Source organism: Pacificimonas sp. ICDLI1SI03 (assembly GCF_054740865.1).
This window is the reverse complement of record NZ_JBSQAU010000002.1, coordinates 1-57,368: the sequence shown is the minus strand read 5'-3', so window position 1 is coordinate 57,368 and position 57,368 is coordinate 1. Positions and strand designations below refer to the sequence as shown.

At 60.0% G+C, this 57,368-nt stretch carries 49 protein-coding genes and 5 pseudogenes (1 of these 54 running past the window's edge); 24 read left to right on the top strand and 30 right to left on the bottom strand.

The annotated features are described in order from the left end of the window. Positions 1-429: the 5' portion of an EthD domain-containing protein gene (locus tag ACSMXM_RS12230; protein WP_460316530.1), read on the bottom strand. 333 nt of this gene lie to the left of the window's left edge; 429 of the gene's 762 nt are visible here — the first part of the coding sequence; it begins with the start codon at positions 427-429; its stop codon lies beyond the left edge, outside the window. A gap of 128 nt (positions 430-557) precedes the next feature. Between ACSMXM_RS12230 and ACSMXM_RS12225 the strand changes: the two genes are divergently transcribed. Continuing rightward, positions 558-1,364 (top strand): EthD domain-containing protein, encoded by an 807-nt coding sequence (locus tag ACSMXM_RS12225; RefSeq protein ID WP_460316529.1) that lies wholly within the window; start codon positions 558-560, stop codon positions 1,362-1,364. A gap of 88 nt (positions 1,365-1,452) precedes the next feature. Beyond that, positions 1,453-2,214 (top strand): EthD domain-containing protein, encoded by a 762-nt coding sequence (locus tag ACSMXM_RS12220; protein WP_460316528.1) that lies wholly within the window; start codon positions 1,453-1,455, stop codon positions 2,212-2,214. A 26-nt stretch (positions 2,215-2,240) separates the two neighbouring features. Here the strand turns inward: ACSMXM_RS12220 and ACSMXM_RS12215 are convergent, their stop codons facing one another. Continuing rightward, positions 2,241-4,346, bottom strand: coding sequence for an acetate--CoA ligase family protein (locus ACSMXM_RS12215; protein WP_460316526.1), 2,106 nt, complete (start codon positions 4,344-4,346; stop codon positions 2,241-2,243). Positions 4,347-4,432: 86 nt separating this feature from the next. Between ACSMXM_RS12215 and ACSMXM_RS12210 the strand changes: the two genes are divergently transcribed. Genes ACSMXM_RS12210 through ACSMXM_RS12200 form a run of 3 tightly spaced genes read left to right on the top strand, consistent with a single transcriptional unit; the run spans position 4,433 to position 7,424 of the window. Continuing rightward, the gene (locus tag ACSMXM_RS12210) at positions 4,433-6,151 is read left to right on the top strand and encodes a thiamine pyrophosphate-requiring protein (RefSeq protein ID WP_460316525.1); all 1,719 of its coding nucleotides are present in this window, start codon (positions 4,433-4,435) and stop codon (positions 6,149-6,151) included. A 29-nt stretch (positions 6,152-6,180) separates the two neighbouring features. Then, positions 6,181-6,816 (top strand): RraA family protein, encoded by a 636-nt coding sequence (locus ACSMXM_RS12205; RefSeq protein ID WP_460316524.1) that lies wholly within the window; start codon positions 6,181-6,183, stop codon positions 6,814-6,816. Beyond that, positions 6,813-7,424, top strand: coding sequence for a glutathione S-transferase family protein (locus tag ACSMXM_RS12200; protein ID WP_460316523.1), 612 nt, complete (start codon positions 6,813-6,815; stop codon positions 7,422-7,424). Before ACSMXM_RS12205 ends, ACSMXM_RS12200 begins: the two co-directional genes overlap by 4 nt. Positions 7,425-7,450: 26 nt before the next feature. Here the strand turns inward: ACSMXM_RS12200 and ACSMXM_RS12195 are convergent, their stop codons facing one another. The 6 genes from ACSMXM_RS12195 to ACSMXM_RS12170 all read right to left on the bottom strand — a co-directional run bounded on the left by ACSMXM_RS12195 (position 7,451) and on the right by ACSMXM_RS12170 (position 12,976). Next, positions 7,451-7,921: a hypothetical protein gene (locus ACSMXM_RS12195; RefSeq protein ID WP_460316522.1), complete on the bottom strand. Its 471-nt coding sequence runs from the start codon at positions 7,919-7,921 to the stop codon at positions 7,451-7,453. Between the two features lie 50 nt (positions 7,922-7,971). Beyond that, positions 7,972-8,955 (bottom strand): amidohydrolase family protein, encoded by a 984-nt coding sequence (locus ACSMXM_RS12190; RefSeq protein WP_460316521.1) that lies wholly within the window; start codon positions 8,953-8,955, stop codon positions 7,972-7,974. After that, positions 8,952-9,341 (bottom strand): RidA family protein, encoded by a 390-nt coding sequence (locus tag ACSMXM_RS12185; RefSeq protein WP_460316519.1) that lies wholly within the window; start codon positions 9,339-9,341, stop codon positions 8,952-8,954. The genes ACSMXM_RS12190 and ACSMXM_RS12185 overlap by 4 nt, the downstream gene beginning before the upstream one ends. Before the next feature lie 11 nt (positions 9,342-9,352). Next, positions 9,353-10,345: a DODA-type extradiol aromatic ring-opening family dioxygenase gene (locus ACSMXM_RS12180; RefSeq protein ID WP_460316518.1), complete on the bottom strand. Its 993-nt coding sequence runs from the start codon at positions 10,343-10,345 to the stop codon at positions 9,353-9,355. A 13-nt stretch (positions 10,346-10,358) separates the two neighbouring features. Then, a complete protein-coding gene (locus ACSMXM_RS12175) occupies positions 10,359-11,705 on the bottom strand; it encodes an MFS transporter (RefSeq protein WP_460316517.1) in 1,347 nt (448 codons plus the stop codon). Positions 11,706-11,800: 95 nt separating this feature from the next. Then, positions 11,801-12,976: a CaiB/BaiF CoA transferase family protein gene (locus ACSMXM_RS12170; RefSeq protein ID WP_460316515.1), complete on the bottom strand. Its 1,176-nt coding sequence runs from the start codon at positions 12,974-12,976 to the stop codon at positions 11,801-11,803. A gap of 261 nt (positions 12,977-13,237) precedes the next feature. Between ACSMXM_RS12170 and ACSMXM_RS12165 the strand changes: the two genes are divergently transcribed. From ACSMXM_RS12165 to ACSMXM_RS12145, 5 genes are all read left to right on the top strand, one after another. Next, on the top strand, positions 13,238-13,966 hold the full coding sequence (locus tag ACSMXM_RS12165; RefSeq protein WP_460316513.1) for a GntR family transcriptional regulator: 729 nt from the start codon (positions 13,238-13,240) through the stop codon (positions 13,964-13,966). A 156-nt stretch (positions 13,967-14,122) separates the two neighbouring features. Then, on the top strand, positions 14,123-14,686 hold the full coding sequence (locus tag ACSMXM_RS12160) for a carboxymuconolactone decarboxylase family protein (protein ID WP_460316512.1): 564 nt from the start codon (positions 14,123-14,125) through the stop codon (positions 14,684-14,686). Positions 14,687-14,738: 52 nt separating this feature from the next. Next, the gene (locus ACSMXM_RS12155; RefSeq protein WP_460316511.1) at positions 14,739-16,022 is read left to right on the top strand and encodes a Rieske 2Fe-2S domain-containing protein; all 1,284 of its coding nucleotides are present in this window, start codon (positions 14,739-14,741) and stop codon (positions 16,020-16,022) included. A gap of 39 nt (positions 16,023-16,061) precedes the next feature. Next, on the top strand, positions 16,062-16,895 hold the full coding sequence (locus ACSMXM_RS12150) for a p-hydroxycinnamoyl CoA hydratase/lyase (RefSeq protein WP_460316510.1): 834 nt from the start codon (positions 16,062-16,064) through the stop codon (positions 16,893-16,895). 10 nt (positions 16,896-16,905) lie between these two features. Continuing rightward, positions 16,906-17,562, top strand: coding sequence for a glutathione S-transferase family protein (locus tag ACSMXM_RS12145; protein WP_460316508.1), 657 nt, complete (start codon positions 16,906-16,908; stop codon positions 17,560-17,562). A gap of 56 nt (positions 17,563-17,618) precedes the next feature. On the opposite strand, the gene ACSMXM_RS12140 is transcribed toward ACSMXM_RS12145, so the two are convergent. After that, the gene (locus ACSMXM_RS12140; protein ID WP_460316507.1) at positions 17,619-18,497 is read right to left on the bottom strand and encodes an amidohydrolase family protein; all 879 of its coding nucleotides are present in this window, start codon (positions 18,495-18,497) and stop codon (positions 17,619-17,621) included. A gap of 83 nt (positions 18,498-18,580) precedes the next feature. On the opposite strand from ACSMXM_RS12140, the gene ACSMXM_RS12135 reads away from it, so the two are divergent. Together ACSMXM_RS12135 and ACSMXM_RS12130 are read left to right on the top strand one after the other, a co-directional pair. Then, positions 18,581-19,252: an RraA family protein gene (locus ACSMXM_RS12135; protein ID WP_460316506.1), complete on the top strand. Its 672-nt coding sequence runs from the start codon at positions 18,581-18,583 to the stop codon at positions 19,250-19,252. Then, the gene (locus tag ACSMXM_RS12130) at positions 19,249-19,914 is read left to right on the top strand and encodes an RraA family protein (protein ID WP_460316505.1); all 666 of its coding nucleotides are present in this window, start codon (positions 19,249-19,251) and stop codon (positions 19,912-19,914) included. The genes ACSMXM_RS12135 and ACSMXM_RS12130 overlap by 4 nt, the downstream gene beginning before the upstream one ends. A 318-nt stretch (positions 19,915-20,232) precedes the next feature. On the opposite strand, the gene ACSMXM_RS12125 is transcribed toward ACSMXM_RS12130, so the two are convergent. The 6 genes and pseudogenes from ACSMXM_RS12125 to ACSMXM_RS12100 all read right to left on the bottom strand — a co-directional run bounded on the left by ACSMXM_RS12125 (position 20,233) and on the right by ACSMXM_RS12100 (position 28,043). Then, entirely contained in the window at positions 20,233-22,065 is a 1,833-nt protein-coding gene (locus ACSMXM_RS12125; RefSeq protein WP_460316504.1) for a TniQ family protein, read from the bottom strand. Positions 22,066-22,109: 44 nt separating this feature from the next. Then, the gene (locus ACSMXM_RS12120) at positions 22,110-23,354 is read right to left on the bottom strand and encodes a hypothetical protein (protein WP_460317629.1); all 1,245 of its coding nucleotides are present in this window, start codon (positions 23,352-23,354) and stop codon (positions 22,110-22,112) included. A 96-nt stretch (positions 23,355-23,450) separates the two neighbouring features. Next, positions 23,451-23,867, bottom strand: a pseudogene (locus ACSMXM_RS12115) (TniQ family protein); the annotation flags it as partial. Further along, the gene (locus ACSMXM_RS12110; RefSeq protein WP_460316503.1) at positions 23,864-24,988 is read right to left on the bottom strand and encodes a TniB family NTP-binding protein; all 1,125 of its coding nucleotides are present in this window, start codon (positions 24,986-24,988) and stop codon (positions 23,864-23,866) included. The gene ACSMXM_RS12110 and the pseudogene ACSMXM_RS12115, both read right to left, overlap by 4 nt. Beyond that, entirely contained in the window at positions 24,985-27,315 is a 2,331-nt protein-coding gene (locus ACSMXM_RS12105; protein ID WP_460316502.1) for a Mu transposase C-terminal domain-containing protein, read from the bottom strand. Before ACSMXM_RS12105 ends, ACSMXM_RS12110 begins: the two co-directional genes overlap by 4 nt. Before the next feature lie 92 nt (positions 27,316-27,407). Beyond that, positions 27,408-28,043: a Tn7 transposase TnsA N-terminal domain-containing protein gene (locus ACSMXM_RS12100; protein WP_460316500.1), complete on the bottom strand. Its 636-nt coding sequence runs from the start codon at positions 28,041-28,043 to the stop codon at positions 27,408-27,410. A 278-nt stretch (positions 28,044-28,321) separates the two neighbouring features. On the opposite strand from ACSMXM_RS12100, the gene ACSMXM_RS12095 reads away from it, so the two are divergent. Next, positions 28,322-29,386 (top strand): hypothetical protein, encoded by a 1,065-nt coding sequence (locus ACSMXM_RS12095; protein ID WP_460316498.1) that lies wholly within the window; start codon positions 28,322-28,324, stop codon positions 29,384-29,386. 7 nt (positions 29,387-29,393) lie between these two features. Here the strand turns inward: ACSMXM_RS12095 and ACSMXM_RS12090 are convergent, their stop codons facing one another. The 6 genes and pseudogenes from ACSMXM_RS12090 to ACSMXM_RS12065 all read right to left on the bottom strand — a co-directional run bounded on the left by ACSMXM_RS12090 (position 29,394) and on the right by ACSMXM_RS12065 (position 33,772). Further along, the gene (locus ACSMXM_RS12090) at positions 29,394-30,008 is read right to left on the bottom strand and encodes a hypothetical protein (RefSeq protein WP_460316497.1); all 615 of its coding nucleotides are present in this window, start codon (positions 30,006-30,008) and stop codon (positions 29,394-29,396) included. Between the two features lie 307 nt (positions 30,009-30,315). Beyond that, a pseudogene (locus ACSMXM_RS12085) lies at positions 30,316-30,450 on the bottom strand (transposase); the annotation flags it as partial. Then, positions 30,447-31,088: pseudogene (locus ACSMXM_RS12080) on the bottom strand (IS256 family transposase); the annotation flags it as partial. The pseudogenes ACSMXM_RS12080 and ACSMXM_RS12085, both read right to left, overlap by 4 nt. Before the next feature lie 122 nt (positions 31,089-31,210). Beyond that, on the bottom strand, positions 31,211-32,419 hold the full coding sequence (gene pcaF, locus ACSMXM_RS12075) for a 3-oxoadipyl-CoA thiolase (RefSeq protein WP_460316496.1): 1,209 nt from the start codon (positions 32,417-32,419) through the stop codon (positions 31,211-31,213). An 11-nt stretch (positions 32,420-32,430) separates the two neighbouring features. Further along, complete coding sequence (locus tag ACSMXM_RS12070; RefSeq protein WP_460316495.1) at positions 32,431-33,069, bottom strand: 3-oxoacid CoA-transferase subunit B; 639 nt, start codon at positions 33,067-33,069, stop codon at positions 32,431-32,433. Positions 33,070-33,082: 13 nt separating this feature from the next. Beyond that, entirely contained in the window at positions 33,083-33,772 is a 690-nt protein-coding gene (locus ACSMXM_RS12065; RefSeq protein WP_460316494.1) for a 3-oxoacid CoA-transferase subunit A, read from the bottom strand. Between the two features lie 112 nt (positions 33,773-33,884). Here ACSMXM_RS12065 and ACSMXM_RS12060 point away from each other — a divergent pair, with 112 nt between their 5' ends. After that, positions 33,885-34,670, top strand: a complete 786-nt coding sequence (locus ACSMXM_RS12060) for an IclR family transcriptional regulator domain-containing protein (RefSeq protein WP_460316493.1) — start codon at positions 33,885-33,887, stop codon at positions 34,668-34,670. Between the two features lie 115 nt (positions 34,671-34,785). Here the strand turns inward: ACSMXM_RS12060 and ACSMXM_RS12055 are convergent, their stop codons facing one another. Next, entirely contained in the window at positions 34,786-35,427 is a 642-nt protein-coding gene (locus ACSMXM_RS12055; RefSeq protein WP_460316492.1) for a TetR/AcrR family transcriptional regulator, read from the bottom strand. A gap of 210 nt (positions 35,428-35,637) precedes the next feature. Between ACSMXM_RS12055 and ACSMXM_RS12050 the strand changes: the two genes are divergently transcribed. Both ACSMXM_RS12050 and ACSMXM_RS12045 read left to right on the top strand, forming a co-directional pair. After that, on the top strand, positions 35,638-38,064 hold the full coding sequence (locus ACSMXM_RS12050) for a TonB-dependent receptor (protein WP_460316491.1): 2,427 nt from the start codon (positions 35,638-35,640) through the stop codon (positions 38,062-38,064). Between the two features lie 111 nt (positions 38,065-38,175). Then, positions 38,176-38,685: an alpha/beta fold hydrolase gene (locus ACSMXM_RS12045; protein WP_460316489.1), complete on the top strand. Its 510-nt coding sequence runs from the start codon at positions 38,176-38,178 to the stop codon at positions 38,683-38,685. Positions 38,686-38,885: 200 nt separating this feature from the next. Here ACSMXM_RS12045 and ACSMXM_RS12040 read toward each other — a convergent pair whose 3' ends face one another. The 6 genes from ACSMXM_RS12040 to ACSMXM_RS12015 all read right to left on the bottom strand — a co-directional run bounded on the left by ACSMXM_RS12040 (position 38,886) and on the right by ACSMXM_RS12015 (position 45,228). Next, a complete protein-coding gene (locus tag ACSMXM_RS12040) occupies positions 38,886-39,683 on the bottom strand; it encodes a hypothetical protein (protein WP_460316488.1) in 798 nt (265 codons plus the stop codon). Further along, positions 39,683-40,945 carry an MFS transporter gene (locus ACSMXM_RS12035; protein WP_460316487.1) on the bottom strand — a complete coding sequence of 421 codons (1,263 nt, stop codon included), beginning with the start codon at positions 40,943-40,945 and terminating at the stop codon, positions 39,683-39,685. The genes ACSMXM_RS12040 and ACSMXM_RS12035 overlap by 1 nt, the downstream gene beginning before the upstream one ends. Positions 40,946-41,114: 169 nt before the next feature. Beyond that, complete coding sequence (locus ACSMXM_RS12030) at positions 41,115-41,894, bottom strand: SDR family NAD(P)-dependent oxidoreductase (protein ID WP_460316486.1); 780 nt, start codon at positions 41,892-41,894, stop codon at positions 41,115-41,117. Between the two features lie 226 nt (positions 41,895-42,120). Beyond that, positions 42,121-42,873, bottom strand: a complete 753-nt coding sequence (locus ACSMXM_RS12025; protein WP_460316485.1) for an SDR family NAD(P)-dependent oxidoreductase — start codon at positions 42,871-42,873, stop codon at positions 42,121-42,123. After that, on the bottom strand, positions 42,870-44,159 hold the full coding sequence (locus ACSMXM_RS12020) for an acyl-CoA dehydrogenase family protein (protein WP_460316484.1): 1,290 nt from the start codon (positions 44,157-44,159) through the stop codon (positions 42,870-42,872). The genes ACSMXM_RS12025 and ACSMXM_RS12020 overlap by 4 nt, the downstream gene beginning before the upstream one ends. Continuing rightward, on the bottom strand, positions 44,152-45,228 hold the full coding sequence (locus ACSMXM_RS12015; protein WP_460316482.1) for a phosphotransferase family protein: 1,077 nt from the start codon (positions 45,226-45,228) through the stop codon (positions 44,152-44,154). Before ACSMXM_RS12015 ends, ACSMXM_RS12020 begins: the two co-directional genes overlap by 8 nt. A gap of 211 nt (positions 45,229-45,439) precedes the next feature. On the opposite strand from ACSMXM_RS12015, the pseudogene ACSMXM_RS12010 reads away from it, so the two are divergent. The 8 genes and pseudogenes from ACSMXM_RS12010 to ACSMXM_RS11975 all read left to right on the top strand — a co-directional run bounded on the left by ACSMXM_RS12010 (position 45,440) and on the right by ACSMXM_RS11975 (position 55,824). Then, a pseudogene (locus tag ACSMXM_RS12010) lies at positions 45,440-46,366 on the top strand (IS630 family transposase). Next, positions 46,294-47,064, top strand: a complete 771-nt coding sequence (locus tag ACSMXM_RS12005) for a TetR/AcrR family transcriptional regulator (RefSeq protein WP_460316480.1) — start codon at positions 46,294-46,296, stop codon at positions 47,062-47,064. Before ACSMXM_RS12010 ends, ACSMXM_RS12005 begins: the two are co-directional and overlap by 73 nt. A 185-nt stretch (positions 47,065-47,249) precedes the next feature. Continuing rightward, complete coding sequence (locus tag ACSMXM_RS12000) at positions 47,250-49,457, top strand: acyl-CoA dehydrogenase family protein (protein WP_460316479.1); 2,208 nt, start codon at positions 47,250-47,252, stop codon at positions 49,455-49,457. A 31-nt stretch (positions 49,458-49,488) separates the two neighbouring features. Then, the gene (locus tag ACSMXM_RS11995) at positions 49,489-50,919 is read left to right on the top strand and encodes an enoyl-CoA hydratase-related protein (protein ID WP_460316478.1); all 1,431 of its coding nucleotides are present in this window, start codon (positions 49,489-49,491) and stop codon (positions 50,917-50,919) included. A gap of 51 nt (positions 50,920-50,970) precedes the next feature. Then, complete coding sequence (locus tag ACSMXM_RS11990) at positions 50,971-51,396, top strand: PaaI family thioesterase (protein ID WP_460316477.1); 426 nt, start codon at positions 50,971-50,973, stop codon at positions 51,394-51,396. Continuing rightward, positions 51,393-52,334, top strand: coding sequence for an alpha/beta fold hydrolase (locus ACSMXM_RS11985; protein ID WP_460316475.1), 942 nt, complete (start codon positions 51,393-51,395; stop codon positions 52,332-52,334). Before ACSMXM_RS11990 ends, ACSMXM_RS11985 begins: the two co-directional genes overlap by 4 nt. Then, positions 52,331-53,239 (top strand): NAD-dependent epimerase/dehydratase family protein, encoded by a 909-nt coding sequence (locus ACSMXM_RS11980; protein WP_460316474.1) that lies wholly within the window; start codon positions 52,331-52,333, stop codon positions 53,237-53,239. The genes ACSMXM_RS11985 and ACSMXM_RS11980 overlap by 4 nt, the downstream gene beginning before the upstream one ends. Positions 53,240-53,478: 239 nt before the next feature. Further along, on the top strand, positions 53,479-55,824 hold the full coding sequence (locus ACSMXM_RS11975; protein ID WP_460316473.1) for an acyl-CoA dehydrogenase: 2,346 nt from the start codon (positions 53,479-53,481) through the stop codon (positions 55,822-55,824). Positions 55,825-55,933: 109 nt separating this feature from the next. On the opposite strand, the gene ACSMXM_RS11970 is transcribed toward ACSMXM_RS11975, so the two are convergent. Both ACSMXM_RS11970 and ACSMXM_RS11965 read right to left on the bottom strand, forming a co-directional pair. Continuing rightward, positions 55,934-56,704, bottom strand: a complete 771-nt coding sequence (locus ACSMXM_RS11970; RefSeq protein WP_460316471.1) for an IS701 family transposase — start codon at positions 56,702-56,704, stop codon at positions 55,934-55,936. A gap of 74 nt (positions 56,705-56,778) precedes the next feature. After that, positions 56,779-57,083: pseudogene (locus ACSMXM_RS11965) on the bottom strand (transposase). Positions 57,084-57,368 lie beyond the last annotated feature (285 nt).

The following is a 57,368-nucleotide window of genomic DNA, read 5'->3' as shown; positions in this document are numbered from 1 at the left end:
TTCCGGCTCAATCAGCGCCATCTCGGTGGTGGAAAAAGCGAGCGGGTCGGGATCGATGAACTGTGCGACATCCTCCGCCAATGCGCGCAGTAATGCAGGATCGGCGGCTTCAAAGGCCCGGCGATAAGCGGCCTCATCATCGAACCACATCTCAATCACCGCATCGTATCGTGCGTCGGGGGAGCGTTCGGCAATGGTGTGATTAAACACGAGGCCGCTTATTCCTGGCAGACTCCGCAGCAAGGGCGCACGGGTCTCGTGCCAATGCGTGACGAATTGGCTTGGCGAAAGCCCAGCTGCGCGCCTGACGAATTCCGTAAATTTGAACCGTGACCTGCTCTTCGCAGGGGCCGGCGACGCATCGACAGCCGCCGCTACAGCGGCACCAGCCAAGGATATGTTGAGATTCCGACGCGAGATCCCGCCCATTTTTTCTCTCCCTGGATTCCCTCTCTGCGCCAATTGACCATCAAAAGACTAGCTTATAAGCTTATATGAGTCGAGAGACGCGAAATGGGCAGTTGATGCCGCACGATCGCAACCATCCGGAGAGATCCATGTCGGACGAGACCGCCCATGTTCCACGACGCGAGCTGCTCAAATATGGATTCACCGCGATGGCTGTGGCCTCGCACATGCCAGTGGGGGCCACCTTGCTGAAAAAGCCGAAATTGACCAAGTCGATCTCAATAATCATGCGCAAGTCGCGGCTAAGCCGAAGTGCATTTCTCGGTCACTGGCTGGGCGAGCATGGTCCCGGCGCCCGGCAGGTGCCCGAACTGAACGGTTTTGTGCTGGGCGAGGTCGTTGCCGATCCGGCGCGGGGACGTGATGCGGGCGCTCCGCCCCTGCCGATCGATGGGATTACCGAATCCTGGCAGCCCGCAGGGGTAAGGCGCGCCGAGCAGGCAAAAACCAATCCCCATGTCCGCGAATGGCTGGCGGCGGCGCCGCGTTATATCGGCGCCCTCGATATTTTCTCCACACGCGAGCATTTCTTCGCTCCCCCCGTTCGCAGCGGGTTGAAAGTCATGACGCTGATTTCGCGGCGCAAGGATATGACGCGCAAGGCGTTCGTCCGTCACATGCTCGAGGTGCACGGGCCCTTGTCCGAAAAAGTGCCGGGGTTGCGCGGCTATGTCCTTTCCGAAGTCGTAAATCACGTGACGATGCCTGGTATCCCGTCGATCCCTGGTCTGCACGATATCGACATGATCGGCGAAAGCTGGCTCTCTACCGATCCTGACGAGCGCACGCCCGATACGCCTGAACGCCGCGCCTGGCTTGCCGACGGGGCGGCACATTTCGGGCCTTTCCTGCGGTTTGTAACGCAAGATCACATATTCGTGCCGCCGCCCTACTAAACTAATATTTTCACAAAGGAGCGCGCGCAAATGGGGAGGATTTTGGATGAACAATCGGTCAGCACCTGGCTTGAGCAGGCGTGAGATTTTGGCGAGCGCCGTCGCACTGTCTGTCGCCGTTCCCGCGCGTGCCCGTCCCCCTAAGTCACAGGGGCAGGAAATTACCAAATCCCTGACGTTTTTGATACGCAAGCCCGGCGTATCGCATGAAGAATTCATGCGATATTGGCTGGGCGTGCATGCGCCGATGGCACTCGACATTCCGGGCATGCGGGGAATGGTCTGCAACGAGGTGCTGGGCGCGACCCGCGGGCGCCGGGACATTCCCGGCGGCGAGGCGATCGAGATTGACGGTGTCGCGGAGTCGTGGAAGCTGGCCAGCAATTCGCCAAGCAATCCGAACGCCCCGCCAGAAGCCCGCGCATGGTACGAGGATGGCCCGATGTTCGTCGGTGAAATTCAGGGCTATCGCGTGAAGGAGAATGTAATCCTGCCCGTCAAGCGCGGTGGCAAGGGTCTATTGTCCGTCTTGCGGCGAAAGCCGGAGACGACCCACGCCCAGTTCGTCGATCATTGGGTCAAGGTTCACGGATCGCTCGCGAAAGCGGTGCCAGAGGTTGAGGGATTGATCCTGAACGAAGTGATGCACCCCGCTACGAGGGACGATATTCCGCCGTTTCGCAATCCATATGGCGATATCGACGGCATCGCGCAGTCCTGGCACAAGGACCGCAGCTACCCCGGCGTGACCTCTCCCGAAGGCAAGGCCTGGTATGCCGATGGCGCCGCGACGATCGGCCTGGCGCGCGGCTATTATACCCAGGAACATGTCATCATCGAACCGCATTGAGCGCAGGTCCGCGACACGGAGGCGATCTAGGCAGGGTGCAGCAACACGTCCGCAACAGTCGCGCCTTGTTCATGAACGATCAGCGGGTTGACCTCCACCTCGGCAATTTCGGGATAAGCGATCATCAGCTTGCCAAGAGCTGCCAGCGCCTGCGCGACGGCGTCCACATCCGCAGGTGGTCGCCCACGGACTCCAGCTAGCAGGGGATAGCCGCGCAGCCGTGCCAGCTCGGCTCTGATGGATTCCGGGTCCAGATCGGCGGCAAGCAGGATCGTATCGCGCAGTACCTCGACAAAGATGCCGCCCATCCCCGCCAGCAGGACGGGCCCCCAGCGCGGATCCCGCCGCGCGCCGATTACCATCTCCACACCTGCCGGGGCCATTCCCTCCACCAGGGCCTGGTCGAGCGCGAAGGATGGATTGTGTCGCGCCAGATCCTGGCTCATCCTGTCCCACGCCATCCGCATTGCCGCCGCGTCGGCGATGCCGACCCGCACGCCCCCGGCGTCGCTTTTGTGTAGCAGGCCATCGACATGCGCCTTCAGGACAACCGGCCAGCCGATCCTTTCCGCCTGCGCCACCGCCGCCTCTGCCGTGTCGACCAGCGCGCCTGCCGGAACCGTCATCCCCAGGCGGGCCATCAATGCCTTTGAACGCGCTTCGCTTCCTGCTGCCGCTGCCGGATCGAGATCTGGCGGCAATGCCATCGCGCCAGGGGCAGACGCTGATGACGATACCCGGCGGGCATGGCGGGTGAGAGCGGCGAGCGCGCGCATGGAGCGTTCAGGTGAGCGGCTGATAATCAGCTCACCGGATGCGCGAAGCGCCTCAAGTTCGGGTGCCAGCGGGACAGGAGGCAGCGCCAGGATCGAGGGCTTGCGGCTTGCGGCAATTGCTTTTGCAACATGTGGCCCCCAGCGTTGCTGCTCCGGGGGCGGTGCCGTCGCGATCGCGATCAGGACGCATCCGATGGCGGGGTCCTCAAGCAACGCGCTGGTTCCAATACCCGCGATTTCGGGTTGCCAGATAGCCTGGGTGCCCAGATCGAGGGGGTTGCCAGGGGGGATGTAGGGTGGGAGCACGTCCTTGAGATGCTCGGTCGTGTCGGCCGCCAATGCAGGGAAATCGATCTTGCCCTCGCAAAAATCATGCGCCAGCGCGACGAAGCCGCCGGAAAAGGTAACGATCCCCAGCCCGCCCGTGATCGCATCGGGATAGCGCGCGACGATCTCGACGATGTCGACGAACTCTTCCATCGTCGCGGCGCAGATGACCCCGGCACGCTCCAGCGCCAGCATCATGATCGAATAGTCTGCGGCCAGCGCGCCCGTGTGCGACTGAACGGCGGCCTTCGCGCTGGTGCTGCGTCCGGGATGGATCAGGACGACGGGCTTTCCATTCGCGCGCGCCAGCGCCGTCGCCTCCAGGAAGGCGTCCGGGTCGCGGATCTCCTCGGCGTATACGGCGATCACATTGGTCTGTTCATCAAGTGCCAGGAAGGCGACGAAATCTGCGAGGGTGAGGCCGGCCTCATTGCCGGTCGCGACTGCGTATGAAACGGGGAGGTTCGCCGCGGCAAGATTACTGCGCGTATAGGCCATCATTCCGCCGCTCTGCGCCACGATTGCCACACCCGGCTGTAGGGATGCGGGATCAAGTTGCGCAATTTTGCGCGCGATCGCGAACGTGACGGCGAATCCCGCCACATGATTGGTAAAGCCAAGACTGTTTGGGCCGAGAAGCAGCATTCCGGCATTGGCGGCGATTGCCGCGATTTCTTCTTGCTCGCTCGCATTGCCAGATTCTGCAAATCCGGATGCGAAGATCACGGCCGCGCGTACTCCGCGAGCGGCGCAACGTGATACGGCGTCTTTTGTCGCTTCTGCAGGGATAGCGAGAATAACGAGGTCGATGCCGGCGGGCAGGTCCTCGATTGCGTCATGGGCGGTGCAGCCCGAAAATGCGGCGGCACCACTGCCGATCGCATGATAAGCACATTGGGGGCGGTTAAGCAGAAGGCTTTCGAGTGCAATACGCCCGGCGGTGCCTTTACGCCGGGAAACTCCGATCACCGCGACACTATCCGGGTTCATCAACGCCCGGATTGCCGTCTGGGCCTCTCGCCGTGCCATCACTGCATCTCCCCATGGCGCTGTTTCGAAAGTTCAATAAACCAGGGAATTGAACATTAGAAGGAAAAAGGGCATTAGGTTCGGCTATGACAGATCGAACCCCGCCCCCGCAGCGTGATGATCAGGGCTCTGCCGAGAGCGCCGGAACGATATTCCTGCGCCGGCTTGCCGAAAACGGCGTGCGCTATTTTTTCGCCAATGCCGGCACGGACTTTGCGCCAGTCATTGAGGCAATCGCGCGTGGACAGGCAACGGGTGAGGAATTTCCGCAGGCCGTTGTCATCCCGCATGAATCGGCGGCAATCGGCATGGCTCATGGTTATTATCTCGCGACTGGTGAGATGCAGGCGGTGATGGTCCATACGAATGTCGGGCTCGCAAATGCGGTGATGGGGATGCTTAACGCCGCCTCCGACCAGATCCCGATTTTGCTGGCCAGCGGCATAACCCCGGTCATGGACACCGGCCCCAAAGGACACCGCACCTCCCCAATTGCCTGGGGGCAGAATATGCGCGACCAGTTCGGGCTGGTCCGCGACACCACGAAATGGGACGGCATGCTGGTTCATCCCGACCAGACGGCGGGGCTGGTCGACCGTGCATGCGCCGCTGCGCGGTCGGAACCGCGCGGCCCCGTCTATCTGGGCCTCCCCCGTGAAGTGCTGTGTGCCAATGTGTCTGTCACCTCCGACATGCCACGCAATGCCACCGCCCGGATCAGTCCCAATCCCGCCGATCTGGATCGCGCGGCGGCCATGCTCGATGCGGCCGAAACGCCCCTGATCGTCGCGCAGCGCGGTGGCGGTGCGCCCGATGCGGCGGCGTTCCGCGCGCTTGGCGAATTTGCAGAGCGCTACGGCATACCTGTCGTCGAAATGTCACCCACCCGGCTGTCGATATCTGGCCAATCGTCGATGCATGCTGGCTTTAACGTGGCCCCCGAAATCGGTGGGGCAGACCTGGTGCTGGTTCTTGATACGATCGTGCCGTGGATGCCGCATCGCGACACGCTGAAGCCCGGCGCGAAGGTGATCCAGTGCGGCGCCGATCCCTATCATCTGCGTACTCCAGTCCGCGATTTCCCCGCGGACGTTGCCCTGACCGGCCAGATAGCGGACATAATCGCCGGGCTTTCGCCGCGAATGTCCGCCCGTGACCGGACGCCGCGTATTGCCGAGGTCACCGCGCGTCTGGCGAGCCGCCGCGAACAGGCGCTTGCATCGCCGGCTGCATCGTCGGCGCCCGCTCATCGTCTGGACAGACAGTCGGTTAGTCACGCGCTGGCCCGTCTGGTCGGCGACACCGGGACGATCTTCAGCGAACTTGGCGCTGACGCAAAGTCCATGCACCTGCCTGGCCACGATCAGTTTTTCCAGAATCCGATTGCCGGTGGATTGGGCTGGAGCCTGCCTGCCGCGCTTGGCTTTCAATTGGCGGACCGCGAACGGCTTGTCGTCGCGACCATGGGCGAGGGCGGCTATATGTTCGCCAATCCGGTCGCCTGCCATCAGGTCGCCGAGGCGCTCAAACTGCCGGTCCTGACCGTCGTCTTCAACAATGGCGTGTGGCGCGCGGTCGAATCGACGTCGCTCGCCATCTATCCGGACAGCTACGCGGCGCGCGCCAACACCGTGCCGCTGACGTCGCTGGAGCCGGTGCCAGACCTCTGCAAGGTAGCCGAAGCATCGCGGGCATGGACTGCGCGGGTGGAGGACCCTGCCACGTTGGACGTTACTCTCGCGGAGGCAGCGCGCATTATTCGCGATGAGCGCCGGCAGGCGCTGATCGAGGTGATGATCGCGTGATGCAAAGGGAACGATGGAGGGAAATCTGAATGACGAACGCAGTGCTGACGCCGGCGCAGATTGAGAGGGCGGGAATATTAGGTGCCGCAACTTTGCACGAGGCAGCGGGCCGGATCGGTGCGCTGCCTTCGTCAATCAAGCCTGTTGCACCGACGATGGTGCTGTCTGGTCCCGCCTTTACGGTAACGGTGCCGCCGCTGGATAATCTGTGGATTCATCGCGCACTTTATCGCGCCCGTCCCGGTGATATCCTCGTGGTGACGACTGGCGGCGGCGTGGAGGGCGGCTATTGGGGCGACATTCTGAACGAGGCGGCATTGGCGTTGAAGCTGGGCGGCCTGGTCATCGATGGCGGCGTGCGTGACACCGCAGGACTAGTCGAAGCGCCGTTTCCCGTTTTCTCCAAGGGCATATGCATCCAAGGCACGATCAAGGGATTTGGCGAGCCCGACCGTCTGCAACAGACGATCAGGATCGGAGGGGCAGAGATAGCGCCCGGGGATTTGATCGTCGGGGATCGCGATGGCGTGGTAGCAGTTCCAAGCGCTCACGTGGACGATGTTCTGAAGGCCGGTGAATTGCGCGAGGCCGATGAACGCACAAAGATCGACCGCATCCGGGCTGGGGACCGTACGATCGACATCTATGAGTTCGGCGAACAATGAAGCTATTCTGGTCATCCAGGTCTCCGTTCGCGCGCAAGGCCCTGATGGTCGCGCACGAAGTCGGCCTGGCTAACGCCATCGAGTTGATCCCCATTGCCGTTCCGCAAACCACGCCGAACCCGGAATTCGCCGCAGTTAATCCGATCGGAAAGCTGCCAACTCTCGTTATGGATGATGGTCTGATGATCGCCGACTCGCCGGTGATCGCGGAATATCTGAACGAGCTTGGTCGCGGTTCATTGTTTCCGGCGGGGGCGGAAAGATGGACGGCAATGACATTGCAAGGGATGGCCGACGAGCTGCTGGCAATATTGTTGCTTTGGCGTGCGGAGCTGCGTCGTCCCGTCGAGTGTCGATCGGAGAAACTGCTGACAATGTATCAGACTCGTCTGACACGCGGGCTCGACTGGTGCGAAAGCGTCGTTTCGCGGGACAAGAAGATCAAATTCACCGTCGGCACGCTGACCCTGGGTGTTCTTCTGTCCTATATCGACTTCCGCTTTCCGGAGCAGGGATGGCGCACAGCGCGGCCCGCGCTGCAGCAATGGTATAAATCATTCGAGAAGCGCCCCTCGGCCATTGCGACCAATTTCGCCATTCCCACCTGATATCGCCGGGGCGCCCCTAGGCCGGCTCAGTCGGGCTGGAACAGCAAACGTCTGTTATTGTACCGGATCGAGCGCATTCGGGCCGTCCAGGGCGTGGTCGCCGCCGCGCGCCATGCCGCACTGGCGACGACGTCCAGCGATGTCAGATGATAAAACGCCGCATAACGGGGCGACGCCGTATCGCTGCGGAACCGTCGCGCCAAAAGCACGCCCTCGATCGCGGAAAAGCGCGGGACATGCTCGGTATCGTACCAGTCGTTGAATTCGTCTTCATGTTCCGGCGGGACGTCCATCAGATTAAGCAGCAGTCCGGCTGCACCGGTTGGCGCCGGCGCATCGCCGGGCAGGGTCTGGAGTCCGTACCAGACCCCGGCCAAGCCAGCGGTGGCCGGATCTGCCTCCCCAATATCCCACAGCGCCAGCCGCTCGACCGGACCTTCGCTCCCCGCCGCGGGTACCAACCGCCACCATTCCGCCGACGATGCATGCGCCGGCACTCTGACGGCGGGATCGTCGGGCCGCCCGAGGACAAAGGCGAGATGAAGGTTCAGGTGAATGCTCGCGGGTAAAGTTTGCGGGCATTGCCTTCAAATATCTTGGAGCGATCTTCGCTCGACAGGAAATCCATGCCTTCGATCACGGGCTTCAGATCATCGAGATCATGCCCCCAGTGAGGGCTGCGCACAGAGCCCGTCCCCGGCCGCTCGGTGCCGAACAGGCAATTATCCGGCCCCACCGTCTTGAACAGCAGCTCAAGACCTTCCTGCGAATAAAGGCAGGTGTCGAAATAAAGCTGGCGCAATTCTTCATCGAACTCGCGGCCGCGCCGCCATGCGCCTGCGCGGAACCGGCCGATCTGATAGGGGATCGCGCCGCCACCATGCGAGATAACGATCTTCAGCTTCGGAAAATCCTTGAACACATCGGACTGGAGCAGCGACATGACCGCGATGCTGCCCTCATTGATGAACTTCAGCGTGTAGCTTTCGCGCGGGTGGCAGCAGCTCGCCGAATGGATCAGCGCGGGCACGTCATGTTCGACCAGCTTTTCATAGATCGGGTACCAGAATGGATCGCCCAGCCCCGGCGGCGGCGCGCCTGCCCCTTCCATCGGATCAGGATTCAGGATGCAGCCGATAAAGCCCAGTTCGGTGATGCACCGTTCCAGCTCCTCCACGCAATTGGCCGGACTGGTGTCTCGATACTGCGGCAGGCCCGCAACACCCTTCAGTCGATCGGGAAACAACTGGCAATGCTGGTGGATCAGATTGTTGCAATAGCGCGTCCAGAACAGCGGCACGTCGCGGGGGGAAAGTGAATGCAGCTGCAGATAAGGGCGCGGGGAGATGAACTGAACGTCGGTTTTCACCTCGTCCATCTGCTTGATCAGGCCTGCTGCTACGTCGCGGGAGACATCGTCAGATGGCAGTTTCGCGCCCAGCTTCGGATTATTGCGGCTGCCCGCCAGTTTCGCCATTTTCTCATATTCGGCCTTACCCAGGACGACATGAGCGTGAGAATCGATAATCATTGCCATTCCTTCGCGATCGCCAGAACATCAAGCTGGATTTGCACCGCGCCACGCAGCGTCGTCTGCTGAGTATGCCGTGCCGGGCGATGCGCCGGATCGGGATAATGCTGTAACCAGACTTCGTTGATTTCATCGCGTGCGCCGTCGGGGCCGACATGAAAGGTGAACTTGATGACGTCACCCAGATCCATTCCTGCCTCGGCAAGGATAAGCTTCAGGTTGGTGAAGCAATTGGCCACCTGACCAGCGACGGTATCCGGCATTTCCTTGGTCGCGCCGTCGCGGCCCATCACCCCGGATGTGGCGAGAAACGGCCCCACCTTGCACGCCAGCGGGATGGGCTGGGGATGCCGGATCGATTCGATATCGATGCTGCGTTGTCGCATAATCTCTCCTGTCATATCCATTCGGCGAAGCAGATTCCGGTCCCGGTGCCCGCCTCCGTTCGATAGCATGGCAAATAATCGTGCCAGGCGAGATCGAGATGCTCACAGGCGCCTGCCACGGTAATCCAGTTGCGAATTTCGGAACTGCCCGAATTCAGCTTCGCCTGGTCGATGGAGCGAAGCGCGGCCGCATCCTTGGCCTGCATTGCCTGGATCAGGCCGCGGTCCAGATCTTCATCGACCGTGAAATGGCTCAACCCACCCGATGCGATGATGCCGACCGTGCGATCCCCGGGAAAACTCTCAATCGCCGCGCGCAGCGCCTGCCCCAGCCGGTAACATCGCGCAGGGGTCGGCTGGTTGGGCGCATAATAGGTATTCAACGCGACCGGGACGATCGGCATCGGGTCGTGTTCGTCCATCAGCTTGCGATGGATAAAGCCGAATGCATGTCCCTCGCCGGACCCTTCGGGCAGGCGATCCGCTGTAGAAATGTCGAATTCCGCCTGCACCAGTTCGGCGATCATGTGTCGCGACAGTTCGGCGTCGACGGGAAAGTTCATTTCTCCCTCGTCGGTATAATAGCCGCCGCGCGCGCGCTGCCACCAGCCGAGCGGGTTGGGCTTGGCCTTGTGCCTTGGATTGTTACGGATCGTCTCGCCATAATACAGCAGGATGCTGGGCAGATTGTCCTCGTGGTACAGTTCCTTCTGATCATCGCCCACGACGATCAGCGTATCGATGCCGGCTTCGGCGATCGACCGGCGGATACGCGCCATTCCGGTCTGGGAGGCCGCGTAGCGTTCCTCCAGCTTGGGCGGGGTGATTTGCGTAAGGACAGCCGCATCGGCGTTGCTTCGCAACTCGTCAAAGCTGGCGGGCTTCCCGCTCTTGTCAAGAAACTTGCCGGTTGAATCGCGCTCGGCAAACTTGCCCCAGTCCGCCTGCTCGGTGTTGAGCATGGGGGTGTGGGACGAACCAAAACCATGTGTCAGGCGGGCCATAACGATCCTTTTGTCAGTTCGCGGCCGGGGCCGGGGGAGAGACGCGCTGTCCTTCACCCGCTCCGGCAATGTGAATGGCCACACCCGCGATCAGCGTGATGGTGGCGATCGCCGCGTAGAGATAGATAAGCCCGCCGCCACCGCCGAGCACCAGCCCGCCCAATAAGGGGCCCGCGATTGCCCCGAAGCGGCCAAACCCGACGACGCAGCCCACGCCAGTGCTGCGCAGATGGGGCGGATAAAACCGCGTGGTGTTGATCATCAACCCGCTAAAGGCACCCTGGATGAAGAAGCTGACAATGGGTGCGATGGCCAGCAGAATATAGGGTTCCCGCGACATGATCCCGAAAGCCAGGAATGCCGCCGCCGCTGCCATGAAGTAGATCGTCGTGATCCGCGCGGTATTCATTCGGCCCGACAGAACCCCCATCGAGAGATTACCCAGGATCGAACCGACGCTGGTAAGCGTGGAGGCGAGCAACGCAATTCGGGTCGGGACACCGGCATCGTCGATCACCTTGGGCGTCCAGCTAAGGTGATAATAGCTTACCAGCGAATAGCAGAGCCCGGCCACCCAAAGGGCGGTCGTGCCAAGGGCAATGCCGGGGGTTATGAGATCCGCTAGCCGCGTCTTGGACTTTCCCGACGCTTTGGACGGCGGCAGGGACTCGATGGGATCGACGCCCAGCCGCGCGCGTGTCCGGTTGATCCTTTCAAGCGCTCCGCGAGGCTGAACGCTGGCAAGAAACTCTGGCGATTCAGGCAGGAACAGGAAAACGAGGATCAGGATCACCAGGTTCAGCGTCCCCGCAGCAATGAACAGGATCTCCCACCCCAGATCGACAACGAACCAGAAGCCGATCTGAGAAGCCAGAGTTATCCCGATCGCAAAGCTCATATGCATGATGGAAAGGAACAGCCCGCCCCATTTGCGATTCGAATATTCGATGACCAGCACGTTCAGATTGGGCAGCAGCGACCCTACGCCGATGCCGGTGACAAAGCGCAGGATGAGCAATTGCCACGGTGCGGTGCAGGCGGCACTGAGGAGGAGCGCCACCGTGATGAGCGATAGCGCGAACAGAACGACAACGCGACGGCCGTAGTTATCTGCGCGTGGGGCGACGAAAAAAGACCCTACCGCCATGCCGACGGCGGTCATCGCGAACAGCATGCCGATTGTGCGCGCGCTGATGCCCCAGGCGTCGTCGAGAACGGGCGCGGCCTGTACCATCGTTGCGAAATCGAGGCCGTCCGCAATGTTGATGATGCAACAAAGGACAACAACAAAAACGGCATAGGGCGTCATCGGCGTTTCGGCAATGTCGCTTTGCGATGGGGTTTTGTCAGCCGCGCTCAAGCTTCCCGCCCTCCTGCCATATCAAGACCAATAGTGCATAAACATAGCCTATAGGGCTTGGGTTATCAGCAGCTATGGGTCCTTGCAACCGCTGATTACCGTCCCAGCTCGGCGCGAACTTCCTCGTCATGCTCACCCAATAGCGGCGGGGGGCGGCGATATTCGACCGGCGCCGTGGCCAGCCGGAGGGGACTGGCCAGCAGGTCGATCATGCCTGCAAGGGGATGCTCCATCGAAACTTTCATTCCGCGGTGAATCGCCTGGGAATCAGCGAGGACATCGGGGACCGTATTGATGGGCGCGCAGGGAATGCCGGACGTTTCAAACCGTTTGACCCATCCCTTCATCGTATCTTCAGCCAGGGCGGTAACGATTATCGGCATCAGCGCGTCGAGATGTTTGATCCGGTCGCCATTCGTCACGAACCGGGGGTCGTCCGCCATGGCGGGAAGGCCCACCACCTCACAAAATTTGCGGAACTGGCCGTCATTGCCCACGACAATGACGATATGGCCATCGCTGCAGGGGAAGACATCCTGCGGCTGTATGTTGGGATGCCGGTTGCCGCTCCGCACAGGCGGTTTTCCCGAACAGAAATAATTCTGCGCCTGATTGCACAACGACCCGACCATCACGTCCAGCATGCCAATGTCGATATATTCGCCTTGTCCCGTCTCTTTCCGGCGTACCAGAGCGGCAAGGACGCCAATGGCGGCATACATGCCGGTCATCAGGTCCACTATGGGGACGCCAACCTTCTGCGGACCCGCCCCCGGAAAGCCGGGCGCTTCGCCCGTGACACTCATCAATCCGCCCATCGCCTGGATCATGAAGTCATAGGCGCTTTGCTGTGCCCGGGGGCCGTCCTGGCCAAAACCGGTAATGGAACAATATATGATGTCGGGCCGCACTTTTCGGATGGAGTCATAATCCAGTCCGGACTTTGCCAGCCCGCCAACCTTGAAATTTTCGAGGACGACATCGGACTTGGCGGCAAGCGATTTGACGAGAGTCTGACCTTCCGCCGTTGAAAGGTCTGCGCATACGGACCGCTTGTTCCGGTTGCAGGCGAGGAAGTAGCCGGCATCGCCCTTCTCGCCATCCTCGCCGCCCACGAACGGCGGACCCCAGTGACGCGTGTCATCTCCGGTACCGGGGCGCTCCACCTTGATCACGTCCGCGCCCAGATCCGCCAGTATCTGCCCGGCGAAAGGCCCCGCCAATATGCGACTAAGATCGAGAATTCTGATATTGGAAAGCGGGCCGGGCATAAGGCTGATCCTGTATGTTTATTCTTGGGTCGATTTGACTCTGAAGCAGAATGCGGCGCAGCCGCCTGGAAAGGCTTCGTGGTGCGTGCCGACGAAAACAGGCTGCGTCCACATCCCCATGGTCATAAGGTCATTCTATTGACTGATAGAGATTTGTCAAAGCGCTGCCTCACATATCAGCCTCGGTACGCTACACTTCCCCTGGGAAGAATTCCGGGGTTATAAGTACCGATAGTTTGAACAGCACAGAAGTTGGGTCACATGGGCGACACGATCATCGGCAACTCACGTGGAGTTCCACGATATCTGCAGCTGGCAACGCTGTTCAAACGCATGATCGGCTCCAGCGAATGGAGCGTGGGATCCCAGATCCCGACGGTCGAGGAACTGTCGAGCCAATATGGCGTCGCCCGCGCCACTGTTCGCCAGGCGCTCGACATTCTCAGCGAAGATGGCCTGATCGAACGCTTCCGCGCAAAGGGCACATTCGTCATCTATCGACCCCAGGACCAATTATGGTGCGAGGTTCATACCGACTGGTCCGGCATGCTGCGTTCCCGGTCCGGCGCGACGATAGAATTGCTGGAGAAGGAAGCAGGCCAAATGCCACCCATGGCCGAACTGACGGGCGAGCCTGCGGAGAATTATATGCGCATTCGTCGGCGCCACTGGCGCGAAGGCAAGCCATTCCTGCTGGCCGACACCTGGATCGATGAAAAGCTCGCGGGAAAGCTTTCGCCCGAGGATTTTACCAATAAATCAGCGCTTAGCCTGATTTCGGATGCGCGGGGAACCCGCGTTGGCGGCGCACAGCAGACGTTGACGATCGGCGCGGCTGATGTTCGGTCGGCCGAAATGCTGCAGCTTCCGCTCAACACCCCGGTCGCGTTCGTCCGGCGAACAGCCGTTTCAAAGAAGGGGCGCCTCCTGCTTATTTCGCATGGCACCTATCGCGGGGATGTCGTTCGGCTGGACATCAGACTCAAATAATCGGCCTGCTAGAACTGAATATTCTGGCTGCCAGAGCGTTTGCGCTCGACAAAGGCCATAAACCCGGCTTATACGGCTTTTGATGCGTGGCTTTGACCACGTTCGCTAAAGTTGAAACAGACCTGCGGCCATGTACGCAGCCAGCCGGAGCACCGTGTGCCGCGCATTCCCCTTCCCACTTTGGAAACCATGAACCCCGCGCAGCGGAAAGTGCATGACGCCATTGTCAGCGGTCCGCGCGGCCTGATTGTCGGCCCTCTGCGGGCCGCTCTGCACAATCCCGAACTGGCGGATATCTGGCAGAAATTCGGCGCACAATTGCGCTACAATACCGTCCTTGAGGCTCGGCATAGCGAGCTCGCCATTCTGGTGACCGCGCGTGCCTGCGCCTGCGCGTTCGAATGGGTCCAGCACGAGCAGCAGGCGGTCAATGCTGGCGTACCGCTGGCCTTGATAGAGGCCATCAGGCGCGACGTACCCGTGGAAATCGCCGACGCGAAGGACCGTGCGATTTTCGAATATGCGGCAGAACTTCATCGCGAAAAGACCGTCAGCGATAAGGTTCATCGTGCCGTACGCGACGTCTACGGGGTGACTGGCGTGGTCGAATTGACGGCGTTGATTGGCTATTACACGCTCGTGGCGATGACTCTCAACGCTCATGATTTCGACTTGCCCGAAAATGTGGCGGACCCATTCATGCACCTGGCTGCCACATGAAATCAGGGAGACCGCATTTTCTGGTCAAACAAGACTAAAGAGAGATTTCGCGATGCTGACTCAAGAACAGAACGATCAAATCACGCAGGTCGGTCCGGGCACGCCGATGGGCGCGCTTCTTCGTCGTTACTGGATGCCGATCGCGGCAGAGACCGAGTTGAAGGAAAAGCCGGTCAAGCGCGTCCGATTGATGGGCGAGGATCTGGTACTTTATCGTGACCTGTCGGGGCAATTGGGACTTACCCAGCGCCACTGTCCGCATCGTCGCGCCGATTTGTCGTTTGGGTTCGTCGAAAAATGCGGCCTTCGTTGCAATTATCACGGCTGGCTGTTCGATGAGGCAGGGCAATGCCTCGAGCAACCCTTCGAAGATGTGGCGTTCTCGGGGAATGACCGCGTCAAGGCGCGGGTCAGGATCACGGCCTATCCTGTCCGCGCGTTGGGGGGGATGATCTGGGCGTATCTCGGTCCCGATCCCGTCCCCGAACTGCCGGAATATGAGGCATTTAACTGGCCGAATGGGTTTGGTCAGATCATTCTTTCCGAAATTCCCTGCAACTGGGCGCAGTGCCAGGAAAACTCCATCGACCCGGTCCATTTCGAATGGATGCACAGCAATTGGAGTGTCCGGTTAAAGGGCGAGCAGGGTCCCTATGCGCCGCGCCATACCAAGATCGGCTTTGACGAATATGAACATGGCTTCGTCTATAAGCGCATCCGCGAAGATACGGACGAGGCCCACGACCTCTGGTCGGTCGGCCGGGCGCTGGTGTGGCCAGTCGGCATCTTCCTGGGCGATCATTTCGAATGGCGTGTGCCGATTGACGACGAAAACACGCTGTCGATCGCATGGTCGTTCCAGCGCATGCCGGTAGAGGCCGAACCATTTGCGCAAAAGGAAATTCCGCATTGGTACGGCCCCACCGTCGACGAGCGCGGAGAATGGATTTCCAGCCATGTGATGAACCAGGATTTCATCGCCTGGGTCGGGCAGGGAAAAATTGCCGACCGAACGAAAGAAATGCTGGTCCGCAGCGATGTGGGTGTCGGCATGTTCCGTCGTCAGCTTTTCACCGACATGGCGCGCGTCAGCCGCGGCGAGGATCCAAAGGGGGTCATCCGCGATCCCGCCGCCGCGAAGAACATCAAACTGCCGCTCGTCCATGCTGACCGCTATCACCGCGGCATGACCCGCGCGGAGCTGATCGCGCACCCTGTGCTGGGCCGGCATCTGAAAGGCTACCCCTACCAATATGGCCAGCCGCGCGAGCTGCTGGAGGAAATCTGGGATGTTGCCGGTGTTACCGCAGCCGACCTGAACGTGGAGCTGCCCTGATCGCCAGGCAGTCCGGCAAGAGATACCAAAGGAAATCCGATGTCAGAACCAATCGTAAAAACGTGTGTCCGGGTCGATTTCGACGAAGGGATCGCATGGGTAACGCTCAACCGCCCGGAAAAGCGCAATGCGATGAGCCCGACGCTGAACACGGAGATGCTCGACGTGCTCGACGATCTTGAAGTGGATGACAGGGCACAGCTGATCGTGCTGACCGGTGCCGGCGAGTCTTTTTCCGCAGGCATGGACCTGAAGGAATATTTCAGGGAAACCGACGGTCTTCCGCCCTCCAGGGTACGCCGGGTTCGCCAGGCGGCATATGACTGGCAGTGGCGCAAGCTGATGCACTATCCAAAGCCGACCATCGCGATGGTGAATGGATGGTGTTTCGGGGGCGCCTTCACGCCGCTCGTCGCCTGCGACCTTTCCGTCGCCGCGGATGAAGCGACCTTCGGTTTGTCGGAGATAAATTGGGGCATTATCCCTGGCGGGAACGTTACCAAGGCAATGGCGGACAAGGTCCGGCCCTCCGATGCCTTGTTCTACATCATGACCGGGCGGAACTTCGATGGCCGCAAGGCCGCGCAAATGGGTCTGGTCAATGAATCGGTGCCCCTGGCGGATCTGCGCGACCATGTGCGTGCGCTGGCAATGGAATTGCTGGGGAAGAACCAGACAGTGCTGAACGGCGCGAAAATCGCCTTCAAGATGATCCGTACGATGACTTGGGATCAATCGTCCGAATATCTTGGCACAAAGGCAGCCCAGGTCCGTCAGGCAGACAAAAGTGGCGGGCGTACCAAAGGGCTGGAGCAGTTCCTGGACGACAAATCATATCGACCGGGGCTTGAAGCTTATCGCAAGGATGGATGACGCGATGGAAATGATGAAACTACATTGGTCGCCCAGTGCGCCATTCGTGCGAAAAGTCATGGTCTGTGCTCATGCGCTCGAACTTGCAGATCGTATCGAGTGCGTGCGCAGCCCGGTCGGGCCGACCCGGCTCAACCCGGCGCTGATGGCGGACAACCCGCTCAACAAGCTGCCCACGCTGGTGACGCCGGAGGGACTGGCGTTGTTCGATTCCCGTGTCATTTGCGAATATCTCGACACGATCAGCGGCGGCGGCGTGCTATTTCCGGCTGAGCCTGCAAAGCGGTTCCAGGCATTGGCCTGGCAATGCCTCGGCGACGGGCTGACCGACGTAACGATCATTCGGCGCGATGAATTCTACCGGGGTGAGGGCCATCGTTCGTCCGCCCATCAGAAGGCGTTCGTGACAAAGATGGGCGCAGTCCTGGACCGCATGGACCAATCGGTGGAGGAATTTAAGCAAGGCGGTGTCTCGATTGGCACCATCGCAATTTCGGTCGCGCTATCCTATCTCGATTTCCGTCCTCCGGGCGAAGACTGGCGTGAAGGACGCCCCGCACTTGAGGCTTGGCAAGCCGACTTCGCGACCCATCCCGCAATGGTAGCAACGGAATTTGACGATGGCGGCGGCCCCCCAAAGCAATTTCCGTTCTACGAAATGGGATAAGGGCTTGGCGCGACGATCTGCCGTCGCACCGCAATCATGCCGGCCGCAGATAGTTCTCAATCGGTCCTGAAACCGAAACAGGCAGCTGGATTGCTGACGAAGACCTTGTGCCGAATGGCGCTATCGCTGGTCCAACTGTCGAACAGGTTGATCAGCTGGCCAATATTCGGCGGGTCCGCCAGGTTGACCAGCGGCCAGTCACTTCCCCACAACATGCGGTCGGAATTGGCTGCGACAAACGCATCGTGGAACGGCCGTGCGTCGCCATAATCGGGCCCCTGGGTAGAGCGGCGAACCACTGTCAGCTTCATCCACAGTCGCCCTTCGCGCAGCGGCGCCAAAATTGCGTCGAGACGCGGGTCGTTCGCCCTTATGTCCGATGGCCCCGCGGCCGCCATATGATCGATTACCAGCGGAATGCCGAGCGTCAGCAATTGCGGCATCCATTCGACAAATGTCTCCGTCTTGGCGAACAGATGCGGCTGCAAACCCGCCTCGCGCATCGCGGGCGCCAATTCCATCAACTCTGCAAAGCCAGACGCTCCCTTTGGCCGACCAGCATAGCGCGCGGAAATCAGTTCCACGAAACGCAAGCCGGCCATGCCGCGTGCCGCATAGTCGATCAGTGTCGCCGTCGGAGTCCCCGGCCCCGCAACGCCCACGGCGCGGCGGTGGTCGGGCGCCCGCGCAACCGCGTCGAGAATGCATGTCGGATCATCGCCATAGGCGCTGGGCTGGATGAAAATGCCGCGCGCGAAGCCAAGCGTATCAAGCATTTCCTGATGCGCCTCGAACGGAGCCTCCGGCGGGGTATAGCTTCGCGCTTCGCCCAATGGAAATTGGGCATAGGGGCCAAATATATGGGCGTGCGCATCGCAGGCGTTGGCGGGCAACGGGCAAGCGGGCGGCGTTAGCGACAGGGTTTGCTCGGTCATTCCGACTCCTTTAGCACTAAAGGCTAATTGATTGATTGAAGTATGTCACGGGTTTATAGACGCCCTCTGTCCGGAGGAACCCAATGACTGACGTAAATGATATTCTTGACCGGCTGGGCGCCATCGATTGCTGCGCGCTGTCTGACGCACTTGACAGCCTGGGGCTGGCAGGGGCGGTGACCGGCGTGCCACAGCGATCGGGAACGGCCCGCATCGCGGGCATGGCCGTTACCTTTGAGGTGGGACCGGGCAAACCACAGGCAGGGCCGCCGCGCCATTTGGGGACGGCCGCGATAGAAGCGTCCGACTCGAACTCGATCATCGTCGTAGAGCAGTCCAGTGGTGTAGAGGCAGGTTGCTGGGGCGGATTGCTGACGCGCGGCGCGATGGCGCGAAACGTTCGCGGCGTGGTCGCCGATGGGCCAGTGCGCGATATTGATGAGGCGCGCGCGCTTGAATTTCCGGTCTTCGCCCGATCTACCACCAGCTTCACCGCGCGGGGCCGCGTTGTCGAACGTAGCATGGGGAAGCCTGTGTCCATCGGTGGCTGCACCGTTCGGACCGGGGATTATGTCATTGCAGACAATAGCGCGGTCATCTTCATCACACCGGCGGATATTGATCGCGTGCTCGAAAAAGCCGAATCAATCGCTGCAAAGGAGCAGGCGATGATCCGGGCCATCGAAGGGGGAACGCCGATCGGAGACGTGATGGGGGGCGCCTACGAACATATGCTTGCGGAACCCGGCCGATGAGCGCCGCTGATCCCGCCATTGAAAGGGCCCGCGCGCTCGACACGGCAACGCTTAGCGACGCACTGGATAAGCTTGGAATCGTCGGTCAGTGCTATCGGATCGCCGGAAGAGCGCCGGGGTTTGAAATGACGGGCCGCGCGTTCACGCTGAAATGCGGCCCGGCGGCCACCCCCCCGGGTACGGTCGGCGATTATATTGATGATGTTCCGCCGGAATCGGTGATTACGATCGATAATGGCGGGCGTGAGGATGCCACCATATGGGGCGATATTCTGACTGAAATCGCACATCGCCGCGGGCTGGCGGGAACAGTTATCGACGGTATCAGCCGCGACGTGAAGCTGTGCCGGGAATTAGGATATCCCGTGTTCAGCCGAGGTCACTGGATGCGTACCGGAAAAGACCGCGTGCAGGTGGAGTCCATGCAGCAACCGGTGACGATTGGCGGCGCACGCGTGTGCGCGGGCGACATATTGCGCGGGGACGATGACGGGGTGATCGTGATCCCGCAGGCACACGAAGATTCAATTCTGAATGCGGCTGAAGAGATCGCTCGTGCGGAAGACGCGATCCGCACAGCCTGTCGCACCGGAATGCGCCTTGATGAAGCGCGCAAGAAGTTCAAATATCACAGACTGCAGTCCCGCGAAGCTGAGGAATAGCCCACCCGCAAGGGTTTCGGAGTTCCTGCCTTCCACTTTGCCCCGGTCTCGCACTCATTCGGCACACGCGGCAAACCAATCGGCGCGGAACAGCTGGGAAGCAGTTCCGCGACACCGTCGCAAGTTCAGCCCCGGATTGTGTAAGCCCGGCAGGTCGCGGCCGTCTGGACTAACGCGGTTGATTGTTCCTACCTTTACACATCTCCGCTGAAAACTGCCAAATTCAAAAACTGATTGCCTAGTTATGAAATTCGATTGTCTGTACCAATTTCGATCTCGAGTGCGATTGTTTGTGCCACTTTTCGATGGCAGGAAAAATTAGATCAACTGGGACTGAAGTGCTTGGCGAGCGCAGGAACGCCGCCAGAAAGCGGAAACCTTCGAGCTGTTTGGAATTAGCGGAAAGACGTCGTTGGCACGAAGTATCCTACGGATTGCGCCCCATGTTGAAGGCGTGCCTTCCCACTCAAGCATCTCGCCCATACCGACGTGGTGCGCCAGAAACTCCTTAAGCTGGCCGAGATCAACATAGTCGGCGCGGAGATCGGCATCCAAATAGCCCATTCTCCTCAGCTGGAGCAGCGTGCCCACCTTCCAGCCTTTTTCATTCAATACACGCGCGGAAAGAGTCTTTCCTGTGACGATCTGTATGGCTTCGACTACCTCGGTGCGATCAAAGATCATACTCTTAAAGCCGGTTAATCCCGGAAGACGTCCGACGGCACGTAAGCCTCCAGCTGCCAGTGCCATCAGGAAGCCCGCCTCGCCAAATAAAGTGTCCCTGTGCGCCTGCCTAACTGTCAGCTGACTTTCTCCAAGCTCGTGCATTTCTTCAAGTGGGACGGACACTGCTGCAACTAGACGTTCAACGTCGCTTCGATTGACGAGGTCCGGTTTTGGGAGGTTTCCGCTAAGCTTCAAACGTAGTACTCCCGCATCGATCAGCTTGTGGACGACCTTGGGTCCACAATTCAACAACCTGCTGACTTCTGTTGTATCAATCGAACTCTGTACGAAGGCTTTGACAGCATCAATTTGATCTGTTGGGACGGTCTGGGTGCTCATCTCAGGTTCTATCGCGTCATGCATCCCCAGAGTCTTGGCAATCTTCAGGAAAGCTTTCTCTCCACATCCTGCGGTTCTTGCTGCAGCCGAGAGCGCTATCCTTTTACCGAGGGCCAAATTCTGTCCCAGGATACGGGTTGTGGGCGACACGAGGAGATTCCGGCGAACATGATCGCGTATCGCTTCGAAGACGACTTCTAGTTCTGGTGACTCCTCCGCTCCTAGCAGTCTCGCTAGCCCGCTGTACCGAGCGGTTCGGGTCGATTTTACTTTTTTTGCACTGGAGTTGGTCTCAACCAGCCGGTCAAGAAAATCGTCGAAAATGTGGGGCCAGTCCTGCAATATTCGCCAACCGGCGGAGCGGGCGGCGAACGAACGACGGGGGTGCGTGAGGCGCCCTACCGTTAGGTCATAATTGTTCTCAACGAACGTCCCAAGGATCATGCACAAACGCGAGCCGACGTCGATTGGTAGCCCTTCAAGCAGGTCATTTTCTTGGCGCCCATAAATGCCAAGCCTGCCTAGCAGCCAACGATCGTGAAGGAGATCCTGTTCGGGCACTATTTGGGCAGGGATGCAACGGAGATCCATGCTCCGATCGCATGCACATACCGCCGGAGAGTCAATTAGCTGCAGCTGCTTGCTGCATTTCGGACAACAATCGATTAGCGGAGTTGCATGAACGGGACATGTGCCGATGTTTTGGATTTCCCACCAGTTGCGACGATAAGGCCGCAGCGCTTCTCTTCCAAGCAGATTTGACGCGTCTTCCATCAGGCAGACGGTACAGACTCTTGCCTTTCCAACTGCCCTTATCTTCCTAAAGTGATTACCATAGATTGTCATGCCGCCAGAATTCCGGTTTGGGGTTGCCGCTTCGACTAAATCTTCAGCAACTCCTGATAGTCGAGCGACAAGTGCGATGTACTTATTTCTGGAATAGCGGACCCGCCGCATTTCACGCGGAAAATTGGGCGTGCCAACCAACAAAGTCTCAATGTCTCGAAAGCCATTTGCTAATGCCAAGCGAAATAGAATGGACTCGGCGGGCTCATGCTCTCGCGCCGTGACTGTGCGGGGTAGCATTCCGAGCTCGTCCGGGAGCCGCCAATCATCCGGCAAACTTAGGCTCACGAGAACGAACTCACCTGCGAAAGGTCAGACCGACGGTATATCGCTTGCCGATGCGTTCCAAGATCGAATGCGGGATGCACGCCAATTGTCGCGAGGTGCCGATAGAACGCTCGAGGAGATCGGCCAATTTCACGTGCTGCCTTTGCCCCCACGACGTAGTCGCGCTCGAAACGTTCGATACTTTCATCAGTAAGCATCCCGCCATCATCGGCAATCGTGCCGAACTTCGCCATCGCCCGGGCACAGTCGTGGTGGACGCCAATGCGACGCGCGGCGGCTTCCACGCTGAGCCTAGGCGACGCCGCACGCAGCATCACCACGTCTCTCAACCGAACCTTGAACTGCGAGAGGCCGCTTGCGTCGTCTCGCCAACAAGGGATTGTGCCTTCGAGTACCGCTTGGATGATCTGCCACAAAGGTACGGCTGCATTGCGAGCTGCTGTCGCTACGTCGAGCAACTCCTCAGGACGCCGTCCCTTACAACATTGTCCGATGATACTGTCGAGCAGTTGAGAGATGGAGGTGGTGGTGACACCGCCTGGTGTCCTGAACAAAAAGTTAGCCTTAACAAGATCCGCAATGCGGGCCTTTCCCGTTTCAAGCTGTTTTGCCGCGATTTGCACATGCACGGTCGGCGGCAAAACCGAACGCAGTTTAGCGATCGCCCTCGGGTCTATCGTAAAAGCGACGCTTCGGCGCGAGCCACGAGGCACTATACCAGCTTCAGTGGCTGTCGCTCGACCTCGTTTATAGCTCATACCCATTTTTCGCGCTGCCTGAGTCATTGTGATGGTTTCGCGCGGGCAATTGCCGAGGCGGCGCTCCTCTCCCGACATGACCCCGTTGCGCACCGCATGATCAAACAAGATGGCTCTGACTTTTTGGTTTGAAGGGTCGGCGGTGGCGAGCCACTCGCCATAGATCCATCCATACGTCTCATGCAGGCCGCTCAGTGCCTCTGCTGGACGGACAATGGTGTCCAAAGTGGAGAGTACAGAAGGCGCAAGTGCTTCTGACATTCTAAACCCCACTGCCCGTGCCTGAAAGAGCTTCTCCCAACTTTGACGCGGTAAGGTGGGGAGGGCGCCCACCGCTTCAATCTGGCCAAGGCGTTCGCAGAGGCGTACCGCCGCCGACAACGGCAGTCCGTCCAGCTCATCATTTCCACCAAGACGTCCCAGAAGGCGGCCAACGATATATTCGCCGACAGGGTCTGAAATCTGGATGACGGGGGCGGCCAACAGGTCTGCCCGACAATGAGCACATTTCAGGATGTCGGTCGATTGCCACCCCAATGATTCGCCGCAGCTGTGACAATCGCCACGAAGCCTAATCCGATGCAGCGGACAGCCGGAGATCAGCCGAACGTCCCAAGTTGTGCGGTGTGACAAATACCATTCCGGTCGGAGATCGAGACGGCGCGCTTCCTCGTAGTCGACCGCATGGCAGGCCGGACAATATCGCCGGTTCCGCGTGCTCCAGTCGCCGAACTCCAGCTCCTGATCGCAAAGTGCGATTCCGCGTCTGGGGAGAAGCATCGCTGGCGAGGAATGGGCGACCGGATCTGGATCCAGTCCTGCCATGAGAGCTAGGCTAGATGCGCTCGACCCTGTCAAAATGTTGCGGAAATCAAGGCCAATCGAACTCGCGAACCGGCGCGCTGAAACATAGCCATTTCGAGCTCCTAGGCGCAGCAGTACGCCATGGCCTGGCTCTTGCGGCCGAGTTCGAAGGGTCAAGGGCAACGTTCTCATGAGTTACCGAAAGCCTGCGGTTCATCGCGCCCGGTCCCGCGCGCGCGCCTGCCTGTCCGTTTGTTGGCTGCGACAAATCGGTCCGGTTGTTCAGCGCGCTCGTTCAGTATGAAGGAGAGGCGAGAGGCAGGGCAGGCAAAGGGATTGCGGTCCTTTTCAATAATCACCTTTCGCGCATCCACGACGAGGGTCTCCAAGTCGGGATCATTCTCGAGATCAAGATCGTCGTCGAACCCTACTTCGTCTGCGATCGATGCGGTTGGATGCCAGCCAGCATCGACCTCTGCGAGTAGCGGGAGATCGATACGCGGCAAGTCTCGGCGTTTCGCCAGGAGCAAAGCCTGACTTAGATATTTGGTGACGAGTCCGATTTCGCCGCGCGTGGCGGTGTAGAGACGCCGAGCAAAGCGTTGGTCTGCAAGCTCAGAACGCTCGGGGAGCCTTATGCACTCCGTCTCCAGCTTATCGAGCAGGACCAGAAATTCGAGCCGTTCCGCCTTACTTGTCCAGTCGTAAGCCCGCAGGTAGATGTCGGGCTCGAGACGACGATCGAATTGCGATGACGTTCTTAGCACATGCAGGTTGGGCAAACCGGCAAAAACGATACTGCAGCCAGCGCGATTGAGTAGCGACTTCAGGAACTCGGAGATGTCATGCGTATCCTTCGCATCAAGGATGTGATGGGCTTCATCCAATATGATCATCTCAATGCCGAGAAGTTTTGCTTTCTCCACAATCTCTTCCGTGATGTCGAAAGAATTGACGTCCTTGGAGACTGCGTAACCCATCTTCCCCAATATTGATGCGACCAACGCTCTCTTCGTTGGAGTCGCCGGTACTTCGACGACCAGCACCCGCTTCACGAGGCCGTCAGTGGTCGAAATGTCCGGGTTCAGCTCTTCACACAGCTCCACCACAGTCGATTTGCCTGCGCCAGCTTTGCCCATCAACAGAAGAGCACGCGCCTTCAAGTGCCGCCCCTTCCTCAGCACGCGGGCACGAGCTTGCATTTTTGCAAAGGCTTCAAGTGCGGCTGTGAGCTGTGCGTGAGCGACGATGGAGAGCTCGAGCTCCGCAATGGCCTCCATTTCGTCAGTGAACTGGTGGAGCGTGATTGTCATCTGATTGTTGTCATCCCTTCTGATCGGCGCTCAATAAGTGAGCGGAGTGCACCCATGCCCTTCGGCTCAGCCTCTTTCTCATTCGTCTCGGAGGCCTCTGGGGCGATGACGTCGAATTCTTCCTCGGGGGTGTTGATGATTTCGTTGCGCAGCAGCGGTTCCTTATCTGGCAGTGCGCTTGCAGGTTCATCCACGATAGGATCGATCGACTCCGACAGCGCCTCGGCAGAGAAGGATGGGCGCGGGGGCAGCGCTGGGAAATCGGGGAAAAGCAGGCCTTGGCTGTCGTCATCCGGAACGGACACGTTCCATGCACCGGACAGCACCGCTAAGATGCCGTTATTCCCTTCAAGGTTGGTGGCCATGGCGCTATCTGAACAATATCTTAGCGCGTTGCGATTGTGCGCCGTCTGGGCCTCCAATTCGCACCGTTCTCGCGCCTCAAGCATAACTGCGTCGGTGATTTCTTCGCCCTTGCCGGCCAACTTTCGGGCCATGCGCATGACGATACGTGAAGCAAATTTGTTGAGGCCGCGAGATATGCGCTGGTTTACTGCGGGAACGACGATCCACTTCTTCTCGATATTGTCCAAGACCCAGAGATGGCCGCGATCGCTGGGATCCGCGAGAATCTCCACCTTGTTTTCAAACCCCTTACGACGCTTGCGTAATGTTTCGAGTTCGTAGGATGCATAAATGTTGTTCTCAAAATGAATGCCGACATTGGTGATTTTTCGGCGTACCCTCTCGCCCATCAGCATTACAAGTCGGCTGAAGCTACCTACCGGCCGCACGCCGCCCGTGATTGGGTCATCTTCTACAAGTTGCTTCCAGCGCTTGATCGGGGCCATCCCCAAAGTGCCATGCTCAGCATAATGATAATCGTCGACGATCCACTTCACGAGCTTGGCGGTAAGTTCGGCCAAAGTGAATTTGGCTCGCGCTTGCGGATCATAAAATTGATCCGTTCGCGACAGCGTGCTCCCATCCATTTGGGTCAGGACCCGCACGCCAAGACTTCCGAAAAATCGTTCAACGGTCGCTTTCAGGTGAGGCATGCGCCCAGGCAGGTTGACGATCCCGAACTTTAGATCGCGGCCGGCGCGCTGAAAGCTCTGAGAAAGAAATTCAAGGCCGCGGTCAGTGATGAGCATGTCAAAAACGCCGTGACAGGGCCAATCATTTTGCACTTCGGGCATCCCGCTCAGATCCTTAGGTGCCATCGCATGGATTACGGCCCGCGAGAGCGTCGCGTAGCTTGGCACCTCGAATGAAAGGTGGATGCCCAAGATCATTTTGGTTGCTCGGCAGATGAGCACGGTCAACCAAGGGCGCGCCTTGCGTCCCTTCTCGTCGGTGACAAAGACGTCGAGAAGGCAGTGGTCGACCTCGACCTCTTCCAATGCCCGGTTTGGAAGATCTCTTCGCTCGAAGATGTGATATTTAAGGTAGGCTGCACGAGGTCCAAACCGCGCGCGAAATTCTTCGAATTCGGAAAAATGAGTATTGAGAAACTTATAAAAGGTTGTGTTCGAGACAGTGTCAAAACCGTTCTCTGTGCAAATGTCCTGCAAGCGCTTGTAGGCATATGCCTTCGTTACGCGTGGGACTTGCATCCAAACCGAGCGCCCCACCCACGCCATCGCGCCATAAACGCACAGCGGTACCTTTTCGTCGGTCTGCTCATCGAGCCTGCAGGTCTTACGCCGCCTATGATCGCCACGCCGATGGTCCTGGGCGATCAGAGCTCGCAGATCTCTGCCGCTGGCCTCCCAACGAAGGAACCAGTTCCTTACGGAATACTCGCCTAGCTTAAACGGTTCGATCGGCGGCGCAGAACCGAGTGCAGTCGAGATAGCTTTGCGACGCCCTTGATTGGCCAGTGCTTTCTCTGCTGCGTCAATGCGTTCCGCCTCACGCGCCCATGCCTTACCAAAGGCTCGTAGCACAGCTGCGGATGCGCGGCGGTATGCTATCTTGGCAGCGACACCTCGTTCGCGCAAAATCGCAGCACGGCGGACATATTCCTCACGGCATTTGGCTTCGAAAATCTTGCGCAGCGGCCAACTCTCGATATCAGACTGCATCATCTCGGCCAGTCCCGGATCGAGGGCCGCGAGATTGCAATGCCAAATCTCCGTTTCGCCGGCGACGTAACGGTCGTAAATCTCGTCATGCAGCCAAAGGCGGTCCGGATCGCCTCGCTGCGAGGCAAGCCAATATCCTTCGCGAACGCGGCGAATGACACGCCAAAGCGAACTTGAGCCGTCGCCGTACTTTAGAGCGATCGAATCTCCCTTTTCGAGGCGAAATGTCTTCGCGGGCATAGCTCAATCCTCGCCGTCGGAAGTGGTCTGACAGACCTGCGAAGAAGATCTGAAAGCAGCGGGCACGTTGGGACGCTGAGAAGCAAGGCCGCTCACCATTCTCGACTTCCCCGCGTGATCAGGGTCTGTTGAGAAAACGATTTCGATAGATCGGTCGCGAGGTAACGTAGGCCAATAAGCGCCTTCACAAAGAACCAGCAGCGCTCGCCTAGCAGATTGGCGATCTGCGACATGGTCGCAGGGAGAGATGTCGACCGGAGCGCGCGGCAAGTACGCTGCACCTCGGCCGTGCCGATCTGCTGCGCTGCCGACCACACTGCGGTCGAATTTCTGACCAGGTCTCCGACACGGATTTGATCTTCAGTAACAATGCAGAAGCTTGCACTGCGGCTTTTGCAGTCGGCAATGATGGACGGAAGCTTGCCGTCGAGATCGGGAGAGCGCGCCAGCTTTAACTTGGGCTTCACCTCGAAATAGATGCGGCCAAAGCGCGTGTAGGCAAGACCATCTGGAGTGTATCGGCGAATTTGCCCGCCCACCATAAGGCGAAAGGTCTCAGGCTGCTCGACGTAACTGTGAACGTGTGCCGCTGCCGCCATGATCCACTGAAAATCCAGGTCAAGGCGTCCTTCGAATGAAAGCACGTCGGCGTTGACCCCGACAAGCGGGAAGACGCCTGTCGTACAGGATGACGAGCGCCGCTTCGCTGGGCGACGAACCGGAGCCATCAGCGCTCTCCGCAATGGCTAGGCGATCGTCTGAGAACTCCGCTGCGCATCTCAAATCGAGCAATAAAGCGGTTATTAGTCATATGTTTGCACTCAGTTTTACGGCCGACGGTGCGGGAAAATGTCTCCAGCCAAGGCGGAGTATTTGGGAGATATAAAAAGAAATGAGAGTGAAAGATACAAATAAATCACGTCCCCGTATTGGTCCTTGTGTTGGATCGGCATACTCAGCCATCGCTTATGAGTGTCTCAGGGCCGAAGAACGGTGGATTGCATCGATGGACGACGACACGTCTTTCCAGAACGACAAGGACTGGCTGATGCTGCCGCTCGCTCGAAGAGAGGTCGCACTTCTTCGTCGCAAGCACATACTTGAGTTCGAACAGCATGAGCAGCCAAGCGAAACCGAGGCTCTGAACGCAGCGCGAGCGATGGGCGTGACTTTGAGCACATTCTACCGTCTACGTCGGGCTTGGTTGCAGCAGCAGGGAAGCATCTTTTCCCTCGTTCCTTTTGGTGTACGGGGCGCGAAGAGGAAGCCTCAGCTGGATGACGATGTGCACGAAGAGATCAATCGTATCGTCAGCCAGGCAATCGCTGAGGGCGACCGCAAGCCCGTGGCGATTCTGCTAAAGATCGCAGAACATTGGAGTCGGTCTGCGCCAATTCCCAGCCACATGACCTTGCGGCGGCACATTAGCGAGGCGCTTTCGGACCTCACAGGTCCGCCAAACAATATCACGCTCAACAATGCGAATGTCAGGCAGGAGTTGATTGAGGAAGCGACGAGTTATGGCGAGGTCGTCGCGATAGACCATGTCCCGCTCAACGTGTTCGTTCATCAAAGCTTGGGGCCAACGGTGCCGCTCGCATCGCTCGCCATCGATCTGCACTCGACTACGATCTGCGGCTACGCTCTGTTCACTGGCGCGCCTGGTCCCGCTCAGGTCATTGCGGCCATGCACGCTGCGCAGCGCATGACAGCGGCCACTGCGACAGCGCAAGCCGTGCCGGTTCGACCTCGCGTCATATTCGCCGCTACTCATTCTGCGCCTTGGAAGGAGTTTCTTACTAGGGTAGCGCTCAGAGGGATTGATGCGAGTGTTCGCCAGCAGACAGCTCTCCATTATGGGGGAATGGCGCGTAGACTGATCGGCGGCAGCATCGGCGTGATCGGCCTGACTGGAAAGCAGCGGCTCAATCATCCTGTTTTCGACCGGACGCAGGATGTTCTGCTTGAGCCTGAGCAGCTTGCTAAAATATTTCGGGAAGGCGTCGACGCCCTTAATGGCAAGCGTTTGCGTGCCGAGATGCTCCGTCCGCCGTTGGTTTTCGATATCTGATTTCATATCAGTGTACCGCCACAGCCCTGTTCACCTTGTTCAGTGCCCACATCATCAGTTGCCTGAAGTCGCCGTCACCTCCGCTCACAAGCATTTCGTGAATTGAGCGCCATCCAAATGCGGCCCGTTCCGCACTTAGCCAAGTAGGGACGTCTTCGTTGGTGATGCCCAATAGGCATCGAGCTTGGTCCACCATCGAAAGCCGTATGATCCGCTCGGCTATTGAACGAGGCAAGCAGGGAATATCTGCCGAGGTTGATCGACCGATCCATAGTGAGATCATAGCTTCTGAGCAATGCAGGTGCCTCGCTGCCTCCTGCGTCGACCATTTCCAAGCTAAAATAACCTGATGAAGGTTGGCGAAAAGCGCGTTTCGCCGGCTCGCTTCCATTTCAAAATTGCTATACGGACTGTATGCTTTTAATTGGCAGGGTGGGCCGACAATGAGATGCCGGTTTTCCACCCACAGATTCCGCGCATGTCGGTCGTTGCTGGTCCCCACAACGTAAAGATAGAGGTCACGATATCCCTCAACGCCGACCGCGTCCAAAGCCGTCACCGCTTCGATGAGTGTGTCGAGGAGGTCGGGAAGATCCCCCCTCGTTTTTGCTTCCAATATCATTCCTAACTCCGTCAACAATCTTGACACTATATCTACTATAGATATAGTGTCAAGATTGGGTAAAGAGTGATATTGCTCGTAAGATTGAGGGGGGGGGGCGCAGGCGCTTCGATGCAGTTGGGCAAAATCTTCGCGCTTTGCGGGAAGTCGAATCGCTGTGAGACGCTACTCTGCCTGATGAAGAAAGCGATCGACTACGCGCGCTTATTCAAGCAACCGAATAGTTTGAGGCTGATCCGTACCCCGGCATCCCGCAGTACGCTCGTGGAGGCGAAGCTGGTGAACTGGCTGCCTGATCCGTGTTGAAGGTAGGGGCGAGAGCGATGGCGGAGAAGAAGATCGTAGGGCATCGATCGTAGCGGGTGGCGACGCGGCGCCAGTCTTTTAAACGGCCGAACATGCTCTCGATACGGTTGCGGCGTTTGTAGCGGCGCTTGTCAGCACGAGGTATAGCAGCTTCATCGCGGCGTCGTCACCTGGGAAGTGGCCACGGGTTCGAACCGCCCGCCTGAGTTTGGAGTTCAGCGCCTCGATCGCGTTTATGGTGTAAATGATCCTGCGGATCGGTGCGCTGAACGCGAAGAACGGGATGACGTGCTATCAGTGGCGACGCCAACTCATGACGATCGCCGGATATTTCTGGCCCCATGGCCCTTCCTCGAAGGTTTCCAGTGCCGCCAGACCGGCCTCGGCATTGTTGGCGCGATAGACGCTGCGTAGCACCTGAGCGATCGGCTTGCGATCTTTCCATGACGCAAAGCCCATTGAGTTTCCGATCAGGTGCACCACTCACGTTTGAGCGACCGTTTCGGGGAACACGGCGTTGATCGCGTCCGGGAAGCCCTTCAGACCATCGACGACCCCGATCAGGATATCGGCGACGCCCCGGTTTTTCAGTTCGTTCATGACCGTGAGCCAGAACTTGGCGCCCTCGGTCTGCTCGATCTCCTTCGTCCCGTCGGGCAATATGCCGCGCGCGATGTAGACCGCTTTATTACGCACGGACCCTTCATCCCCGATCTTCACGCGGATCGCATCGAAGAAGCCGAGCGGATAGCAGGCGTCGAGCGGTCGGCCCTGGCACGCGATGTGCCCGGCATTCAAAGCGTTCCACCGTTCGGGATGGCCAAGACGATGACGAGACACTGACATTGCCCGTAAAGAGCTGGAATATTTTCCTGTCCCTGCAAGCGCGGGTCGTTTCAAACCCGCTCCACCGCCAGTGCAAGCCCGTTCCCGACACCCACGCACAATGTTGCAAGGCCGCGCCTGCCGCCGGTCTTTTCCAGTTGGTGGACAAGGGTCATCACGATGCGTGCGCCCGACATGCCCAGCGGATGGCCCAGCGCAATCGCGCCGCCGTTCGCATTCACATGGGCGGCATCGTCGGCAAGGCTCAGCTGTCGCAGCGAGGCCAGCGACTGGCTTGCAAAAGCCTCGTTCAGTTCGATGGCGTCGAAATCGCCGATAGCCAATCCCAGCCTTGCCATCAACTTGCGCGTCGCCGGGACGGGGCCCATGCCCATGATCCGCGGTTCCACGCCTGCCGAAGCCATGCCCAGAATGCGCGCACGCGGTTTCAGGCCATGTTCCGTTGCCGCGGCTTCGGAGGCCACGATCATGGCGGCTGCGCCATCGTTGATCCCCGAGGCATTGCCCGCCGTCACGGAACTTTCCGGCCCGAACAATCCCTTGAGACTGGCAAGCGCCTCGGCCGTCGTCTGGGGGCGCGGGTGTTCGTCGTTTTCGATCACTTCGCTCTCGCTCCGCCGGGGGCCGGGCACCGTGACCGGCACGATTTCCTCGGCAAGGAATCCCGATGCCTGCGCGGCTGCGGCCCGCTGCTGGCTGCGCAACGCAAAGGCGTCCTGGTCCTCGCGGCTGATGCCGTGGTCCTCGGCGACGTTCTCGCCGGTGCGGGGCATGGTTTCCGTACCATAGGCGGCGTCCATTGCCGGGTTGACAAAGCGCCAGCCCATCGTCGTGTCTTCAAGCATTTGCCCGCGTCCGAATGCGCTCTCGACCTTGCCGATCACGAACGGCGCGCGGGTCATGCTTTCCACGCCCCCTGCGATTGCAATGTCCATTTCATTGCACCAGATGGCGCGGGCCGCCTGACCGACCGCCTCCATGCCCGATGCGCAAAGACGGTTGAGCGTAACGCCCGGAACGGCTGGCGGAAGGCCCGCCAGCAACGCGGACATGCGGGCCACGTTGCGGTTATCTTCGCCCGACTGGTTAGCACAGCCGAAAAACACCTCGTCCAGCGCTTCGGGTGCCAGTGTCGGATTGCGCTCGACAAGCGCCTTGATCGGCACGGCACCCAAATCGTCGACGCGAATGCGGGCAAGGCTGCCGTTGTAGCGGCCGACGGGTGTGCGAACCGCGTCGCAGATGAAAGCTTCGGTCATATTGATCTCCGTCAGGTCAGTTCGAGCGAAACGCCGGTTATGTCGCCAAGTTCGCCGACCGTGAGCCCGTCTACCATTTCCACGACTTTGGCCCCCCGAGGACCGACATCGAATACGGCGACGTCGGTATAGACGCGCGAAACACAGGCCAGGCCGGTCAGGGGATAGGTGCAGGCCTCGACTAGCTTGCTGTCGCCGGTCTTAGTCAGAAGCTCCATCATGACGAAGGTGTTTCGCGCCCCGATGGAAAGGTCCATCGCGCCCCCCACGGCCGGGATCGCCTCGCGCTTGCCGGTGTGCCAGTTGGCGATATCGCCATTGACGGACACCTGGAACGCGCCAAGCACGCAGATGTCAATATGCCCGCCGCGCATCATCGCAAAGCTGTCAGCATGGTGGAAATAGGCCCCGCCGGGAAGCAATGTCACAGCCTGCTTGCCAGCGTTGATGAGGTCCCAGTCCTCTTTCCCCGACGCAGGCGCGGGGCCCATGCCGAGTAGGCCGTTTTCGGACTGGAGGAAAATCTCGAGCTCTGAGGGAAGATAGTTTGAAACCTTGGTCGGCAGCCCGATGCCAAGGTTCACATAGGCGCCTTCGGGAATGTCCTGCGCGACGCGCTCGGCCATCTGGTCTCTGGTCAGTTTCTGCATGGGCTCGTACTCCTCACCCGCCGCTTGGCCGGGTAATGCCGGCATGGATTTCGACGACGCGCTGAACAAAGATGCCGGGCGTCACGATGGTCTCGGGGTCAAGTACGCCCAGTTCCACGACTTCATCGACCTGCGCAATCGTCGTCTTGGCCGCCATGGCCATTATCGGGCCGAAATTGCGGGCCGTCTTGCGATAGACTAGGTTGCCCCAACGGTCTGCCTGCCGCGCCTTGATCAGTGCGACATCGGCGTGGATCGGGTATTCAAGCACATGGTGCCTGCCGTCGATCTCGCGCGTTTCCTTGCCGTCGGCAAGCAGGGTGCCATAGCCAGTCGGCGTGAATATCGCGCCAAGTCCAGCGCCGGCGGCCTGGATGCGCGCGGCAAGGTTGCCCTGCGGCACGAGTTCCAGTTCTAGATCGCCCGAACGATAGGCGGCATCGAAATGATGGGAATCCGATTGGCGCGGAAACGAACAGACCACCTTGCGTACCTTGCCAGCCTTGATCAGTGCAGCGATCCCGGCCTCGCCATTGCCGGCATTGTTGCTGATGATGGTGAGATCGCCTGCACCATGGTTGATCAGGGCATCGATTAACTGGTCGGGGCTTCCCGCCGTACCGAACCCGCCGATCAAGACCGATGAGCCGTCCTTTACATCTGCGATCGCGTCGGCGGCGCTGGCCAACTGTTTGTCGATCATCCTACTCTCCCGGCACGTAACTTACCTTGTCCCTTCGAATTGTTGCATCGCCTGTGTCAACCGATTAGCGTTCAAGTGTCCGATTATCGGTTGATTTGGAGCAATGTTCACGATGATGCAACTGGATGCACATGGCGATCCGGAGTTCATGACTTCATTGGCTCGCGGGCTTGCCGTGCTAAGCTGTTTTGCCGAGCAGGAGCGAGCGATGACGATCGCGCAGGCCAGCAGGCTGACCGGCCTAAGCCGCCCGGCGGTACGGCGCTGCCTGCATACCCTGGTCCGACTGGGCTATGCGACACAGGATGGGACGAACTATGCCCTGCGGCCAAAGGCGATGTCGCTAGGCTATGCCTATCTGTCGTCCACGCCGCTGGCGGTGCGCGCCCAACCGCTGTTGGATGCGTTGCGGGACGAGCTGGGCGAATCCTGTTCGCTGGGTGTCATCGACGAGGACCGGGTCTATTACATCGCGCGTGCCGAGATTTCGCGGATCATGTCAGTTGCATTGCGTGTGGGTAGTCGGCTGCCCCTTTATGCGACATCGATGGGCAGGGTTTTGCTGGCAGGCGTGAGTTCCGAAAAGCGCGCTGCCTATCTCGCACGGACCGAACTGGTCGCGTTGACTGAGATGACGCAGACATCTCCTGCACGGTTGCAGGCCATATGCGATAAGGTCGAAGAAGAAGGCTTTGCCCTTGTCGACCAGGAACTCGAGGAGGGCCTACGCTCGGTCGCAGTGCCCGTCAGGGCAATCGACCGGCGCGTGGTGGCCGCGATCAATGTCGGTACGTCGGCGATGCGCATGAGCGAAGCCGAACTGCGGACCCGTATCCTTCCGGCGCTGCGGCGCTGTTCGCGCGAACTGGCTGCCTTGGGGCCGAGGTCTGGCGTATAAGCACGATGCTGTACGCCGCCATGCGATATCCGGATTCCGAAGCTGCGTCCCCGCAGCGTTCCCCGTCTTGAAGCCCGGCCGATTGCAACAGCGGCCCGCAAAGCATTGCCGATCCTTATTTGAATTCGAAAAGCAGGGTCAGGATATGCGCTTCGGCCCGCATCAACTCGTCATCACTCAGGTCGCCGGCCTGCAATTCCGAGCGTGATGTCCTTCCGGCGAGGCGTTCCACTGCAGCATAGAATATGATGCTTCGCGCAATGGCGTTCTCGACCACGGTATCGTCGGCGCTGTGCGCTTCTTGTATGCGAGCCGCGATCTTGGACACGATCGGCATTGCCGCTTTCCTGCGCGATGCCTCGAAAGCGGTGTCGCCAAGGTCCGATCGATAATTTCGCAGCGCAAGCACCTCTCGATGCCGGGCCCAATAGGAATAGAATGCCTTGATGAAGCGCTGGCTCAGGACGCGCAATCGCTCCTTGTCCCAGGTTTCATCCAGAATCGCGTGAATCTCGGTCGTGTCCTCGGATGCAAGTTCGGAAAGGGCCAGGAGCACATCGTTGATGTTGCTGAAATAGACATAGAACGCCGAGGACGAAAGTCCGGATACGCTGGTGATGTCGGCCACGGTTAAGCGCTTGTTACGGATCAACAACTCCTGCGCCGTTTCCAGCAGGCGCTGGCGCGAATCGAAACCCTTGGGGCCCATCGACTGCCCCAGCTTGTTGATTTTTCTAACGCTCTTTGTGCCGGTCATATGTCCATAACGTCCCTTGTGATCTCCAGTTGTGCGGATGCGCGCCCGTTCGACAGCTGGGACAAATTTCGCGACTCGCAGCAAGAAGCAAGCAAAAGTCTAGACAGGCGCAAAAAATGTCACTACGTCATTTTTAATCCAAGGGGGGCGGGCGGCAACGGTCAGCCAATGTCTTCGGATTGCTATAATGAGAAGAATTGGGGAGTTGATATGTTGCGAAACGCATCCAAATTCCGGCTGTTTATGGCCTGTAGCGCAGGTGCAATCGTGGGGCTGAGCAGCTCTGCTATGGCACAGTCCACTAAGTCGGCCGATACGTCAGGGCCGGTGGATACTGTAGACCAAGACAATGCACCGGCCGATTACACGGCGCTGGGCGAGATCGTCGTGACGGCGCGTCGCCGGGAGGAAGTCCTGCAGAGGGTCCCTGTCGCGGTGACCGCTCTTAACGACGACATGTTGACGCAAAACAATATCCAGCAGACAACCGACTTGCAGAAGCTGGTGCCCGGCGTTGTCTTCTCGGGCGCAGGTACCGATGCCAACACTACCTTCTCTATCCGTGGGCAGGGCAAGGATGTGATTGGGCCCGGGCTTCCCTCGGTGATCTCGTATTTCAACGAAGTCCCGCTGCCAGGCTTTGGCGGGGTCGTCCCGACCTATGACATGAGTTCGATCCAGATCCTCAAGGGTCCGCAGGGAACCTTGTTCGGCCGCAATACGACCGGCGGCGCAGTTCTTCTGTATTCGAAGGCGCCCACCGACCAGTTTGGCGGATACGTGCAGGTAACGGGCGGTGACTATTTCTGGCATGCGGTGCAGGGCGCTCTCAACGTCCCTATCACCGAGGGCATCGCGCTTCGCGTGGCCGGCAATGTCGAACGCCGCGATGGTTTTACCAAGAATCTGGGTGTCGGCGCGGATTTCGACGAACTGCATAATGATGCGTTCCGTGTTTCGCTGAAGCTCAACCCGACCGACTACATCGAGAATATCACGGTGTACGATTACTTCCTGAAGGATGCGGCCTATTCCAGCATTGTTCCGGTCGGGTCGGCCCCCGGCGCGGTGCCTTATAACAACGGCTTGTTCCTAGCCGGCATCGTCGGTGCGGAGAATGCCGCGCTGATCGACCAGTCGTTCAATTGCAACGTCTCCGTCGAATGCGATGTCGACCTTCAGATTGCGCGGCAGATCGAAATCGGTCCCCGAAAGGTTTATTCAGACGTCGATGCTTTCGATCATACGCGCGTCCAGGGCATTTCGAACACCACCACGATCGACATCGGGGCAGTTACCTTCAAGAACATCTTCGGGTATCGCCGCGTCGAGGTTGACCAGCGGGGCAACACGGATGGGCTTCCGTTGTCGGTTCTCAACACCGCCCTTACGCGCAACGATGAACAGTTCACCAACGAGATCCAGGTCTCGGGCTCGTTGTTCGAAGACCAGCTGGAATTCCTGTTCGGCGGATTTTACCTCAAGACCCGGCCGATCGGTTCGACATCGCTGTTTACCAGCTTCCTGCGTCCAGCCAGCATTCCGGTCGATCAGTGGCGCCTAGCCACGGTTTCGAACACGCTTTACCGCGATGACAGTCGCGCGGTTTTCGGAAGCCTGACCTATGACGCAGGCTCTCTGATCAATGGTTTGTCGGTCAACGGCGCGCTTCGGTACACGTGGGATAAGCAGGGCGTTTGCGCCAGGACGCTTGGCGGCGGTTCGACACCCCTGCAATCGACCGCGGCATGCCGTGCGCAGCCCGGTGCCTTCGATATCGACGCGAAGTTCGAGAAGCTGACATGGACGTTCGGCGTCGATTACCAGCTGACACCTGACGTCTTTACCTATGCAGTGTTGCGTCGTGGCTATCGTTCGGGCGGCATCAACTCGCCCTTGCTCGCCGGCGGGTTGAGCGATCTGCAGGCCTATGACCCGCAGGTCGTCGACGATATCGAACTGGGTGTGAAGACCAACTGGTCTGCCGGTGCGTTGTCAGGTAGGCTCAACGTCGCTGCGTTCCGCGGCAAGTTTAAGGATCTGCAACGCCAGATTTCGGGCATTCCGCCAAACATCGATGGCGATAACGATCCGTCCACCGATCCGTCCAGCACGGCCCTGATCATCAATGGTGCCGATTCCACGGTTCAGGGCATCGAGATCGACGGTCTCGTCAACACCGGCGGGCTCACTTTGAACTTCGGTGGCTCATATATCGATGCCAAGTACACCGATTTCTTCAACCCGCCGATCCTCAACGGTATCGCACCTGCTGCTGGCCTGTTTCTCAACACACCGGAATTCAGCTACAACGTGGGCGGCCGTTACGACCTTCCGTTCGAGTTGTCAGGTACGACATTCTCGATCGCGGCCGACTACTACTGGGTTGACGACTATCGCCAAGGCATCGTTACCACCGTGCCCAGCTATGGTGTCGCCAACGCCAGGGTCGGACTGCACAGTATCGGTGACTTGCCGCTCGACATGACGATCTTTGTCGAGAACCTTTTTGATAAGGAATATCGTCGTAATGCCAGCCTTACCGGACCGAGCCCGGGCGTGAGCACCGTCAGCTTTGGTGCGCCGCGCATGTTCGGGGTTCGTCTGCGCTACAGCTTTGGGAACGAAGCCTATTGATCTATTGCTGCCTTGCATTTGTAATCACGGCAACCGGCAGTCATCGACTGCCGGTTGTTTTTTTAGTGCTGTCGTCATGGTGAACCCTTATCGATGGATATGAACCTGGACATGGATGATGTCACGGGCCCGACCGGCCGGCTTGCCGTCACGCAGCATGGCGAGGGCGTGTCGCCCGGCCTGATCCTGATCCATGGCGGCAGGCAACGCCGCCATACCTGGTGCAAGGTCGGGGCCATGCTGTCTGCAAGGGGTTGCGGTTCACTTGCCTATGATTTGCGCGGTCACGGCGATAGCGACCCCGCAACAGAGGGCAATTATCAGTATTGGGCTCTGGTAGAGGATCTCGATTGCGTGATCGATCGCGCCGGCCGGCCTTCCGGTCGTGCTTGTCGTTTCTCTAGGCGGCAAGATAGCGTTGGCAGCGGTAGGCTCTCTTCCTCCGGAAAGGATCGCAGGTCTGATGCTCGTCGATGCTGTTCCGCGCCAGCGTCTGGACGGCGTAGAGCGCGTGGCATCTGCGATAGCGACGCCGAAGAAGGCTTATCAGGCGTCGAGGAGGCTGCGCGCAAGCTTGCCCGGGCGCAGAACCGCGATCTGGGCGAGCGAAATATCGCCTAATTGCACCGCGGAGGACGCAGCGCGATCGTTGACGGCCATGTGCCGAGGATCTTGGGCGCCTGATCGCTGACATCGAGATTGCAGAATTGCTGCTGCGGGCCATCTGATCGCCAGCGAGGCGCCCGAGGAATTTGTTGCGATGCTATTGCGGTTTCTGGCCCGGAAGGGCATGGCATCGCCCACCGGCGGCTAGCGGCTTTTCAAGATGCCGCGCGGCGCCCTACCAATTTTCCCAGCCGCTCGCCGAGCGGTGCAGTTCCGGCGTCTGTAAAGTCCTTCTTTGAGCCCAGGACAGGCGCGGCGTGGGCAGATCGTTCGGCGTCAAAAGTAAAGCATGCGCCCTGCATGCCGGCAAGATCGGACGCCCGTAGCGCTGATCTGGGGCTGAAGCCCCGTCCATTCGCAATGAACGCCGCACGGCGCAACATCTCGGCGTGTTCACGCGCCTCGGGGTCGAGCCCTGCGCCCCAGACCTTGAGCTTTCGCAGGTTATGACCGGCGTAGCGCGACCACGGTTCGATAACCTGACCGTCCAGCCACCATGAAAGGACATCGGCGCCGTTGCGGCGAAGCCTTGCGAAAACCTTGCCTTCGACCGGGTCGGCAACGAAGGCGGAATACAGGACCGGCCTGTCCGAAAGGGCATGGCGTGCAGCGATAACGGCGAGATCGTACAGATGCGTACAGTGGATCAACGGCGTTTCGAAACTCTGCACGTCGCGCAAAGGCGTATGGGTCAACCTGTTTGCCAGGAACGGACCGGCGGCAGGACAGGTCGACCAGGGATGGCGCGGAGCAGCGGTCTCTACCGTGGTCACAGTTGTTCCGTCATGCCCCAGTTCCAGCGCGAAATGATGGAAATCGTCCTCCATTTCCACCTCTACCGCTCCGGCCATGGGCAGGATCAGGATATTGCGTCGCAAACCGGCTCTGCCCGGTTCGGCATCCTGTGCCCATCGTGGATCGAGCAGATCCGTGGCGTTTCCGCCGTTGGCCATTACCCGACCGGGTCGGCGTGATTATCGGGATGGGGATAGGGCCCGAGGGTGGCCAACATCCATGCCGGAATCGCCGTCAGCGGAATGACGAGGATAAGGAAGAAATGGTACGAGCCGGTAAGATCGAAGATCGTGCCGGCGATCATCGGGCCGGTCCCCATCCCAAGGCTGATCAGCGCGGCGACCACTCCGAAAAGGGCGCCGAAGCTCAGCAACCCGAAATAGCGGGTCGAGAGATAGATCACGGCATCATATTCCCCGCCGATGGATAGACCGAGGATCACGATTGCAATGATCGCAGCGGTCACGGACCCGGGGAATGCCAGCAGCATTAGCACCGAGATGGTGGGAAGGCCGATGCTGACGGCTCCGATGTAGGGGCCGTGAAAGCGGTCTATGAGAAAGCCGATGGAAAGGCGTCCGATTATTGATGGAATGCCGACCATGCTTGCGATCGCCACCGCCGAACCGCGGTCGATGTCAAGGGTGCCAAGCAGGGGCACGAGATGAACGACAAGCCCCACGATGGCGAACGTGCTTCCGAAACCGGCAATGACCAGACGATAGAAATATCGCGTTCGCACACCCTCCTTGAAGCTGTAGCCGGCCGCGGGAGAAGCGGTGGCGGGCTTCTCAGCATTGGCCGGATCGGGGCGGTCGCCCGCGCGATAAAAACATAGAAAGGCAACGGGCAGGATGACGATGACACCGATGATGCCCAGCCCGATGAAAGCACCCCGCCAACCAAACTGGTTGATCAGCGTATTGCTGAGCGCGGGAATCACGGCAGCCCCGACACCCGTTCCGCACAGGGTAACGGCAAGCGCAAAACCGCGTCCTCGGATGAACCACGACGACACGGCCGCCGACCAGACTGTGGGCAGCAGAAAGGTGTAACTGACGCCCATGAGGATCCACAGCAACCACCAGCTGCCGATCCACGCACTTGTAAACGATAGGGCCGCAACGCTTGCACAATAAGCCGTGATGGCCGGTAGCGCGACCTTGCGCGGCCCCCATTTGTCGATCAGCCGGCCACCATAAGGCGCAAGGCACAGTGCAATGACAGACGGCAGGAGCAGTGCACCCGAAACCTCACCCCGCGACCATCCGAATTCCTGTTCGAGCGGTTCGAAGAACAGGCCGACGCCATAGATATGGATTGTCGTCAACGAAATGCCGAGCGCCGACGCGAACACGACTGGCCAGCCACAGCGCCATTCGGCAGACCCCCGATTTTGTCGGAAGGGAATGAAAGACATAGTTATCCATCTCGGAATACGAACCATTGGGAGGCCGCCTAAAATATTAGCATCTTACTATTGCGCTTCCCATCCCGCTTTGTCCATCGCGAAACCTGAGTAGGGGAGGGGCAGGCGCAAAGCTGCAAGGCAATCGCGCTTGCCAGACATACCCATCAGGCCAACCAGATCAGGAATGACCCATCCGGATTGCGCCATCGAGGCGGACGGTTTCCCCATTAAAATAACCATTGCGCATCATTTCCATCGCGAGACTGGCAAATTCGTCCGGATTGCCGAAACGCGGCGGGAAGGGCACCGATTTCGCCAGCGAATCCTTCACCTCGTCCGAGGCACCCATCATGAGCGGGGTGTCGAAGATGCCCGGCATGATCGTGTTGATCCGGACCGCTTCCCTGGACAGGTCGCGAGCGATCGGAAGGGTCATGCCGACAACGGCCGCCTTGGAAGCGGAATAGGCCGCCTGGCCCGCTTGGCCGTCCTGCGCCGCTGCGGAAGCGGTGTTAATGATGACGCCGCGCTCCCCGTCGATCGGATCGAGCGTGAGCATTCCGGCAGCCGACTGGGCGATGCAGCGGAAAGTTCCGACAGTGTTAAGCATCAGGACCCAAGCGAACTGGTCGGCGGGAAATGTCCGGATCTCGCCGCTCGAACGCGAACGGCTGACGGTCTTGATGGCATTGCCTCCACCGGCGCAATTGACCAGCACTCGTTCCTGATCGTTGTGGGCGCGCGCCTTTTCGAATGCGGCGGCGACGCTTTCGTCGGAAAGCACGTCGACCTTGCAGAACGTCGCTCCGATTTCCGATGCGACGCTTTCGCCGACGTCTTCGTTCAGGTCGAAGATCGCGACCCTAACCCCGGCTCCTGCCAAGGCAGTGGCGGTCGCCTTCCCCAAGCCGGACGCTCCGCCCGTGACTACGGCTGAAATATCATTGCTCAAACGCATGCAAAGTCCTCGATATCATGTTCAGGGCTTCGGGATTGCAGTCGAGCACCGAATAGAACCCCTCATTAAACAGACGATACCGTCGGTCTGCGCGGCGGTGCCATGCAGAATTTCGGAATCGATGGATGCGAAAGCGCAGTCGCACAACGCACTAAAATTCTAACAGTTCATTTTCCGTTCGGCAATGCATGATGTGCGGGCGCCGTTGCGACCCCGCTGACAGGCCTTATCGCGGCGCTTCGATCCCGCCGCCCACGGCAAGGTTGGCGCCGGTCGTATAGCTTGCCGCATCGGAGGCGAGGTACAATGCTGCCCCGACGATTTCCCCGGGCGTGCCTAACCGCCCCAGCGGGACCAGGCCTGCAAGCGCGTCGGGGTCTTCCCAAGCCTTGGCGATATCGGTTGCGAACATGCCGGGCGAGATGGTGTTGACGCGTACTTTCGGCGCCAGTTCGCGGGCTAGTCCGACTGTCATGACGTTCAGGGCCGCTTTTGCGCTGGCATAGGGGATCATGCCGGGCTGGGGGCTCATCGCGCCTAGCGAGGATATGTTGATGATCGACCCGCCCGGGCCCGCCGCCATCCGCGATCCCACAAGCGCCGCAAGCCTGAACGGCCCCTTAAAGTTCACATCTATGATCTTGTCGAACATGGCCTCGGTAGTGGCTGAGCTGTCCGGTTCGACCGGTGACATCCCAGCATTGTTGACCAGTATGTCGATCCGGCCCCATTCATGATATATGCGCTCGACCAATGGTTCGAGTTCGGTCCAGTGGCCGACATGTACAGGCAGTGCTAGTGCTTTTCGGCCAAGGGCACGGACTTCTTCGGCGACCTTTTCGCAGGCGGCTTCCTTGCGGCTGGAAATGATCACGTCGGCCCCCGCCTCGGCAAAGGCTATGACCATCGCCCTGCCGAGGCCGCGGCTTCCACCGGTGACTAACGCTATTCGGTTGGACAAGTCGAAACCGGCCGTCATTGCGCGGTTTCACCCTGGAACCATTTGGCCCGCGCCTTCTCTCGCAGGTCGGGGATGTAGTCGCTGGGAAAGCGGCCTTTGACCGGGCTGTGTTTGCGCAGCAGGTGGCGGGCGGCATACATCTGGTGAATTTCCGTGGGGCCATCGGCCATCCCCATGACAAGCACATTGGCCCACATCTTGCTGAGCGGGGTAAAGTTGGAGACGCCAAGCGAACCAAGCATATGCATCGCGCGAAACACAATGTCGTGCGATATCTTGGCGCACGCCACCTTGCAGGCCGCAATCCATGCGCGTGCTTCGGTTTCCATATGGTTGTCGAACATCCACGCCGTGCGCATGACGAGCAGGCGAAACTGCTCAAGCTCGATCCAGCTTTGCCCGATATCGACTTGGACAAGCTGTTTCTCCGAAAGCTTTTCGCCCTTGGTCGTGCGTGACAGGGCCCGTTCGCACATCATGTCGAGCGCCTTTTCACACATGCCGATCACCCGCATCGCGTGATGGATGCGACCGCCGCCGAGACGCGATTGCGCGACCTTGAAGCCCCAGCCCCTTTCGCCCAGAATATTGGAAGCTGGCACCCTTACATCATTATAGCGCAGATGTGCATGGCTGCCTTCATCCAGCGGTTCGCCGGCAACGCCAGGCTCGGACACGAATTCAAGCCCCTTGGCATCGCGCGGGACGATGATGGCGGACATGCGTTCGTACTTTTCCGCATCGGGGTCGGTGACGAGCATGACGATCAGGAAGTCGGCATAGCGGGCGTTGGATGAAAACCATTTCTCGCCACTGATGATCCATTCGTCACCGTCGATCACAGCCTGACAGCGGAACTGGGTCGGATCCGATCCGCCTTCCACCTCTGTCATCGAGAAGCACGATACGATCTCGTTTTCCAGCAGGGGCCTGAGATACTTGGTCTTCTGCTCCTCGGTACCGAACCGCGCCAGGATCTCGGCATTGCCGCTGTCGGGTGCCTGGCAGCCGAAAACGGTCGGACCCCAATGGGTGCGGCCCAGGATCTCGTTCAGGAAACACAGCTCGACCTGTCCGAAACCCGGCCCGCCCAGTTCGGGGGGAAGGTGCATCCCCCACAATCCCTGGCGGCGCACTTCGGCCTGGAGAGGGCGCAGCACCTCCATCGCGTCGGAATCGTGCAGGTCGTAGGGCGCGCTGTATTTGTCGAACAGTGCATCCAGCGGCTCGATTTCCTCGCGCACGAAGTTGCGAACCCATTCGAGCTTTTTCTCGAAAGCGGGATCGGGACGAAAATCAACCATGTGCATTTCCTTTCGTAAGGCCATCGGCCTCGATTGTCATTTCACGTGCGCTGCGCAGGAGGTCCAGCGCGAGCGCGCCCATGTTCTCGCCCATCTCGCGGTCGAGGCGGCCGTTGAGGCCGCGGGCGTAGTGGCGCTCCAGCAGCATCGCGAGCTTGAACTGTGCCAGCACCATGTAATAGGTCAGGTGGCGCACCGGCTGGCCGCTGACCGCAGCGTAATGATCGACCAGCTCCTCGCGCAGCGGATAGGCCGGATCCTGATAGAGTTCGGGCGGCCTGACGGCGCTTTTTTCCGACGGGACCGCATACATCAGCCAACCCAAGTCTAGCAGGGGGGCGCCGATTGTCGAAAGTTCCCAGTCGATCATCGCGGCCAGCCTTGCAGGTGCCTCGGGCGCGAACAGCGCATTAGGATATCCGTAGTCGCCGTGGATGATCCCGATGCCGTAATTCTCGGGCGTATTGCGCCTTAGCCAATCGACAACCTCGTCCTTGCCGGGAAGGGGGCGGTACTTATAGTTTTCGCTATCGGCATAGGTGGCGTGCTGGTGCAGCCAACGATCGACCTGGCGTTCGATAAAACCGTCCGGTTTGCCGAAATCCTCCAGTCCGACCGCGCGGTAGTCCACTTTGGAAAGTTCGGCGATACCGCTGACCAGTTCGAGGGCCAGGCCGCGTCTTGTCTGCGGATCGTCAAATGCAGGCGGGAACTTGTCCGGCTCCATCGCAAGCCAGCCTTCGACATACTCCATGAGATAAAATGGCACGCCCAGCACGTCGCGCTCATCGGAATAGGCGATCATCTCGGGCGTGCGGACGGGCGATCCGTTAAGCGCGCTCAGGACGCGGGCTTCGCGGGCGAGCACCTTGAAACTGTCGGGCCGCGGCGCGAGCGGGGGGCGTCGCAGCACGATATCGCCCTCGCCGCGATTGATACGCAGCACGATATTGGTCGCGCCGCCTGTCAACACCTCTGCCTCGACGTCGCCATCACCCAGTTGGGGCGCATGGCGATCAAGCCAGGTTGCCAGCTTCGACCTGTCGAGAACCTTCGAATCGGGTTCCAAGACTTATCTCCTCTTCCAAACTCAGGCGACACATGTCATGGGAAACGACGATTGTCCAGAACCATGCGGCGAGATACCTGCAGTGCAGGCCGGCCATCAGGGGTGGGCCATGCGCCTTGCCGTGGGCTGACGTGACCCCAAGTGGATTGGTCGCATGAAAGGAGTCTGGTTTGGTATTCGTTGTTGTGTTGCGGCGTGCGGGTCTGCACCCATGCGCAGTGGTATCTCCTTCAACCTATCCGCCGCCGATCGTGAGCGATTGGACGCGGTCGTCGCAAACCCCAGGAGCCCTTAGAAGCGCATCTGGCGGGCTCGGATCGTTCTTCTGAGCGGTGAAGAACTGGGGACCTCGACGATCATGACCAAGACCGGCAAGTCCAAGACCTGCGTCTGGCGATGCTGGCAACCCTCGCCATTGCACGAAGCGAAGAGGGCTTGCTGCGCGGCAAATCCGGTCCGCCCGGCAAGGCCCCGATCCCGACGGAGCGCGTGACCGAGATCGTTCGGCTGACGCAGCAACCGCCGCCGCACGAGGCAAAAAGCCTACCGACATCGCCGGCCCACGCGGTGGTGGTTTCGGTCGATAAAAAGTCGCAGATCAAGGCGCTCGACCGCACCCAGCCCGGTCTGCCTATGAAAAAAGTTCGCGCCGGGACAGTGATTCACAACTACAAACGAAACGGCACGACCACCTTGTTCGCCGCGCTCAATGTGCTTGATGGCACCGTCATTGGACAAACACGCAGCGTCACCGCGATCAAAAGTTCCTTCGGCTTCTGGATCGCATGGAGCGTGAGGTGCCGGTGGACAATGCCATCCCCATGATCCTCGACAACTATGCCCCGCACAAGAAGGACGAGGTTCGCGCCTGGCTTGCTCGCCATCCGCGCTGGACCTTTCACTTCACCCCGATCTCATGCTCCTGGCTCGATGCGGTCGAGGGCTTCTTCGCAAACTGACCCGGCGTAGGCTGAAGCACGGCGTCTTTCATTCCCTCGTCGACCTCCAGACGGCAATCAACCGGTTCATCCGGGAATACAACGCCGACAACCCGCAGCCCTTCACATGGCGGGCCGATCCAGACGACATCATCGCTGCCCGAAACCGAGGGTTCCAAATGTTGGAATCAATCCACTAGAAGGTGCGTGTTTGTCGTTTTGTCAGGCGGCATGGCGATCTAGAGCCCGAGACAATTTGAAACGTGAGACAAGGAATCCCGATTTGGCGTCCGACCGGACCAAAGCGCCCTCGCCGCCCGCGACATCGATAAGGCAGGCGCACAAGGACCTGACCCGTGCGCGGATTGCCGACTCAGCGCGGGAATGTTTCTATGCCAAGGGCGTAGAAGAAACCTCGCTTGAAGACATAGCCCGAGGGGCAGGGATACGTCGGCCTACGGTGTACCTGCATTTTTCGAACAAGAACGCGATACTCGCCGAATTGCTGTCACAGAACCTTGCGCAGGTCCGCAGCCTCTATTCGCAGCTAGGCGACCCTGGATTGATTGATGTCGCGCACGTGCGGCGATGGCTCGATTCATACGTACGGATCCTGTCGCGCAACCGGGAGGCGATGCGGCTGTTCCAAATTGCCATGTCGATAGACGAATCGTCGCGCGCCCTTGTCGAGGACTATCGCAACGACGTGGTCGCGGCGCTGGGGCAGAGATTCCCGGCATTCCTGAATGATAATGCCACATGCCGTGCGGCGGCCTTCATGATGATCGTGAAAGTCGATTTTGTCGCGGACGCAGCCGCACAGCAAACCGGTGCATTCGATTATCGCGCCGGGCTCGATCTTGTGGCGGCAGAGTTTGTGCGGATGCTTGAGGGCTAGCGCGCATCTGCGGCGAGGCAGGGCACGCGCCCTGCGCGACATGACGCGCTCAACTGGCTTTCCCCGCTGCTTAGGCGGACAATGCCACATCGCTCTCCTTATGTGAATCACCGCGCAACCGCGTTGACTTTAACGCGGAAATGACATGGAAGACAGCAAAACATACTAGAATGCGAGAGGCTTCGATGACCCAACTCAATCTTGCTCCCACTGACGATCAGCGGATCCTGAACGAAGCGTTTGAACGCCTGCTGCGCGCCGAATCGACTTCATCCAGGGTGCATTCCGCGCCCGGCGGGCATGATGGCGGATTGTGGTCCTCGCTGGTTGAGATGGGAATCGCGCTGCTGCGGGTACCCGAAGACCGGGGTGGTCTCGGCCTCAGCCTTTATGACCATGTTCTCGTGGCGGAAACGGCGGGGCGTTTTCTTGCCTCTGCGCCGATCGTCGAGGCGATCACGGCGGCGTCGGTGCTGGGCCGGATCGATTCCTCGCAGGCCGAAGAACTGCTGGGAGAAGCGGGCGAGGGCGCGATTGCGGTCATCGCGCTAGAGTCGGTGATGCCGGGCAGGCCTGTCGTCATTCCCGGGGCCGCCGTCGCCGACATCATCATCGCTCCTTGCAAAGACAGCCTGTATGCCTTTCGCAATTGGCAGTCCGATGCCCCCGCAGCCAGCATGATGATGGCACCGCTGGCATCTGTAACACTCGATCCGCAGGACGGCATCCTTTTGGGAAGCGGCGAGGACGTGCTGTCCGTGTGGTCGGCGGCCAAGGAAGAGTGGAAGCTTGCGACTGCCTCTTCCCTTGTCGGGATCAGCGGCGATGCGCTTCGCCTTGCCGCCGACTATTCGAACGAACGAACCCAGTTCGGCCGCAAGATTGGAAGCTTTCAGGGCGTAGCCCATCCGCTTGCCGATTCGCAGACCGATATCGATGGGGCCCGCCTGCTGGTAGTGCAGGCCGTAAGTGCGATCGCGACGGGTAAGCCCGATGCCGGCGCGCTATGCGCCATGGCGTTCTGGTGGGCAACGCAATCCGCCAGACCGGCGACAGAGCGGGCCGTGCGTACCTTTGGCGGCTATGGCGTCAGTCTCGAGCAGGATATCCAGCTGCATTACCGCCGCGCAAAGGCCCTGTCGCTGGTGGCCGGCGATCCGGACCGCGAACTGTTGCTGGCCGGGAACCGGTTGTGGGGCGATGCGCCAACCTCGCTTCCCGAAGCGGGCGAGGTCGGCATCTTGTTCGACTGGGGCGACCAAGCCGAGTCCGAGACCGAGCGGCTGCGCCAGTTCATCGAGAACAACATGGATGATGAACTGCGCGCCAAGCTGCACCATTCGACCAAGGCGCACAGCAAGCCGTTTGCGCGCAAACTTGCCGCAGAACGCCTTTTGTATCTCGATCTGCCCAAGGACATGGGGGGCGCGGGTCTGACCAAGATCGAGGCCGCCGCGGCCGATGCGGTGTGGGAGGATCTCGATTGGAACCGGACGGCCTCGGGCGTGACCGAGTTTCTGATGAAGCTTGCCAATATCTGGGGCACCGCGGAAGCCAAGGACGAGATAGTGCCGGCGATGACCTCGGGGGCTGCTGTCGGTTGCCTGGGCCTTACCGAACCGCAAAGCGGAACCGATGTGTTCGGTTGCCAGTTCCGCGCCGTGCGCAAGGATGATGGCTGGATATTGAGCGGCCAGAAGATGTTTACCACCGGCGGCCACATCGCGGACTACATCTTCATGCTGACCCGCACCGATGGCGGCGGCGCAAAGCACCAGGGCCTTACCTGCTTCATCGTACCGATGAACCTGCCCGGCATCGAGATCCACGCCGTCCAGACCCTGCAGGACGAACGTACCAACATCACCTATTTCAACGATGTAATGGTGCCCGACATCTATCGTCTTGGCGAAGTTGACCAGGGCGTGCGCGTGATGCAGAGCATGCTCGAACTCGAGCACAGCGGCATCACCTATCATTATTCGTTGCCGCCGATGCTGCGCCATGCGGTCGCCTGGGCAAGCGAGGGCGAGGCGGGTGAGCGCCCGATCGACGATCCCCAGGTCCGTCGCCGGCTGGCGCGCGCGGCGGTAACGGTCGCGGTATCCGAAGGATTGTCGCGGCGCGATGTGTGGAGCCAGGCGGTCGGCCAGTCGTCGCAGGCCTTTGGCCCCATGGCCAAGCTGTTCTCGACCGAGGGACTGCGCAGCGCCGCTTCGGACTTGGTGGCATTGGCAGCGCCGCAGTCGCTGTTGGCGAGAAACGATGAATTGTCCTTCGTCGAAACCGCCATGCGCCGCGCGATCGCCATGACCATCTATGGCGGGTCGAGCGAGATCCAGCGCAGCATCGTGGCAGAGCAGATTCTCGGCATGCCGAAGTCCCGGACATGATCATGCCCACGCCTGTCCGAAAGCCGAAATCATGACAGCAATCAACGAAGTCGTCGATCTGGACCGTGACGGCGAAATCGGCATCATAACGCTCGATTCGCCGCCGGTGAACGCATTGTCGCCGCAACTGGTCGAAGGTATTTACGATGCATTCGTCGTCGCGATCGAGGACGAGCGCGTGCGTGCCATCGTGCTTATCTGTGCCGGGCGCACTTTCATTGCCGGGGCCGATCTCAAGTCGATGGGCAAGGAACCGCCCAAAGTCGATTTCTTCGAGATGCAGGACCGGATCGAGAACGCCGGCAAGCCGGTCGTGGCCGCGATTCATGGAACCTGCCTTGGCGGCGGGATGGAACTGGCATTGACATGTCACTACCGCATCGCGACCCACGATGCGCGACTGGGACTGCCCGAAGTCAACCTCGGCCTGCTTCCCGGTGGCGGCGGCACGCAGCGTCTGCCGCGCATCGTGGGCATCGAAACGGCACTGGAACTGTTGACTTCGGGCCGCCAGGTCGCCGCGGGCGAGGCGCATGACCGGGGCCTTGTCGACATGATAGCGACATCGGACCTGCGCCAGAGCGCGCTCAACTTCGCGCAGCGTCTTGTGACAAACCGGTCGCCCGCGCGGCGCGCACGCGATCTTGAACTGCCGCACGATGACGCCGGGAAATTCCAGGAGATGCGCGCGCAGGTAGCCCAGCGCCGGACGGGGGAAGATGCACCGCTCGCCATCATCCGCTGTGTCGAGGCGGCTGCGGCCGGCGATTTCGAAGCGGGGCTGAAAGTCGAGCGTGAAGAGTTTCAGGCGCTTCTGACCGGACCGCAATCGGCTGCCCTGCGCCACCTGTTCTTTGCCGAACGCAAGGCCGCCAAGGTGGAGGGCATTGCGGACAAGGTTCGCCTGTCTGCGATTGGCCTGCACGGCAGCGACGCCACGCTGGAACAACGGCTTGGAAAATCGCGTGTGCCGGTAAAACCCGTTTCCAACCTGTCGAGCGAGGAGGCGCGAGCCGCGTTGCTGCTGTGCGCCGCTAGCGATGATGCATCGCGCGGCGCCGGTCATGCCATCGTGTCGGATACAGCGCTTGGACCCGAAAACTCTGGCAATGTTCGCGTCCGGTTCTGGCCGGACCGCCTTGTCGAGATCGTCGCCGAGGCCGATGCCGATCCCGGCCTGGTCGCCAGGGCAATGGGGATCGCAGGTGCGCTGCGGTGTGTCGCGGTTCTTACGCTGGGTGGTGGAAAATCCATCGGCGAGAGGCTGGTTCTTGCTGCTGGCCATACCGGTGGCGCGGTTGATGGCGCGGCACCGCTTCTGGATGCACCTGCCTTGGCCGTCGAGGTCGCGCGGCAGATCGTGGCAGACGGGGCGGCCCAACGCGCATCGGATGTGGATGTCGCGGCCAATCTGCTTGGCTGGCCGGGATATATGGGCGGGCCATTATTCCAGGCAGGTTGAAACCAGACTTGCCGCCGAAAGACGGCGCACTGCAATATCGGGAGAACGAATATGTCGAACGAGAGTCCCGCGGGATATGCCTTCGAGCCTTCGCCGAGTGCATTTCTCAACCATATCGGGCGTATCTACCAGAAACGCCAAACATCAGCGAACGGGGCCGAGGAATTCTGGTCCGCGCTGAAAGTCGAGGATCACCACGTCAACAGTTGGGGCTTGTGCCACGGTGCGGTGATGACGGCGATGGCCGAGGTCGGCACGTCAAGCCCGGCGTGGGACCCCGACGGCCCGCCGGTCGTCGCCACGGAACTGTCGATGCAATTCATCGCGGCGCCCAGGCTTGGCGATCTGATGGAGGTGTGCGGTCTTGTGACCAAGCGGACGCGCTCGCTTGTCTTCACGCGCGCCGAAGCGTTCGTGGACGGCAAGACGGTGTTCTTCGCGACCTCGGTACAGAAAATCCTGAGCCCGCCCAAGTGAAAGCGACCGGATCAGCCGATCTGGTGGTATCGGAGGGGGAGCACGGCTGGTTTGCCGATGCTCTTGCCGCCCCGTTCGAGGCGCTGGAAACCGACGTGCATGGCGCCCGGATCGAGGTGCGTGCCTGGGGGCGCAGGGGCGCGCCGGGGCTGGTCTTCGTCCACGGCAATGGTGCCCATCTGGGATGGTGGAGCCATCTGGCGCCGTTTTTCGCGCAGGATTACCGCGTCGTGGCATTTTCGCTGGGCGGCATGGGCCAGTCGCAATGGCGCAGCGCCTACAGCATCGCCACCTTTGCGGATGAACTCTGGGCTGCGGTCGACGTCGCAGGTGCCGCGGATTGCGGGCCGCCGGTCGTGATTGCCCATTCCCTTGGCGGTGCGGCGGCCATTCATGCTTCGGCGTGGATCGATCGGGCCATTCGTGCGGTCATCCTCGTCGATGTAGCGCTGCCCTTCGGCGGTCTGAAAGTGCCTGAGCGCAATTCTCACAAGATCTACGATACCAGGGACGATGCGCTTTCGCGTTTCAGACTTTCGCCGGCGCAACCCGAAGTCCGCAACCTTGGTATTCTCGGCCATCTTGCACAAATGGCCATTCGTCCGGCCAGCCCGGGCGAACTGGCGCGCGTGGAGCGCGATGTTGGATGGACCTGGCGGTTCGACCCGACGATGTTCGGGCGGATCGAACTGGGCGACCTGTGGTCCGCGCTTGCCAACATGCGGTGCCAGGCTGCTTTGGTCCGGGGCGAACTGTCGTTCCTGACCCAAGGCAAGGAGCAGGAGCGGATGGTGGCCGTGCTGCCAGACGACACTCCGGACGTGATCATACCTCGATCCTACCACCATATCATGGTCGATCAGCCAATCGCCCTGGTCGCGGCGTTGCGAAGCCTGCTGTCCGGATGGGCTGAACCCAAAGCAAAGGAATCCTCATGACAACTCTGGTCTATGGCGCCAGCGGCTATCTTGGTGGCCGACTTGTAAGACATTTCAAGGCGAAGGGAGAGCCGGTACTCGGCTTTTTGCGGAACGAGCATGCTGCGGGCAAGCTGCGGGATGAAGGCATCGAGCCGATACTTGGCGATCTTGCCGATCTGGATGCCGCGTGCAGCCATCTGGCGCGGGCCGATACCATCATCTATGCCGCGCAACTAGAGCTTGAGCCGGAGCGCATCGCGATAGAACGAATGCTGGATGCCCTTGCCGGAAGCGGCAAGACATTCATCTTCACCTCGGGCACGGGCGTGCTTTCGCAAAGAACGGACGGTGACTGGAGCGAAGACACCTTTGCCGAAACCGACAGTTTCACGCCGTCCAAATATATCGGCGACCGCATGCGGACCGAAGCCGCGGTGCAGGATGCCCACCTGAAGGGCGTACGCGGCCTGGTAATTCGCCCATCCCTGATCTGGGGCCACGGCGGTTGCCTGACGATCGCGAACTTCTTCGAATCCGCGCGCAAGACAGGCTCCGTCTGCTATATCGGGCGCGGCCTCAATCTCTATTCCAGCGTGCATGTCGATGACCTGTGCAACCTGTTCGATCTTACCGCCGAACGGGGAGTGGACGGCCATCTCTATCACGCGGTGTCGGGCGAAACGAATTTCCGCACGATCGCGCAGGCAGTGGCGCAAGAGCTGGGCGTGGAAGCAAGATCGGTGACATTGTCGGAAGCGATGGAAATCTGGGACAAGTTCACCGCCCTTATCGGGATGAGCGTGTGCAGCCGTTCGCGTGCCCCACTGGCGCGCAATGAGCTGGGATGGACGCCCGACCTTGAGCGGCTCGACATACTAGACGAGGTTTCCCATCCCGCGTTCAGGGCCAATTCCCGTGACTAGGCCCGGGCTGTGCGTCGACAGGGCCGCCTCTTGCAATGATGTTGCAGCGTTGGTGGCGCCCGGCCCTGCGGACGGACGATGCGCCAATGCGAAATCTTGAAAGGCGATTGCGTCCTGCCGATTGAAATTCTAGAAGTTCAATTCCGCGCCGCTGGAATGCGTGGATTCGACGCAGACCTTGCCACCCTCCGGCACCCAGAAATGCCGGTTGTACAAAAATGCGATAAGGAGAGTGACCGATGTCGAATAGCGAGATGCTCGCCATGCTGGAGGACCAGTGTGTTCGGCTGATCCGCGAACGCGCAGGAGACGAGCAGCGCAAGCACCTGCTCGAGAACGCGGGGTCGTTCGATCGGGATCTCTGGGACAAGGCGTCTGAACTGGGCTGGCCGGCCGCAGCGGTTGCCGAAGAGGCGGGCGGGCTTGGCCTTGGCTTTGCGGCATTGACCCGGCTTTGCGAGGTGCTGGGCAGCCGCACCGTTTCGTTGCCCCTGATCGAATGCGCCGTGATCGTCGATGCGTTCAGTGGAGATCCGGCGCAAGAGGCGGTTGGCGCTCTTCGCGCAGGGGAGGCGATCGGCTGCATCGCATTTGGCGAACGCGGCCAGAACGGCGTTCCGGACCATCCCGGCGTCACGATCGGGGATGGCGGACTGGCCGGGACCAAGGTTGCCGTGCCCTATGGTGCAGTGGCCGATTACGCACTGTGTCTGGTCCATGACGAGAATGCGGCAGCGGCCAGTTCGCTGGCGCTTGTGCTTGTCGACCTGCGTGATGCGGGCGTCGACAGGACTGTAAAACCGGTCATCGACAATGCCCGCGCAATGGCCGACCTGCATTTCACCAACGTGCCGGCCATCCGGATCGGTCATGGCGATAGCGGCGCAAAGGCGATGCGGGCGATGGCCATTGCGGCGCTGGCCACCAGCTTTGTCCAAGTCGGAGGCATTCAGACATGCCTCGACCTGTCTGTCGACTTTGCCAAGGAACGCGTTGTCTTCGGTCAGAAAATCGGACGTTTCCAGGCGATAAAGCACAAGCTTTCGGACATGTATGCCGGGCTTGAAATAGCCCGAGGGTGCGCGATCGATGCGTTGGAGGCTCTCGAAGGCGGTGAGGGGGATCTTGTGGCCCTGGCCGGGATGGCCCGGCTGGGCGCCATTACCGCGTATGAATTTGCCGCGCGCGAAGCTGTCCAGACACTGGGCGGGATCGGCGTCACGTGGGAAGCGGAGCCGCAACATCATTACCGCCGGTCCAGGACGCTGGCTCTTGAATTGGGCAGTGCCATCTACTGGCGCAATCTTGTAATCGAACGCCAGCCTGCATCGAGCAGTGCCGAAACGCTTGCTCCCAGCGCCGCCGACGCGCAGGCGCAGGACATTTACGACTATCGCCTGCAGGCCCGCGATTGGCTGGCGGAAAATGCGCTGAACTTCTGCAACGAAAATCGCGGCCCGATCGGCAGCGAGAAGGACCTTGCACTTGGCCGGGCATGGCAGGCGCGCAAGTCTGCCAACGGCTTTGCCTGCGTCAACCTGCCGCGCGAATTCGGCGGCGGCGGGCGCACCGAGCTGGAGAAGATCATCTTCGGCGAAGAGGAACTGCGCTACAACCTTCCCAATCTGTATTTCGAAGTCAGCCTGGGTATGCCGGTTCCGATGATGATCCGCTATGCAGAACCGGAAGTGCGCGACAGGCTCGTGCCGCGTGCCATCCGCGGAGAAGATATCTGGTGCCAGCTGTTTTCCGAACCGGCCGCGGGCTCCGACCTTGCCGCCCTGCGGATGCGCGCGCAGCCGGAAACCCGCGATGGGGTTTCCGGGTGGGTGCTGTCCGGGCAGAAAGTCTGGACCAGTTGGGCGCAATTTGCCGATTGGGGCATTGTCATCGCGCGCAGCGATCCGGGCGTGGCCAAGCATGCCGGATTGACGTTCTTCTATCTCGACATGAACAGCCCGGGGGTCGAGGTTCGGCCGATCCGCCGAATGGCGGGTCCGACGGATATAAACGAGGTGTTCTTCACCGACGTGTTCATCCCCGACAACCAGCGCATGGGGCCGGTGGGCGGCGGTTTCGGCGTTGCGATCGAAACTTTGATGATCGAACGCTATTCGGTATCGGACGAGGCATTGCGCGGCCCGACGCTGGAAAAATTTATGGCGCTGGCGCGCCGGTCGACGATTTCCGGCCGCCCGGCAATGGAAGATGGTGCCATTCGCGCTCTCGTGGCGGATGCACTGGTCGAACGGCAGGGTTTGCGATCGATACAGCGCCGCGCGCTGCAAGCCATCGGCGAAGGTCGCGATCCGGGGCCGGAAGGAGCTATTCGTAAATTGCTGACCGCGCGACGCCGCCAGGAGATGGGAGCGGTTGCCATGGACCTGGCTGGACCGGGCGCGACCACGCTCATGGACGATGGCGACACCGTCGACGATTTCACATGGTCGTGGATCGAGGCGCCTGGCGGAAGAATAGCGGGCGGTACCGACGAGATCCTTCGCAACACAATTGCCGAAAAGGTTCTGGGGCTTCCCCAGGACCATCGTCCCGACAAAGGAATTCCGTTCAACCAGGCGATCTAGCGCTACTTTGGCAGATTTGAGATCGGGTTTGAGATGTTGCCTCCGCAATGAGGGCAAGTCCAATCTGGAGGCTTGGTGAGGCGGTCAATGATGGCCTATCTGATCGCCGTTAGGCTGGGCTGCGGTGGCGGAGGACCGACGGTTCTTTTTTTCCTCTGGCCTGGTTGAGCCGCTGTGCCTGCAGGAAAGCCAGAGCGATCCTGTACATCAGCGCATGTCGATGCAGACCTTGCCATGATCTTCCCTCGAAGTGATCGAGGCCGAGCTCTTCCTTGAGTTCCTGATGCCCTTGTTCACAGACCCAGCGGACTTTAATGGCGCCAGCAAGCTGCTTGATCGGTGTGTCGGCAGGCAGGTTGGAGAGGTAGTATTTGCGTTGCCTAGTCGAGCGATGTTCACCGACAAGCCAGACTTCTTCGCCGGGTAGATGTTGCACGCCCATGTCCCGGATGCGTTGGGGCGGACCATCGGCGACACGCACGCGAACGGCTGCGAACCGCGCCGCGAGTGGCCCCTTCGTTCCCCGCCGCCAACCGACCTTGCGCCACTTCGCCGTCTCCAGCATCGCCTTGGCGGATATCGACTTGGCATCGGGGATGGCGTTTTTGCGAGTGCGGCCTCTTCCCGCGACGGGGAAGATCATCGGGACATCGGCGGGGTGAACTTTCTTCCGGAAGGGTATGCCGACAGCCCAGGCAAGGCCGCGCTCGCTCAGCCCCTGCCGAAAGGGTGCCGACAGGCCATAGCCTGCATCCGCCAGAACACAGCCGAAGCGGATACCCGCCTTTCGAACAGGATCAATCTCGGCCAGCGCGATCTCGGGCTTGGTCCTGTAAGCGCGGCAATCGAGGAGAACTCCAGCCCGTTGCAGGCGGGCCACGTCGCTCGTCCAACTCTCGACAGGAATAGCCGCAGCCTGACCATGACCGAAACTTCGCCCGATGTCAGCGTCGACTATACCAGCGTCTGGCAGTTGGCGTTCTTGCCGAGGGCCGAGGCATATTGCGGCGCCACGCCAACGGAATGACGCCCCTTCTTGGGCAGCGCCGTATCGTCGATGATCAGCCAGGCCTTCTCGTCTCCAACGTGCGGTCGGCGTCGGCGAGCAGAACTGCCTCCAGCGGTCCTTCATTCCACACGCCGCTGGCGATAAAATGATGTAGCCGATCATAGCTGATATCGCTGTCGCGCGCTGCCATCGGCTGAACGCCCTTGCGGTCACCTGGGCCGATCAGTCCCGCACTATAGGTGGGACACATCTGCTTTGGGTCTTGTGCCGCAGAGCAGTCAGAAACGGTGCAAGCCATCTATCGAGTTCCCCACGCCAATGCGTATCCATCGCCAGCCTCCCAAAAGCCGGCTTCCTATGAATCACCGAAACGGAGGCATCGGAATCCCGAAAATCTCAAAACTGCCAAATTAGTGCTAGGGTCCGGACCCGTAAACGGGATTCCCAAGGCGGCTGCGATGTGATTCAAGTGCTGCGATTGCAGGAGCATGTTCGTGAGCGAGTTCTGGTTGACCGAGGCGCAGTTTGCGCGGAT

Bases quoted from the DNA above. Each gene is read 5' to 3' on its own strand.
- ACSMXM_RS12225 (WP_460316529.1), top strand. From the start codon at position 558: ATGTCGGACGAGACCGCCCATGTTCCACGACGCGAGCTGCTCAAATAT.
- ACSMXM_RS12215 (WP_460316526.1), bottom strand. From the start codon at position 4,346: ATGGCACGGCGAGAGGCCCAGACGGCAATCCGGGCGTTGATGAACCCG.
- ACSMXM_RS12210 (WP_460316525.1), top strand. From the start codon at position 4,433: ATGACAGATCGAACCCCGCCCCCGCAGCGTGATGATCAGGGCTCTGCC.
- ACSMXM_RS12205 (WP_460316524.1), top strand. From the start codon at position 6,181: ATGACGAACGCAGTGCTGACGCCGGCGCAGATTGAGAGGGCGGGAATA.
- ACSMXM_RS12200 (WP_460316523.1), top strand. From the start codon at position 6,813: ATGAAGCTATTCTGGTCATCCAGGTCTCCGTTCGCGCGCAAGGCCCTG.
- ACSMXM_RS12190 (WP_460316521.1), bottom strand. From the start codon at position 8,955: ATGATTATCGATTCTCACGCTCATGTCGTCCTGGGTAAGGCCGAATAT.
- ACSMXM_RS12185 (WP_460316519.1), bottom strand. From the start codon at position 9,341: ATGCGACAACGCAGCATCGATATCGAATCGATCCGGCATCCCCAGCCC.
- ACSMXM_RS12180 (WP_460316518.1), bottom strand. From the start codon at position 10,345: ATGGCCCGCCTGACACATGGTTTTGGTTCGTCCCACACCCCCATGCTC.
- ACSMXM_RS12170 (WP_460316515.1), bottom strand. From the start codon at position 12,976: ATGCCCGGCCCGCTTTCCAATATCAGAATTCTCGATCTTAGTCGCATA.
- ACSMXM_RS12165 (WP_460316513.1), top strand. From the start codon at position 13,238: ATGGGCGACACGATCATCGGCAACTCACGTGGAGTTCCACGATATCTG.
- ACSMXM_RS12155 (WP_460316511.1), top strand. From the start codon at position 14,739: ATGCTGACTCAAGAACAGAACGATCAAATCACGCAGGTCGGTCCGGGC.
- ACSMXM_RS12150 (WP_460316510.1), top strand. From the start codon at position 16,062: ATGTCAGAACCAATCGTAAAAACGTGTGTCCGGGTCGATTTCGACGAA.
- ACSMXM_RS12145 (WP_460316508.1), top strand. From the start codon at position 16,906: ATGATGAAACTACATTGGTCGCCCAGTGCGCCATTCGTGCGAAAAGTC.
- ACSMXM_RS12140 (WP_460316507.1), bottom strand. From the start codon at position 18,497: ATGACCGAGCAAACCCTGTCGCTAACGCCGCCCGCTTGCCCGTTGCCC.
- ACSMXM_RS12135 (WP_460316506.1), top strand. From the start codon at position 18,581: ATGACTGACGTAAATGATATTCTTGACCGGCTGGGCGCCATCGATTGC.
- ACSMXM_RS12130 (WP_460316505.1), top strand. From the start codon at position 19,249: ATGAGCGCCGCTGATCCCGCCATTGAAAGGGCCCGCGCGCTCGACACG.
- ACSMXM_RS12125 (WP_460316504.1), bottom strand. From the start codon at position 22,065: ATGCTACCCCGCACAGTCACGGCGCGAGAGCATGAGCCCGCCGAGTCC.
- ACSMXM_RS12110 (WP_460316503.1), bottom strand. From the start codon at position 24,988: ATGACAATCACGCTCCACCAGTTCACTGACGAAATGGAGGCCATTGCG.
- ACSMXM_RS12105 (WP_460316502.1), bottom strand. From the start codon at position 27,315: ATGCCCGCGAAGACATTTCGCCTCGAAAAGGGAGATTCGATCGCTCTA.
- ACSMXM_RS12100 (WP_460316500.1), bottom strand. From the start codon at position 28,043: ATGGCTCCGGTTCGTCGCCCAGCGAAGCGGCGCTCGTCATCCTGTACG.
- ACSMXM_RS12095 (WP_460316498.1), top strand. From the start codon at position 28,322: ATGGACGACGACACGTCTTTCCAGAACGACAAGGACTGGCTGATGCTG.
- ACSMXM_RS12090 (WP_460316497.1), bottom strand. From the start codon at position 30,008: ATGATATTGGAAGCAAAAACGAGGGGGGATCTTCCCGACCTCCTCGAC.
- pcaF (WP_460316496.1), bottom strand. From the start codon at position 32,419: ATGACCGAAGCTTTCATCTGCGACGCGGTTCGCACACCCGTCGGCCGC.
- ACSMXM_RS12070 (WP_460316495.1), bottom strand. From the start codon at position 33,069: ATGCAGAAACTGACCAGAGACCAGATGGCCGAGCGCGTCGCGCAGGAC.
- ACSMXM_RS12065 (WP_460316494.1), bottom strand. From the start codon at position 33,772: ATGATCGACAAACAGTTGGCCAGCGCCGCCGACGCGATCGCAGATGTA.
- ACSMXM_RS12060 (WP_460316493.1), top strand. From the start codon at position 33,885: ATGATGCAACTGGATGCACATGGCGATCCGGAGTTCATGACTTCATTG.
- ACSMXM_RS12055 (WP_460316492.1), bottom strand. From the start codon at position 35,427: ATGACCGGCACAAAGAGCGTTAGAAAAATCAACAAGCTGGGGCAGTCG.
- ACSMXM_RS12050 (WP_460316491.1), top strand. From the start codon at position 35,638: ATGTTGCGAAACGCATCCAAATTCCGGCTGTTTATGGCCTGTAGCGCA.
- ACSMXM_RS12045 (WP_460316489.1), top strand. From the start codon at position 38,176: ATGGATGATGTCACGGGCCCGACCGGCCGGCTTGCCGTCACGCAGCAT.
- ACSMXM_RS12040 (WP_460316488.1), bottom strand. From the start codon at position 39,683: ATGGCCAACGGCGGAAACGCCACGGATCTGCTCGATCCACGATGGGCA.
- ACSMXM_RS12035 (WP_460316487.1), bottom strand. From the start codon at position 40,945: ATGTCTTTCATTCCCTTCCGACAAAATCGGGGGTCTGCCGAATGGCGC.
- ACSMXM_RS12030 (WP_460316486.1), bottom strand. From the start codon at position 41,894: ATGCGTTTGAGCAATGATATTTCAGCCGTAGTCACGGGCGGAGCGTCC.
- ACSMXM_RS12025 (WP_460316485.1), bottom strand. From the start codon at position 42,873: ATGACGGCCGGTTTCGACTTGTCCAACCGAATAGCGTTAGTCACCGGT.
- ACSMXM_RS12020 (WP_460316484.1), bottom strand. From the start codon at position 44,159: ATGGTTGATTTTCGTCCCGATCCCGCTTTCGAGAAAAAGCTCGAATGG.
- ACSMXM_RS12005 (WP_460316480.1), top strand. From the start codon at position 46,294: ATGGCGGGCCGATCCAGACGACATCATCGCTGCCCGAAACCGAGGGTT.
- ACSMXM_RS12000 (WP_460316479.1), top strand. From the start codon at position 47,250: ATGACCCAACTCAATCTTGCTCCCACTGACGATCAGCGGATCCTGAAC.
- ACSMXM_RS11995 (WP_460316478.1), top strand. From the start codon at position 49,489: ATGACAGCAATCAACGAAGTCGTCGATCTGGACCGTGACGGCGAAATC.
- ACSMXM_RS11990 (WP_460316477.1), top strand. From the start codon at position 50,971: ATGTCGAACGAGAGTCCCGCGGGATATGCCTTCGAGCCTTCGCCGAGT.
- ACSMXM_RS11980 (WP_460316474.1), top strand. From the start codon at position 52,331: ATGACAACTCTGGTCTATGGCGCCAGCGGCTATCTTGGTGGCCGACTT.
- ACSMXM_RS11975 (WP_460316473.1), top strand. From the start codon at position 53,479: ATGTCGAATAGCGAGATGCTCGCCATGCTGGAGGACCAGTGTGTTCGG.